Consider the following 45,882-nt stretch of genomic DNA (forward strand, 5'->3'; position numbering starts at 1 on the left):
ACCGATCGTGCCCACGTTCACGTGCGGCTTGGTGCGGGTGAATTTACCTTTTGCCATTTTTCGACTCCGAAAAAAACGATTTCAACGTATGCAGATGGATTGCAAACCTGCCGTTGCAACCCCCAGAAACTGGTGCCCTTTGCGGGAATCGGACCCGCGACCTCTCCCTTACCAAGGGAGTGCTCTACCACTGAGCCAAAAGGGCTTTTGTCTAACCAATCGCTTCCGGCGTCGAACCGGGTCTCTGGAGCGGGAGACGGGAATCGAACCCGCGTCATCAGCTTGGAAGGCTGGGGTTCTACCATTGAACTACTCCCGCATCGGGGGCACTTCAAGGCACCCAAAGCGCTAGATCCAATCGCTCTTAGAAACCAAATTCATCGCTGGTGGAGAGGGCTGGATTCGAACCAGCGTACTCGTAAGAGGGCAGATTTACAGTCTGCTGCCATTAACCACTCGGCCACCTCTCCGGCGAACCTCGAAATATAGCACGGTTTTGTGACTACACAGAACCCCCAGCACCAAGAAGAAGCGGGAAGAACTGCACGAGGCGTTGACCGCGGCGATTATCCGCGAATTCAGCCGCCTTCCTGATTCGCCTCCCGCCAGGCGCGTGCTTCGCGGAAATGTCCGCATCCGATGAACGGCACTGGCGGTCGCAGCGCGGAAAGCGGCGACGGATGATTCGACATCAGCACCTTGTGGCGCTTAACGTCGATCAACGCACGCTTACTCTGCGCATGCGATCCCCAGAGCATAAAAACAACAGGTTTTGCACCGTCTGATACATGCCGGATGACGGCATCGGTCAGTACTTCCCAGCCACGCCCCGAATGGCTCGCCGGCTGCGCTTCCTCGACGGTCAGACAGGTGTTGAGCAACAGCACGCCATGGGTTGCCCACTTCACCAGACTGCCGCCCGGATCGGGAAACTGCGGCGGCGGCATGCCGAGATCGCGCTGCAGTTCCTTGAAGATGTTGCGCAGCGACGGCGGCAGCGCCACGCCGGGTGCCACCGAGAAGGCAAGCCCCTCGGCCTGGCCGCGCCCGTGGTACGGGTCCTGCCCGAGGATGACCACACGCACGTCCTCGGGCGGTGTCAGCTCCAGCGCGCGCAACGGCTGGGGCGGAAAGATCACAGCGCCCGCATCGAGGCGCTCTCGCAGAAAACCCTGTAGCTTCGTCCCCACGACGCCTGCGAAGAATTCATCGACCAGTGGTTGCCAGCCCGGCGCCACCGACCAGTCGGCAGGATCGCTGCTCGACAGCTGATCCTCTGCGCTCATTGGAACAACGCAGCGAGGGCCTCGCCGGGTTCCTTGGCGCGCATGAACGCCTCGCCGACCAGGAAAGCGTTGACGCCCGCCGCGCGGAGCGTGGCAACGTCTTCGCGCGTGGTGATGCCCGATTCGGTCACCGGCAGCCGATCGGCAGGAAGCTTTGGCAACAGGTCGATCGTGGCCTGGATCGACACCTCGAAGTTGCGCAGGTTGCGGTTGTTGACGCCGATAAGCGGCGTATTGAGCTTCAGCGCGCGATCGAGTTCGGCGGCATCGTGCACCTCCACCAGCACCGCCATGCCGAGCCCGCGCGCAATGGCTTCGTAGTCCTTCATCTGCGCATCGTCCAGGCACGCGGCGATCAGCAGAATTGCATCGGCGCCCATCGCGCGCGACTCGTACACCTGGTACGCATCGACGATGAAATCCTTGCGCAGCACGGGCAGGTCGCACGAGGCGCGGGCCTGCTTGAGGTAGTCCACGCCGCCCTGGAAGAACTGCTTGTCCGTCAGCACCGAGAGGCACGCCGCGCTGACCGTGCCGTCGCCTTCGGCATAGCTCTGCGCGATATCGGCGGGAATGAAGTCTTCGCGCAGCACGCCCTTGCTCGGGCTGGCCTTCTTGACTTCGGCGATGACGGCAGCCTGGCCGGCTGCAATCTTGGCGCGCAAGGCGGCTTCGAAATCGCGCGTGAGCACGCGGCTTTCGGCGTCGAAGCGAACGGCTTCGAGCGGCGCGCGCTTCAGCGCCGCCGCCACCTCCTGGCGCTTGACGGCAACGATCTTGTCGAGGATGTCGGACATGGCTTGTGATGCTTTCTTTTTCTCTGATGCTCAGACGGTCGCCGAGGCCTTGACCAGTTCGGCGAGCTTGGCCTTCGCCGCGCCCGAGGCGATGGCTTCGCGCGAGCGTTCGACGCCCGCGGCCACCGAGTCGACGACATTGGCCGCGTACAGCGCCGCGCCGGCGTTCAGCAGCACGATGTCCAGCGCCGGGCCGGCCTGATTGTCGAGCACCCCCAGCAGCATCGCCTTCGATTGCTCGGGCGTTTCCACACGCAGCGCGCGGTTGCTCGACATCGCAAAGCCGAAGTCTTCGGGATGCAGTTCGTACTCGCGGATCTCGCCGTTCTTGAGCTCGCCCACCATCGTGGCGGCGCCCAGCGAGATTTCGTCCATGCCGTCGCGCCCGTAGACCACCAAGGCGTGCTCGGTGCCCAGCCGCTGCAGCGCGCGCACCTGGATGCCCACGAGGTCGGCATGGAACACGCCCATCAGGATGTTCGGCGCGCCCGCGGGGTTGGTGAGCGGCCCGAGGATGTTGAAGATGGTCTTGATGCCCAGTTCCTTGCGCACCGGCGCGACGTTCTTCATCGCCGGATGGTGGTTGGGCGCGAACATGAAGCCGATGCCGCATTCCTCGATGGAACGCGCGATCTGCTCAGGCTTCAGGTTGATGTTGACGCCCAGCGACTCCAGCACGTCGGCGCTGCCCGACTTGCTCGACACGCTGCGCCCGCCATGCTTGCTGACCTTCGCACCGCCCGCAGCCGCGACGAACATCGAGCAGGTCGAGATGTTGAAGGTGTGCGAGCCGTCGCCGCCGGTGCCCACGATGTCCACGAGGTTCGTGGTGTCCGTCACAGGCACCTTGGTCGAGACCTCGCGCATCACCTGCGCGGCGGCGGTGATTTCGCCGATGGTTTCCTTCTTCACGCGGAGGCCCGTGATCAGCGCGGCCATCATCACGGGCGAGCATTCGCCGCTCATGATGAGCCGCACGATGTGCAGCATCTCGTCGTGGAAGACCTCGCGGTGCTCGATGGTGCGCTGCAGCGCTTCCTGGGGAGTGATCATGGGAAGTCTCCTGGGTGTTTGTCTGTGGTCAATGGCCGGCACGAACGGCCGGTGCGTCGGTGAACGCGAGCTTGAAGCCGAAGCCGATGAAGAGAACGCCTGCCGCGCGGTCGAGCCAGTGCATGCCCTTCTGAACGGCGCCGCGGCGCGCCATCCATCCGGCGGCCACGGCCCAGCCCACGTTGACGGGAATGGCGTTGAGGTTGAACAGCACGCCCAGTAGCACGAAGTACAGCGCCTTGTCGTCGGCGCCGGGCGCGATGAATTGCGGCACGAAGGCCAGGAAGAACAGCGCCACCTTGGGGTTGAGCACGTTCGTCCAGAAGCCACCGAGGAAGATCGCCTTGAGGCTGCGTTCCCCGCTCACCGCGGCGGCGGCCTTGTCGAGATCGGTGGGCGGCGCCGCACGCGACAGCAGCATGCGCACACCGAGGTACAGCAGGTAGGCCGCGCCGATGTACTTGAGCACCGTGAAGGCCGCGGCGGACGTCGCCATCAGCGTACCGACGCCGACTGCCGCCGCGAAGATGTGGACGAAGCAGCCGGCGGTGATGCCGAGCCCCGCCACGATTCCTGCGCGCACGCCCGAGCGCAGCGAATTCGTCACGACGTAGAGCACGTCGGGCCCCGGCGTGAGGTTCAGCAGCCAGCCGGCGACGATGAAAGCGAGCAGATGGGGAAGATCAGGCATCGCGTCCTCGCCAGATTCAGGACTTGAAGAACGCGCGTATCGCGGCAACGGCGCGATCCACGCCCGCAACATCGACGTTCAGGTGCGTCACGAAGCGCAGGCGGTAGAGGCCCGTCGCGAGGATGCCCTGGCTGTTGAGGTTCGCGATCAGCTCCGAAGAACGCGCCTGCGCCGCGCCCGTGAGGTCGACGAACACGATGTTCGTGTCCGGCGTCTCGACCTTCAGGCCCTCGATGCCTTCGAGCCCCTGCGCGAGGCGCTGAGCCAGCGCGTGGTCGTCGGCAAGGCGATCGACGTGGTGATCGAGCGCATGCGACGCAGCCGCCGCGAGCAGGCCAGCCTGGCGCATGCCACCGCCCGCCATCTTGCGGATGCGGTGTGCCCGCGCAATGAACTCGCGCGAACCGACCAGCGCCGAGCCGATCGGGGCGCCCAGGCCCTTGCTGAAGCAGACCGACACGCTGTCGAAGCACTGCGCGATGCGGCGGGCTTCGGCGCGGATGTCGCTGCGCTTGTTCAGCGCGGCCTGCGCGGTCGCGGCATTGAAGAGGCGCGCGCCGTCGAGGTGCCGCTGCAGGCCCTTGCTCCTGGCCAGGTCCGTCGCAGCCTGCACGTACTCGAACGGCAGCAGCTTGCCGCCCAGCGTGTTCTCCAGCGCCAGCAGTTTCGTGCGCGCGAAGTGCGCGTCGTCGGGCTTGATCGACGCCTCGATCTGCGCAAGCGGCAACGTGCCATCGGGCGCGTGATCGAGCGGCTGGGGCTGCACGCTGCCGAACACCGCCGCGCCGCCGCCTTCCCAGCGGTAGCAGTGCGCCTGCTGGCCGACGATGTATTCGTCGCCGCGCCCGCAATGCGACAGGATCGCGCAGAGGTTGCTCTGCGTGCCGGTCGGCACGAACAGCGCCGCCTCGAAGCCCAGCAGCGCAGCGATCTTTTCCTGCAGCGCATTGACGCTCGGATCGGTGCCGAAGACGTCGTCGCCGAGCGGCGCAGCCATCATGGCCTCGCGCATCGCGGGCGTGGGTTGGGTGACGGTGTCGCTGCGCAGATCGACGATGAGAGTGCGTTCGGTCATGGGGTCAGTCCAGGAAGTTCTTGAGCATGGCGTGGCCATGTTCTGTGAGGATCGATTCGGGATGGAACTGCACGCCTTCGATGCGCACGTCATGCGCGTATCCGGTGTGCCGCACGCCCATGATCTCGCCATCGTCGGTCCAGGCGGTGACAGCGAGCTCCTTAGGACAGCTTTCGCGCTCGATCGAGAGCGAGTGGTAGCGGTTGACGATGAACTTCTCGGGCAGCCCCGCGAACACGCCTTCTTGCGTCGTCGTGATCTCGCTGGTCTTGCCGTGCATGAGCTGCTGCGCGCGAACGATCTTGCCGCCGAACGCAGCGCCGATGGCCTGGTGGCCGAGGCACACGCCAAGAATCGGCAGCTTGCCCGCGAACGCCTCGATGGCCGCCACCGACACGCCCGCTTCGGCAGGAGAACACGGCCCCGGCGACACCACGATCCGCGTCACGCCGGAGACGATCAGCTCGCCGATCTGCGCGACGGTGATCTCGTCGTTGCGGTGCACCTGCACATCAGCACCCAGCTCGCCGAAGTACTGGACGATGTTGTAGGTGAAGCTGTCGTAGTTGTCGATCATCAGCAGTTTCATGGCTTGCTCACAATCCGGTGCACGCCCTTCACCACGGGAAAGACGTTGAAGTTGATCAGGAGGCCCAGCTTCAGGCCCGAGAGGCGCAGCGCGGCGAGCACCTGCGCACGGTGCAGGTCGGTCAGCACGTCGACCGCCTTGAGCTCCACGATGACCGATTGCTCGATCACGAAGCCCGCGCGATACACCTCGCCGAGCGAGCGGCCCTTGTAGGTGGCGGACAGTGCCACATCGCGCGTGAAGCCGATCTCGCGCTCGGCCAGTTCGATGGCCAGCGCGGCGGCGTAGGCGCCCTCGTCGAGCCCCGTGCCGAGCACGCGCTGCACCTCGACGGCGGCGCCGATGATCTCGTGCGAGAAGTCGTTCTGAATATCGGGTGCAGAGTTCATCGTATTACCTTCGTGCTTCGCACTGCGGTGCGAGCTTGCTTGGGGCGGCCCGGCGCTGCGCTCATTCCAGGCCTTCCTCGACCAGTTCGGCCGCGCGCAGAAGTGCGCGCGCCTTGGCCTCTGTTTCTTTCCATTCCAGCTCGGGCACCGAGTCGGCGACAACGCCGGCCGCGGCCTGCACGTGCAGCATCTGGTCTTTCACGATGCCGGTGCGAATCGCAATGGCCACGTCCATGTCGCCGGCATAGCTGATGTAGCCGCAGGCGCCGCCGTAGAGGCCGCGCTTGGTGGGCTCCAGTTGGTCGATGAGCTCCATCGCATGCACCTTCGGCGCGCCGGTCAGCGTGCCGGCCGGAAAGGTGGCCTTGAGCACGTCGATGGCGGTCATGCCGTCTTTCAGCGTGCCTTCGACGTTGCTCACGATGTGCATCACGTGGCTGTAGCGCTCCACCGCGAAAGCTTCGGTCACCTTCACGGTGCCGGTCTTGGCGATGCGGCCGATGTCGTTGCGCGCGAGGTCGATCAGCATCACGTGCTCGGCGCGCTCCTTCGGGTCGTTGATGAGTTCTTCCTCGGCCGCCTTGTCCAACTCGAGCGAGGCGCCGCGCGGGCGCGTGCCGGCCAGCGGGCGGATGGTGATCTTCTGCTCGCCCTCGCCCGTGTTTTCCTGGCGCACCAGGATCTCGGGCGACGCGCCGACCACATGGAAATCGCCCAGGTCGTAGTAATACATGTAGGGCGAAGGGTTGAGCGACCGCAGTGCGCGGTACAGCGAGAGCGGCGACTCGGTGTAGCGCTTGCTGATGCGCTGGCCCACCTGCACCTGCATGAAGTCGCCGGCGGCGATCATGTCCTTGGCGCGCTCCACGGCCGCGATGTAGTCGGCCTTGGCAAAGCTGCGCTGCGGCGGATGCGCCTGCGTGGGCTTCACGATGGGTGCGCTCACCGAGTACTTGAGCTTTTCCTTCAGCTCGCGCAGGCGGCGCTTGCCGGTGGCATAGGCCTCGGGCTGCTTCGGATCGGCATAGACGATGAGATACAGCTTGCCCGAGAGGTTGTCGATGACGGCGAGCTCCTCGCACTGCAGCAGCAGGATGTCGGGGCAGCCCAGCGTGTCGGGCGGGCAGCTTTTTTCGAGCTTGCGCTCGATGTGGCGCACCGTGTCGTAGCCGAAGTAGCCGGCGAGGCCGCCGCAGAAACGCGGAAGCCCCGGCCGCAGCGCCACCTTGAAGCGCTTCTGGTAGTCGGCGATGAAGTCCAGCGGATTGCCGGCGGCGGTCTCGACGACCTGCCCGTCGGTCACCACCTCGGTCACCGCCTCGGCCCCGAAGCCGCTGGCGCGCAGCAATGTGCGTGCGGGCAGGCCGATGAAGCTGTAGCGCCCGAAGCGCTCGCCGCCCACGACCGATTCGAGCAGGAAGCTGTACTTGCCGCCGCCCTGCGAATGGGCGAGCTTGAGATAGAGGGAAAGGGGCGTCTCGAGGTCGGCAAAGGCCTCGGCCATCAGCGGAATGCGGTTGTAGCCCTGGGCGCTGAGGCTCTTGAATTCAAGTTCGGTGATCACGGATCGTTCTCCAATTGCCGGCCGACGCTCCTTCGGTCGGTGGCAAGGTCATTCACTGGTGGCCCGGAGTCGAGGAATCGATCCGGCGTCGCGGGCGCACGGCGTGCGCCGTGCAATCAAACAGTCAGCGAAGTATGGCTACGCCAGGGCCAGGCTCCCCGGCTGCCTTCACCTGTTTGAATGATGTGATGAACGAACATGGAAGCGCGAGTTTAGCCCACGAAAAACGCACTACTGCACGACAGGATGGGTTTCAGGGTTCCCCCGAAGGTCGAAACGTAAAACAAAAAGATACATTCGCACGACCGTTCGCAAATCCAAGGAGGCCCCCTTGCCCGCACTTTCCATCCCGACCGCGCTCTCGCGTCTCGCCCTGCTGGCCTGCCTGACGACGACGCTCGGCGCCTCCGCCGCGCAGGTCGATGTTGCGGGCGTCAAGCTCGAAGACCACCTGGACCTGCGCGGCACGCCTTTGCAGCTCAACGGCGCAGGCGTTCGCTTCAAGGCGATCTTCAAGGTCTACACGGCGGGCCTGTACGTCGGCAAGAAGGTCTCCACCCCCGAAGAGGCGCTGGCAGCCCCGGGCCCCAAGCGCGTGGCCATCACGATGCTGCGCGACATCGACGCCAACGAACTGGGCAAGCTCTTCACCAAGGGCGTGGAAGAGAACTCGCCCAAGAGCGAAATGGTCAACCTGATCCCCGGCCTGCTTCGCATGGGCCAGATGTTCGCGGACCAGAAGCAGCTCAAGACCGGCGACACCTTCACCATCGACTGGCTCCCGGGTACCGGCACGGTGATCACCGTTCGCGGGGTGCCGCAGCCCGATCCGGTGAAGGAGCCAGCCTTCTTCAACGCGCTCCTGCGCATCTGGCTCGGCCCGAGCCCGGCCGACTGGAAGCTGAAAGACGCGCTGCTCGGCAAGTCCTAGCCAGCGGCTAGAGCTCGGCCAGCGAATCCACGAACCCGTCCGCATCCACGCCGCGCACCGGCTCGCCGTGGTTGTAGCCGTAGGTCACCAGCACGACCGGGCAGCCGGCGGCGCGGGCAGCGCGGGCGTCGTTGCTCGAGTCGCCCACCATCAGCGTGCGCGCCGGCACGGTGCCGAGCGCCTCGCAGGTTTTCAAGAGCGGCAGCGGATCGGGCTTCTTGCGCTCGAAGGCATCGCCGCCGAACACCAGTTCGAAAAACCCATCCAGTCCCTTCGAGGCCAGCAACGGCCTGGCGAACGAGGTCGGCTTGTTGGTGAGGCATGCCAGCCGCAACCCGCGCGCGCGCAGCGCCTCCAGCCCCTCGAGGACGCCCGGGTACAGCGCCGAATACTGGCCGTTGATGGCGAGGTAGTGGTGCTGGTAGCGATCCCAGGCGCTGTCGAACAGCGCATGGGCCCTGGCCTGGATGCCCGCTTCATCGGCAGTGCCGGCAGGCTTCATCACATGCACCAGCGCCGAATGGATCAGGTGCTCGGAGCCCTTGCCCACCATCAGTTCGATGGCAGCAGGCGCAACGGGTGGCAGATCGAGATCGCGCAGCATCCGGTTCAGCGCCTCGCCGAAATCGCCGAGCGTGTCGACCATGGTGCCGTCGAGGTCGACGATGGCGGCGTCGAAGCGGGTGTGGTTGAAGTGGGTGGAAGAGTTCAAGACAAGCCAATGGAGAGAGTTGCGAATGGACGATGCCGTCCACGTCGATTTTCATACGCCACGCCCGCACACTGGAAAAGTGTTTCCCGCGCCCAAGCTTGGCGCCGTCCCGGATAGGCGATGCAATCGTTCGCATCGAACTACAACGGAGACACGCATGCACCGAACCCTCTTCACTCGACTGCAATCGGCCACGATGGCGGCCTTGCTCGGCCTGGTCGCCGTCACGTCTGCGCACGCGCAGGACCGATACCCCGCCAAGCCCATCCGGCTCGTGGTGCCCTTCCCCGCCGGCACCGCGCCCGACGTGATGGCGCGCTACTGGGGCGACCGGGTGAGCAAGCAGCTGCAGCAGCCGGTGATCGTGGAAAACCGGGCCGGCGCGTCCACCATCGTCGGCACGCAGGCGGCGGTCGCCTCGCCCGCGGATGGCTACACGCTGCTCTACACCGCCAGCGGCACGGTCACGATCAACCCCTTCGCCTACAAGAAGCTGCCCTACCAGCCGCAGGACCTGGTGCCGGTCACGCGCATGCTGTCGATCCCGCTGGTGGTTTCGGTGCCGACGCAGTCGCCCTACAAGACGCTGGCCGACCTCATCAAGGCGGCCAAGTCCACGCCCGGCCAGGTGAGCTATGCGTCGTACGGCATGGGCACCGTGCCCCACATGTCGATGGCCTACTTCGCCAACAGCGCGGGGCTGACGCTCAACCACATTCCCTATCGCGACGGCGGCCTGACCGACCTGATCGGCGGCCGGGTGGACGTCGCGTTCTCGCCCATCGCGGACGTGCTGCCCTACATCAAGGCCGGCAAGGTCCGGCCCCTGGCCGTTTCCAGCGCCCGCAGGCTCGACTCGCTGGCCCAGGTGCCGACCGTGGCGGAGAGCTTTCCCGGTTTCGAAGGCGACTCGTGGCACGGCGTCTTTGCGCTCAAGGGAACGCCGCAATCCGTGGTCGACCAGCTCGCCGCGGTGTCGCGCCGCATCGCGGAGTCGAACGAGTACCGGCAGTACTTGGGCGAGTTCGGCCTGGTTTCGGTAGGCGGCTCGCCGGCAGATTTTTCGCAGGTCATCGAAGCCGAATCCAGGCGCTGGTCCAAGGTGGTCAAGGACAACAACATCTCGCTGGAATAGAGCGCGGCGGTCCCGTGCGCGGCGGCTCCGCACATTCACACATTCACAATAGCGCCGCATGACCGCCTCGACGCCCGCCCCTGCTCCCGTTCCCACCTCCCGACCGATCCGCACCGCCGCCACGCTGGTGGTGCTGCGCGACGGCAGCGAAGGCCTCGAAGCCCTGATGCTGCGCCGGGCCGAGAAGGCCAATGACCAGAACAGCGGCGCCAGCGTCTTCCCGGGGGGCGTGCTCGATGCGCACGACCGCCACCTGCATCCGCTGTGCACGGGGCTGGACGATGCCGCGGCGAGCGTGCGCCTGGCGGTGCCCGAGGGCGGGCTCGACTTCTACGCGGCCGCGATCCGCGAATGCTTCGAGGAGGCGGGCCTGCTCTTCGCAAACGATGCGCGGAACCGCCCGGTCCAATTGATCGACCTGCCCCTGGGCGAACTCGCCACGATGCGCGATGCCGCCGAGCAGGGCACCGATGCGCTGCTCGCCATGTGCAGCCGGCACGGTTGGCGCCTGGCGGGCGACCGCGTCGTCTACTTCGGCCACTGGCTCACGCCGCCCGGCATGCCGCGCCGCTTCGACACCCGCTTCTTCGTTGCGCTGATGCCCGCGGGCCAGGAGGTGCGCCCCGACGGCCGCGAAACCGTCGAGCACATGTGGCTGCGCCCGGCCGACGCGCTGGACCCGGCGCGCGGCTTGAAGCTGATGAACGTGACGCGGCGCGTGCTGCAGCAGCTCGACGCGTTCAACCGCGCCGACGAATTCATGGCGCATGCGCGGCAGCTGCGCGAGATCCCGCTGAACATGCCGAGGCTCGCCGACGGCCCCGAGGGCCGTCGCGCGGTGAACATCGAGGAGCCCGCGTACGACGAGATCGGGCACCTCGATCCCGAGGGCCGTGGCGATGCGCGCTACGCGCTGGAGCCGGGCCTCGTCACGCGGCTGTCCGGCCGCGTGGTTCGCGTGGTGGGAAGCGCCAGCGACAACAGCTACCTCGTGGGCGGATCGGAAGGCTGGGCATCTATCGGCCCCGCGCCCCTGGACGACGCCCTTCGCGCTGCCGCGCCCGGCCCCGTGCGCTGGACCGTCCCGGCGCAATCCGACTGGCCCGGCGACATGCTCGACCTCGGCGGCGCCACGCTCCGGATGCTGAAGAGCGGCGAGGGCGCGCCGAGCCTCCTGCTGGTCGAAGAGCGCATGCTTTTCACGGGCCCCGACGTGGCGACCACCGGCACCAACGACGCCATCGAGTGGATCGCCCCCTCACGCGGCTTCATCCACCGCCCGCGCGCAGCGTCGCATGCGGATGCAGCGGATGTGCCAGCGTATCGGCGATGAGCCTGAGCGCCTGGTCGCACTGCTCCCGCGACATCGGCCCGCCCAGGCAGATGCGCACCGCATCCGGCGGATCGCCGTCGGTGGAGAACGCAGCGCTCGCCACCACGCCCACGTTCTGCGTGCGCAGGTACGAGGCGAACTCCACCGGACTCCATCCCGGCGTGAGCGGCAGCCAGGCATGGAAACCTTCCGGGTGCGCCTGCAGCCCGCTGTCGCCCAGGTGGCGCGTCGCGAGCAGCTGCCGCGCCACCGATTCGGCGCGCACAGCCTGCAGCATCGCCTCGGTGGTGCCGTCTTCCACCCACAGCGTCGTGAGCGCATTGGTGATCGGCGAGGCCATCACGGTGGTGGCGCGCATCGCGCCCGCGAGGCGCTGCGACTGCACCACCGTCGGTGAGCACACATACGCGCTGCGCAGCCCCGCGCCGAAGCATTTCGAGAACCCGCTCACGTAATAGGTGAGCGCCGGCGCGAAGGTGGCGATGGCGCTGGGCGTCTGGCGCGGCAGCATGCCGTAGGCGTCGTCCTCGATGATCGGAATGGCATAGCGCAGCGCCACGTCGGCGAGCGCCTCGCGCCGCGCGCGCGACACCGTGCCGGCGGTCGGGTTCAGCAGCGTCGGGTTGCAATAGAGCGCCTTGGGCTTGAGCGTCTTGCAGGCGTGCTCGAAGGCATCGGCGATCGGGCCGTCGTCGTCCAGCTGCAGCGCGTGCAACTGCACGCCCAGCTGGGCGGCAATGGCCTTGACGCCCGGGTAGGTGAGCGACTCCACGCAGATCAGCTCGCCGGGCCGCGCGAGCTGCGAGAACAGCGCGGTGAGCACGCCGTGGATGCCGGGGCACACGAGGATGCGGTCCACGCTTGCATGCGGCACGAAGGGGCGCAGCCACTGCATCGCCACCTCGCGGTCGTGCGCGGTGCCGCCGAAATCCTGGTAGCGCAGCAGGTCGTGGAAATCGATCTCGGCGAAGGCGCGGCTCGCGCTCTCGTGCAGCCGCGCCATCAGGTGTTCGTCGTCGGGCTCGGGCGGCATGTTCATCGTCATCTCGGCGCCGCTGCCGCCGCGCAGGCGCAGGCTCGGGCTCCCGGAGCGGATGAAGGTGCCGGTTCCCGCGCGCGAGTCGATGAGCCCGCGCTTGCGCGCCTCGGCGTAACCGCGCGCCACCGTCGTGTAGTTCAGGTCCAGGTCTGCCGCGAGCTCTCGCAGCGTGGGCAGGCGGTCGCGCACGCCCAGGCGCCCGGTCTTGATGTCGTCGGCGATGAGCTCGGCCAGCAGCAGGTAGGCGGGCCGGTCGCTGTTGCGCAGTTGCTTGCGCCAGTGGGCGGTGATGGTGGTCATCGTGCGGAGTTGATTGCATCCATTGATTGCATCGGGCCACCGATCAACATGCATGAATCGCGCCCGCCCCAGAGGAGCCGGATGCTTCGATCAGGTGCGATCAACCCCCTTGATCGGGTGCATTGATCGCATGCCGGATGCGTCGTCGCGGTGCAAAAACCGGTTGCCGGATCGCCGGCAACCCCGCCTTCGCGGGCACCCGAATTTTTTTATGCGCACGCGGGCCGCATCGCTGCGCATTGATCGCGCGTTGATCGCACCGGCCCGCCCGCACGCTGGCACATCGCCTGCAAAGGAAAAGGCACGCAAGACCTGCGTGTCCAACCACCCAACCGGAGTCCCCCATGCCCAAAGTCACCCGCCCCCGCAACGAGAAAGGCGAGTTCCTCGTCGATTACGAAGAGAAGGTGTTCGAAGACGTCAAGGCCGACCCTGGCGAGAAGGCGCTCGTCACCTTCCATACCGTGGCCTTCGAAGGCTCCATCGGCTTCGTGAACCTGCTGCAGGCCACGCGCCTGAAGCGCAAGGGCTACGACACCTCGGTGCTGCTCTACGGCCCCGGCGTGACGCTGGGCGTGCAGCGCGGCTTTCCCACGCTGGGCGACGAAGCCTTTCCGGGCCACCAGAACTTCAACAAGCAGATCAGCAAGTTCATGGAAGAAGGCGGCAAGGTGTATGCCTGCCGCTTCGCGCTGCAGGCGCTGTACGGCCATGGCGAAGGCGCGCTGATCGAGGGCATCACGCCGATCAACCCGCTCGACGTGCTCGACCTCATGCTGCTGCACAAGAAGGCCGGCGCAGTGATCCTCGACACCTGGACCCTGTAGACATGTCCACCCCCAGTCTTCGCGCACTTCGTGTCGCTTCGCCAACCCCCTCGCCGGGGGCAACACCGGCAGCCTGGCAAAGCCGGTTCTGCGGTGTTCCCCGGATTGGCTTCGCTTCGATTGCCGCTGCGGACGGGGGACGGCCATGAGCGCTTCACCCCGCATCGTGCGAGCCGCGGCGATCCAGATCGCGCCCGACTTCGAGCGCCCCGACGGCACGCTCGACCGGGTGTGCAGCGCCATCGACGAGGCCGCGGCCCGGGGCGCGCAGCTGGCGGTCTTTCCCGAGACCTTCGTGCCCTACTACCCCTACTTCAGCTTCGTGCTGCCGCCGGTGCTGCAGGGCGCGCCGCACCTGCAGCTGGTGGAGCGCGCGGTGGTCGTGCCGGGCCCGGTCACGCAGGCGGTGGCCGAGCGGGCGCGCGCCCGCAACATGGTGGTGGTGCTCGGCGTGAACGAGCGCGACCACGGCAGCCTCTACAACACGCAGCTGGTGTTCGACGCCGACGGCACGCTCGCGCTCAAGCGCCGCAAGATCACGCCCACTTATCACGAGCGCATGGTCTGGGGCATGGGCGACGGCGCGGGCCTGAAGGTGGTGGACACCGCCATCGGGCGCGTCGGCGCGCTCGCCTGCTGGGAGCACTACAACCCGCTCGCGCGCTATGCGCTGATGGCGCAGCACGAAGAAGTCCACTGCGCGCAGTTCCCCGGCTCGCTGGTCGGGCCGATCTTCGCGGAGCAGATGGAAGTGACCATCCGCCACCACGCGCTCGAATCGGGCTGCTTCGTGGTCAACGCCACCGGCTGGCTCACCGACGAGCAGATCCGCGCGGTCACGCCCGACGCCAACCTGCAGAAGGCGCTTCGCGGCGGCTGCCACACGGCCATCGTCTCGCCAGAGGGCAAGCACCTCGCGCCGCCCCTCACCGAGGGCGAAGGCATGGTCGTTGCCGACCTGGACATGGCGCTCATCGCCAAGCGCAAGCGAATGATGGATTCGGTCGGCCACTACGCGCGGCCCGAGCTGCTGTCGCTCGCCATCAACGACCGCCCGGCGCAGACCACCGTGCCGATGCACCTCACGCAACCTCTCGATCAACGGAGCCCCGACCATGACCACCACGATGACGCAGCAAGACAGCCGGCAGCTGATGACCGAGCTCCAGTCCTTCGGGTTGCGGCTGGTTGACCCATCGGCCGGAGTTTCGAGCCGCCGCGGCGGCGCCGGTCCGTCGGACCACAAGGCCGTCACGGTGGACGGCCACACGATCATGGTGCCGGTCCACACCTCCACCGCATGGCACTCGCCCTTCACTGCCGAGGCGCCCGACGCGCAGGGCATGAGCCGCGTGATGCGCGGCGCCATCCCCATCGCCAGCATCAGCTTTCCGAAGCAGCCGCGCTTCTATGCGATGCAGACCTTCGACGGCGTGCCTTACTCGCACATCGCCACGCTGCACGGCAGCGACGTACTCGCCACCACCGTGCTGCAGACCTGCATCCGCTACGAGAGCCGCAGGAAGACCTGCAAGTTCTGCGCGATCGGCCAGTCGCTCGCGGCCGGCCGCACCGTCGCGCGCAAGACGCCCGAGCAATTGGCCGAAGTCGCGCGCGCGGCGGTGCTGCTCGACGGCGTCAAGCACATGGTGATGACCACCGGCACGCCCAACGCCACCGACCGCGGCGCAGCCATCCTCTGCGAGAGCGCCTTCGCGATCAAGGCCGCGGTCGACATCCCGATCCAGGGCCAGTGCGAGCCGCCCGACGATGACCAGTGGTTCCACCGCATGAAAGCCGCGGGCATCGACACCCTCGGCATGCACCTCGAAGTGGTCACGCCCGAGGTGCGCGAGCGCCTCATGCCGGGCAAAGCGAGCGTGCCGGTCTCGCGCTACATGAGCGCGTTCGAGGCGGCGGTCGGTGTGTTCGGGCGCGGCCAGGTCAGCACTTACATCCTGGCGGGCCTGGGCGACACGCGCGAAGCGATCCTGGAGACCTGCGACCAGCTGCTCCTGCGCGGCGTGTACCCCTTCGTCGTGCCGTTCGTGCCGATCAGCGGCACGCCGCTCGAAGACCACCCCGCGCCCACGCCCGAGTTCATGAAGTCGCTGCTCGCGCCGCTGGGCGAACGCGTGGTGGCCGCGGGCCTGCGCTCGGCGGACATCAAGGCCGGCTGCGGCAAGTGCGGCGCGTGCTCGTCGCTTTCCATCTACGAAAAAGAAAGCGAAGGCTGAGCATGCTGTGCATCGACGACCTGAGCGAACTCGACCTGCACTACGCGCCCGTCGAATACCTCGTGCGCGAGGCCGCGCAGCAGTGGGAGCGCGACGAGGCGATGGCGCTGCGCCGCGCGGTGTTCTGCATCGAGCAGGGCATCTTCGCGCGCGACGACCGCGATGCGACCGACGACCGCTCGCAGCTGCTGGTGGCCATGTCGTGCAACGGCGGCATGCCCGAGCAGGTGGTGGGCACGGTGCGCATCCATCGCGGTGAAGCGCAGGGCGAATGGTGGGGTTCGCGCCTCGCGGTGCACCCGGCCTTCCGCAGCCAGGGGCATCTGGGCGTGACGCTGATCCGCCTGGCCGTCTCGCGCGCCAACGCACTGGGCTGCAAGGCCTTCTTCGCGCAGGTGCAGATGCAGAACGTGCCGCTCTTTCGCAAGATCGGCTGGCAACTGCTCCAAGAGATCACCTTGCATGGCCGTCCGCATGCGCGCATGCGGGCCGACCTCGACTGGTACCCGCCCTGCCACGACCCGGTGAGCGGCTTCGTCACCCGCGCGAAGGTGATGGCATGACCGGCGGCGTGCACGAGATCGCCGAAGCCCTGCGCGCCACGCGCGGCTTCGCCCACAAGCGCGACATCAGCGATGTGGTTTCCGCACTCGGCCGGTCGCTGCCCGGCGGCCACGCCGCGCTCGCGCAGGCGGTGCCCATCGGCGACGACTGCGCCGCCATTCCCGATGGCCACGGCGGCTACCTCTTGTTCGCCATCGAGGGGCTGGTCGAAGACTTCATCGTGCGCATGCCGTGGTTCGCGGGCTACTGCGGCGTGATGGTCAACGTGAGCGACATCTACGCCATGGGCGGGCGTCCGACGGCCGTCGTCGATGCGCTCTGGAGCACCGGCATGAACCCGGCCGACGACGTGCTGCGCGGGCTTGCCGAAGCGGCCGTGCGCTATGGCGTGCCCATCGTCGGCGGGCACAGCAACAACCGCAGCGAGCGGCCGCAGCTGGCGGTCGCGATCCTCGGCCACGCGCGCAAGCTGCTCACCAGCTTCGACGCGAAGCCGGGCGACCTGCTGGTGATGGCGGCCGACCTGCGCGGTGCCTACGAGGAGCCCTTTCCGTACTGGAACGCATCGACCACTGCGCCGGCCGCGCGGCTGCGCGCCGACCTCGACGTGCTGCCCGCGCTCGCCGAAGAAGGCCTGTGCTGCGCGGCCAAGGACATCAGCATGGCGGGCGCGGTGGGCACGGCGATGATGCTGCTGGAGTGCTCGGGCGTCGGCGCCCGCATCGATCTCGATGCGCTGCCCCGGCCCGACGGCGTGCCGCTGCCGCGCTGGCTCACGTCCTTTCCGAGCTACGGCTTCGTGCTCAGCGTGTCGCCTTCGCAGGTCGCGCCGGTGCTCGGCCGCTTCGCCGCGCGCGACATCGCCTGCGCGGTGGTGGGTGAAGTCGACGCGACGCGGCAGGTCCGGCTGCGGGCGGGCGGCGACGAGGCCCTGCTGTGGGACTTCGGCAGCGACGCGTTCATCCAGCCGCACACCTTGGCAGAGCGCGCGGAGGCCGCGTATGTCTGAGTTCGATCGGCCCTTGCGCATCGGCCTGCTCACGCATTCGGTCAACCCGCGCGGCGGCGTGGTGCACACGCTCGAACTCGCCACCGCGCTGCACGCGGCGGGCCACGCAGTGACGGTGATGGCGCCCGCCGCAGCGGGACAGGCGATGTTCCGCACGCCGCCTTGCAGAGTCGAGCTGGCGCTCGTGAACGACAAGCCGCGCGACACCGTCGGCATGGTGCGTTCGCGCATCGGCGCCTTCGTCGGCCATCTGCATGCCCTGCTGCAACGCGAGACCTTCGACGTGCTGCACACGCAGGACTCCATCGGCGGCAATGCGCTCGCACAGTTGCAGGACGAAGGGCGCATCGGCGGCTTCGTGCGCACCGTGCACCACCTCGATACGTTCGACGATCCGCAACTCACGCGCTGGCAGCAGAACGCCTTCGAGCGCGCGAGCCTCGTGTTGAGCGCGAGCCGGCTGTGGTGCGATCACCTGCGAAGCGACTACGGCATCGAAGCGCACGAGATCGACAACGGTGTCGATACGCAACGCTTCTCTCCGGTTGCGCAGGCGGGCGATGCGGCAGTCGGGCAGCGCCTGGGCATCGCCACCGGCGCACCCGTGGTGCTGGCCATCGGCGGCGTCGAGGAGCGCAAGAACACCGCGCGCCTCCTGGCCGGCTTTGCACTGCTGCGCGCCAGGCATCCGCGCGCGCAACTCGTGATCGCGGGTGGCGCGAGCCTGCTCGACCATGCCGCCTACACCGAAGCCTTTCGTGCGCAAATGCAGGCGCTCGGCTTCGACGAGGGCCCGTGGCAGCCGCTGCGCGTGACCGGCCCGCTGCCCGATGCCGACATCGCCGCGCTCTACCGCCTGGCCGACGTGGTCGCGATGCCCTCGCTGCGTGAAGGCTTCGGCCTCGTGGTGCTCGAAGGGCTTGCCAGCGGCGTGCCGGTGGTCGCCTCGCGCATCGCGCCGTTCACCGAGCATCTGGCCGAGACGGACGTGAGCTGGGCCGATCCGCAAGACCCGGCATCCATTGCCGGCGCGCTGGATCACGCAATTGCAACGCGCGATGCGCAGCGCATCGCCGCCTCGTCGGCACGCCTTTCGCAGCGCTTCAGTTGGGCCGCGAGCGCCGCGCGCCACGTCGCCCTCTACCGCGCGCACCTGAAAGAGAAACACCCATGCCCGTGATGCACTTCCATGTGCGCTGGCCCGACGCCAGCGAAACGCGCTGCTACTCGCCCTCGCTCGTGGTGCAAGACTTCCTCGCGCCCGGCGAACGCTACGCGCTCGACGACTTTCTTCAGCGGACCCGCGACGCGCTGGGCATCGCCTCCGAACGCGTGCGCGCGAGGTACGGCTTCGCCTGCTCGCAGGCCATGGACCAGCTCGCCGAGATCGAGCGCATCGCCACCCGGTTCACCGGCACCGCCGATGCGCAAGTCACCGTCGTCGCCTTCGACTGACGCCCCCTACATCCAGAGAGAAAGAAGACCCCCATGTCCTATCCCTACGGCGGACGCAGCCACTACAGCGTCGTCATCGTCGGCGGCGGCCAGGCCGGCCTGTCGCTGAGCCATTGCCTGCAGCAGCGCGGCATCGACCACCTGGTGATCGAGAAACGCAGCCTCGTGCACAGCTGGCGCACCCAGCGCTGGGATTCGTTCTGCCTGGTCACGCCCAACTGGCAATGCCAGCTGCCGGGCTGGAGCTACCTCGGCGCCGATCCGCACGGCTTCATGGTCAAGGACCAGATCAACGACTGGCTCGCCGGCTTCGTCGCGCACGTGAAGGCGCCGGCCATCGAGGGCGTCACCGTGGAGCGCGTGTCGCGCGTCCCCGGCACCGGCGAGCGCGATCGCTTCATCGTGCAGACCGACGCCGGCCTCTACACCGCCGACCAGGTGGTGGTGGCCTCGGGCGGCTACCACCGGCCGATCGTGCCGCGCCTGGCCGAGAAGCTGCCGGCCACCGTCGCGCAGTACCACTCGGCGCAGTACCGCAACCCGGCGCAACTGCCCGAGGGCGCGGTGCTGGTGGTGGGCTGCGGCCAGTCGGGCGCGCAGATCGCCGAAGACCTGCACCTGGCGGGCCGCAAGGTCCACCTGGCCACCGGCAACGCGCCGCGCTGCGCTCGCTTCTACCGCGGCCGCGAGGTGGTCGACTGGCTCGCCGACATGAAGTACTACGACATGCCCGTCACCGAGCACCCGCTGCGCGAAGGCGTGCGCGACAACACCAACCACTACGTGACCGGCCGCGATGGCGGACGCGACATCGACCTGCGCCGTTTCGCGCGCGAAGGCATGGAGCTCTACGGCCTCCTGAGCGGCTTTGACGGCGGCAGCTTCGAGCTGCAGCCCAACCTGCGCGAGAACCTGGACAGCGCCGACGACACCTACAACCGCATCAATGCATCGATCGACAGGTTCATCGCATCCCAGGGCATCGAGGCGCCGCCGCCCTCGGTCTACACGCCCGTGTGGGAGCCGGCCGAGGAACGCACCCGGCTCGACCTCGCGGCGGCGGGCATCACGAGCGTGGTCTGGTGCATCGGCTTCTCGCCCGACTTCGCCTGGGTGGACGCACCGGTCTTCAACGGCCGCGGCGCGCCTGTGCACCGGCGCGGGGTGACGAACGAACCGGGCCTGTACTTCCTCGGCCTGCCCTGGCTGCACACCTGGGGATCGGGCCGCTTCTCGGGCGTGGCGCGCGATGCGGAGTTTCTGGCCGAAGCGATCGAAGAGAGAAAGGCGGGGCTGCGCGCAAGCGAGCCGGAGGCACCATCGGCGCCCGCACTGCGGGCAGCCTAGACGCCTCGCTCAGGGCAGCCGTTGACGGCGGTGCACCCAGTGCGTGCCCGAGTGCGCAAGGCATCGGGTGCTCCCCGCAGCGAAATCAAGGAGGGGGCCGCAGGCCGGGGGACATTCGCGGAGGGGAGTACCCGGTGCCCTGTGCACCCGCCCACCGACAAATCTCTTCAGGCCTGCTGCGCCTCGGTCAGCGCCTGCGCAGCCACAACAGCCTCGGTCCGGTTGCGCACATTCAGCGCCCGGAAGATGGCGGCCAGGTGGATCTTGACCGTGCCCTCGCTGATCCCCAGGCTGCGCCCGATCAGCTTGTTGGGCTTGCCCTGCGAGAGCAACTGCAGCACCTCGACCTGCCGCTCGGTCAGCACGCTGCGCAGGTGCTCCAGCGTCTGGCCGGTGCCGCCACCGCGGGTGAGCGCCTCGGTACCTCCCGCCTGCGGAGCCACGCCGGCCACGATGCCTGGCGGCAGCGCCGTCAGCATCATCGGCGGCACGTACACCCCGCCCGCCAGCACCAGGCGCACGGCCGAGAGCATGACATCGGGTGAGTAAGCTTTTGGAATGAACCCAAGAACGCCGCGCTCCAGGGCGCTGCGCATGATGGCCGGGTCTTCGTAGCCCGACAGCACGATCACCGGCACGGCCGGATGCCGGCGCCGGATTTCGTCGATGTGCGCCTGGCCGTCCGCGCCGGGCATGTTGAGGTCGATCAGGGCCAGGTCGAGGTCGTCGTTCGCCCCTGCAAGCAATTCGTCGACGCTCATCGCCAGGACGAATTCGATGCCGGGCTCGAGCTCCGACAACTTGGCTTTGACCGCCTCGATGACGAGCCGGTGGTCGTCGGCGATCAGGATTTTCATGGCTTGGTTTCCGTAGTCGCAGCTGCGCTGAAGGCAGCGATTGCTGAAGATAACGGCGATTGCCCCGCACAGCAAGGCCGCCCGGCCCCACCAACGGCATAGACCCCAAGCGATATGGCGCCCGCCGGGACCCCTTTGGAAGAATGAACTTCCACTCGAAGGAACCGGGGACATGGGCATGGGCCATCGCTGCAGACGCCGGTGCAAGGCATCCTTCGCAATGCACGATTGAGCGGGCACCTCCATGGCCCGGCTGCTCGACTGCTTCTCGTCCTTCCTCTCGTTCGGCCTCGCGCTGGACGCCTCCCTCGCGGCCGGCCGGCCGGCCATTGCGCATGATGCGGCGCAGCAACAGGCGCGCCGGCTGCTCGACGCGGCGCGCGCCCGGGCCGAGGCGTCGGGCACGCCCGCTGTGCAGGTCGAATCGGCGGTGTTCGCGATGGTGGCCTGGATCGACGAGATCCTGGCGCGCCACCCCGGCGCAGACGCCGGCGCCGCGCCGCTGCAGGTGCAGCTGTTCAACTCCAACAACGCGCACAGCGAGTTCTTCCACCACCTGTCGGCGCTGGGCGCGCAGGACGACGAGGTGCGCGAGGTCTACTGGCACGCGCTGGCGCACGGCTTCAAGGGCCAGTACTACTTCGAGGACGGCGACCAGGGCGAGCTGGGCAAGCTCAAGGAGCTGCACGGCCGCCAGCTTCGCCTGCGGCCGCTCGCGCTGGGCAGCCTCGTGCAGGACCACATCACGCCCCAGCCCTACGGCGTTGCCGACCCGCGCGGACCCAACGACACGCAGCGGCGCGACCGGGCACTGCTGCGCGCGAGCGCGGCGCTGGCCCTGCTCTTGCCCCTGCTCTACCTCTTGTGGTTCATGACCTCCGGGCCGGCGACCACCCAGACCGCGCTGGCCCAGCGCATCGACCAGCACCTGCAGACCTATGCCTGCGCCGACCTCTCGACTTCCGTCGGCAAGGACGGCCACACGCAGGTGAGCGGCTTCGTCTCGCTGCCCGAGGACGTGCCGCGCGTGGCGCGCGAAGTGAGCACCATGCCGGGCGTGATCGCGCCGCGCTTCGACGTGGGCCTGCGCGTGTGGCCGCACTGCGAGGTGTTCGCCATCCTCAAGCCCTACCAGGCGCGCAACCAGGAGAAGCACTACGGGCTGGACATCTACGCCCCCACGGCCCGCAACCGCCAGCTGCGCGAAGGCGACAACGTGCGCGTGCAGGTCGTGGCGCCCCGGCACGACAGCTACATCTGGGTCGACTACTACACCGCCGACGGCTCGGTCATGCACCTGAACGCCGGGCAGGCGCCCACGCCGCTGCAGGCCGGCGCCACGCTGGAGGTGGGCCGCGACATTCCGTCGAGCTGGCTCGTGAGCCCCCCCTTCGGCAGCGTGCTGATCACCGTGCTCTCGGCGCCGACGCCCTTCACCGAGACCTCGGACCGCCCGCCGTTCGAGCTCGCCTCGGCCTACCTGCTGCGGCTGCGCGAGGCGCTCGCGGCCAGCAAGAACAGCGACCGGCTGATCGCCGATTTCGTGTTCCTCGAAACGGTGTCGCGATGACCGCGTTGCTCTCGCCCACCCACTTCTTCTGGGCGCTGCTCGCGCTGTGCCTCCTGGGCTTCGTGCTGCTGTACGCGATGGTGCACGACGCGGGCCGCAGCGCCCGGCGGCGCGGATTGCTCCGGCGCATCGAGACGCTCGATGCGCCGGTGGACGACGCCGCCGTCGGTGCGCTGCGCGAATCGATGGCGCAGGCGCGCCAGGCGCTGCGGCAGGCGCCGCGGCCCTTGCGGTCGTCGCACGGGCGTGCAGCGCCTGTGCCATGGTTCCTGTTCCTCGGCGACGCGGCGGCCGACCTGCCCGGGCTCCTGTCCACCGCGCAGGGCGAGCGCCTCGCCCAACCCCGCACGCAGACCGACGCCATCGACGCGAACTGCTGGCGCTGGTGGCTGACCGGCGCGCTGGCGGCCATCGAGATCCACCCCGTCGCGGTCGGCGACGCGTCCCACGCGCCGCGCACGCGCGCCCTGTGGCTGCAGGCGTTGCTTGCGCTGGCCGAGCGGCGCGACCGGCTGCCGCTCAACGGCGTGGTGATGTGCGTCTCCGCGAGCGAGTTGCTGCAGGCGGATGCCGAAGAGCTGCGGCCCCTTGCCGCGCGCATGCGCCGGCTGCTCGACGAAGCCGGCGACACCCTGCGGCTGCAGCTGCCCGTGTACCTCGTCATCACCGGCCTGGAGCACCTGACGGGCTATGCCACGCTGCGCGGCGCACTGCCGCCCGAGGTGCTGGCGCAGGCGCTGGGCCATCGCGTGCCGGACCCGTTCGCCGCGCCCGGCGCACCGGCCGGCGAGCGGCTCGACGCACTGTTCGATCCGATCGCCACGCAGTTGCAGGGCCTGCGCATGGCGCTGCTGCGCGAACAGCCCGGCGCCGCGGCGCGCCTCGCGATCCATGGATTCGTGGAAGCGGTGCTGGAGTTGCAGCCCGCATTGCGCGAGGTGGCCGAGGTGCTGTTCGAGGGCCACGGCAAGGGCTCGCGTGCGCCGCGCTGGCGCGGTCTCTACTTCACGGCCGCCGCATCGGATGCGAGCGGCGGGGCCTTCGTGACCGATCTCTTCGAGCGCTTCCTGCCGGCCGACCAGCCCCTGGTGCGGCCGGGACGTCCGTCGCCGAACACCGCGACGGGCGCACCATGAAGCGCGGTGCGCCGGCCCTACTTGCCTTCGATGCGGATCTGCCGCGCGCCGAAATTGACTGTGAGCACCTGCGCCTGCCCCGGCGTGACCGGACGCACTTCGCGCCAGCGCGCGCGGTCGAGGTCGCGGAATGCGGCCATCACGGCGATGGCCTTGGCATCGGCCGGCAGCGTGAGGTCGAGCTTCTTGCTTTCGCCGGGACGCAGCAGCATTTCTTCGCGCTGCACGAGCTCGGCGCCGAGCGTGGCCTGGTCTTTCTCGAACAGCGAGAAGAAGTCGGCGCCCTCGAAGGGTCCGGGCGACTTGAGCGCATACACGCGCACGGTGAGGGGCGATGCACGGCCGCGCGCGTCGGGGTTGGCATCGGCGCCGGCCACGAGCGTGAGGCTCACCGGCGTGACCACCGGCTTGCTCGCGCAACCCGCGAGGGCGAGGCCCGCAACAGCGAGCCCGAGGCCCATCGCACGGCGCCGCGATGCCGCAGCGAAGAAGCCTTCATAGGACGAATGGTGTGTACCCAGCGTGCGCATGCTATTCCCTTCGTTGCATTGACCGGTCCTGACGCATCTTTGATTATCACCAGCGAACTCGAACAGGCAACATGCTGACTCACGAACTTGTAGAAGCACTGCTCACGCCGATAGGCGAGGCATCGCCGTGCGGGGACGATCTGGAGTACGACGCGGACTTCACCGCGCTCACCACGTCCGCGCAGGGCAAGCCCGAGCAACAGTTCGGCGACACCGTCATCCCGGCGGTGGAGCCGGAGTGGCGCGAGGTGGCCGAGCAGTCCGATGCGCTCCTGCGCCGCAGCAAGGACGTGCGTCCCGCGGTGCTGCTGCTGCGCGCATCGACGCGCCTGCAGGGCATCACCGGCTTCGTCGCCGGCCTGGAACTGCTCACCGGCCTGCTCGACCGGTTCTGGGAAGGCATACATCCAAAGCTCGATGCCGACGACGACAACGACCCGACCATGCGCCTGAACGCGCTGGCACCGCTGGGCGACGAGACGATGGTGCTGCGCGATCTCTACGACGCGCAGGTGGGCGTGGCGCCCGGCGTGGGCGCGATCCGCGTGCGCGACATCGCGGTGGCCAACAACGCATTGAACGCGGTGGGCGGCGAAGCCACCTATTCGCCGGCGCAGATCCAGGGCGGCCTGGAGGCCCTGCATGCCGAGCGGCCCGAGCTGATACAGGCCGCGATCGGCGTGCTCGGCCTGGTCGAGAAGCTGCAGGCCTTGCTGGTCGAGCGCACCGGCCGCTCCGACGTGATCGACCTGGCCCCGCTGCGCGGCATCGGCCGCGTGCTGCAGAAAGCCTGCAGCGCCGCCATCGGCGCGCCCGAGGAAGCCGCCGAGGCCGAGAGCGCGGAAGGCAACAGCGCACAGGCCGGCGGCGCACCGCGCGCGGCCGCCGCGCGCGGCGAGATCCAGAGCCGCCAGGACGCACTGCAGATGCTGGACCGCGTGATCCGTTTCCTCGAACAGACCGAGCCCGGCAACCCGGCGCCGCTCCTGATCGACCGCGCCAAGAAGCTCATCGGCGTGAGCTTCCTCGAGATCATGGCCAACCTCGCGCCCGGCGCGCTGGACACCATCGAGACCGTGACGGGCAAGCGCTCGTCCGAATAGCCGCGCCCCTTTTTTCCTGTTGATCCAACCGCCCCATTCACCCCCGCAAGGAGCTTCGCCATGGCCAAGAGCAGTCAGAAATTCATCGCCCGCAACCGGGCGCCCCGCGTGCAGATCGAATACGACGTCGAACTCTACGGCGCCGAGAAGAAGATCCAGCTGCCCTTCGTGATGGGCGTGCTGGCCGACCTCTCGGGCAAGCCGGTCGATCCGCTCGCGCCCGTGGCCGACCGCAAGTTCCTGGAGATCGACGTGGACAACTTCGACTCGCGCATGAAGGCCATGAAGCCGCGCGCCGCGTTCGCCGTGGAGAACTCGCTCACTGGCGAGGGCGAACTGAAGGTGGAACTCACCTTCGAGAACATGGAAGACTTTTCGCCCGCCGCCGTCGCCAAGAAGGTCGGCGCGCTCAACAAGCTGCTGGAAGCGCGCACGCAGCTGTCCAACCTGGTGACCTACATGGACGGCAAGAACGGCGCCGAGGAACTGCTGGCCAAGGTGCTGGAAGACCCGGCCCTCCTGCAGTCTCTGGCCTCCACCGCCAAGCCCGACGACGGCAGCAAGCCGGCCGCCTGAACATCCACAGCCCCAACGCCTGACACACCGGTACACGAGGAGAAACCACCATGGCCGAAGCACTCGAGCAGAGCGCACTCAAGGACGTTGCCTATGCGGGCAGCGACTTTTCGTCGCTCCTTCAGAAGGAATTCAAGCCGCGCAGCGACGAAGCCAAGAGCGCCGTCGAAGCCGCCGTGCTCACGCTCGCGCAGCAGGCGCTGAGCAACAGCACGGTCATCGGCAAGGACGTGACCAAGTCGATCCAGGCCATGATCGCCGCGATCGACGCCAAGCTGACCGACCAAGTCAACAAGATCATCCACCACCCCGACTACCAGAAGTTGGAGAGTGCATGGCGCGGCCTGCACTACATGGTGAACAACACCGAGACCGACGAGCACCTGAAGATCCGGGTGATGGACATCTCCAAGGTGGACCTGGCCAAGAGCCTGAAGAAATTCAAGGGCGCGGCCTGGGACCAGAGCCCGATGTTCAAGAAGATCTACGAACAGGAATACGGCCAGTTCGGCGGCGAGCCCTTCGGCGCGCTGGTGGGCGACTACCACTTCGACCAGAGCCCGCCCGACATCGAGCTGCTCGGTGAAATGTCCAAGATCGCGGCCTCGGCGCATGCCCCCTTCATCACCGGCGCGAGCCCCAACCTGATGCAGATGGAGTCGTGGCAGGAGCTCGCGAACCCGCGCGACCTCACCAAGATCTTCCTCACGCCCGAGTACGCCGGCTGGCGGTCGCTCCGCGACTCGGACGACGCCAAGTACCTGGGCCTGTGCATGCCGCGCTTTCTTGCGCGCACCCCCTACGGCGCCAACACCAACCCGGTGGAGGAGTTCGACTTCGAGGAAGACACCGCCGGCGCCGACCACAGCAAGTACGCCTGGGCCAACGCCGCCTATGCGATGGCGACCAACATCAATCGCTCGTACAAGCTCTACGGCTGGGGCTCGCGCATCCGCGGCATCGAGTCGGGCGGCGCGGTGGAGAACCTGCCGCTGCACACCTTCCCGAGCGACGACGGCGGCGTGGACCAGAAGTGCCCCACCGAAATCGCCATCAGCGACCGGCGCGAAGCCGAGCTCTCCAAGGCGGGCCTGCTCTCGCTCATCCACCGCAAGAACTCCGACTTCGCAGCCTTCATCGGCGCGCAGTCGCTGCACAAGCCCGCCGAATACGACGATCCGGACGCCACGGCCAACGCCAACCTGGCCGCGCGCCTGCCCTACCTCTTTGCCTGCAACCGCTTTGCGCACTACCTCAAGTGCATCGTGCGCGACAAGGTGGGCAGCTTCAAGGAGCGCGACGACATGCAGCGCTGGCTCAACAAATGGATCATGAACTACGTGGACGGGGACCCCGTCAACTCGTCGGAAGAGACCAAGGCGCGCAAGCCCCTGGCCGCCGCCGAGGTGGTGGTGGAAGAGGTCGAGGGCAACCCCGGCTACTACACCTCCAAGTTCTTCCTGCGCCCGCACTACCAGCTCGAAGGCCTCACGGTGTCGCTGCGGCTGGTGTCCAAGCTGCCCTCGGCCAAGGGCGGGAAGTAACGAAGGCATATGCCTTCGGAGGGCCTTTGAAAAAAGAGGCCCTTGCTCGTTCTCTCTACAGCTCCCGGGCACCAACGCTTAGGCACCGCACGGAAGCCCTTTTTCCCTGACTCACACACAACTGAAAGGTAAGCATCATGGCTGCAGACATGTTTTTGAAGCTCGAAGGCGTCGACGGCGAATCCAAGGACGATTCGCACAAGAAGGAAATCGACGTTCTCGCCTGGAGCTGGGGTGCCAGCCAGTCCGGCACCGGCCACGTGGGCGGCGGCTCGGGCGCCGGCAAGGTGAGCGTGCAGGACGTCTCGATCACCAAGTACGTCGACTCCGCCTCGCACCTGCTGCTTCTGGATTGCTGCAATGGCCAGCACATCAAGAAGGGCACGCTGGTGGTGCGCAAGGCCGGCGCGACGCCGCTCGAATACATCAAGCTCACGATGGAAGACATCCTGGTGAGCAACATCCACACCGGTGGCAGCGGCGGCGAAGACCGCCTGACCGAGACCGTGACGCTGAACTTCTCCAAGTTCAAGTACGAATACACGCCGCAGAAGGCCGACGGTTCCGGCGACGGCACCAAGGAAACCGGCTGGGACATCGCTGCCAACAAGAAGGTCTGACGCGCTTCTCCGGCTGGCCTGAAAGCGGCCGGAGGCCGCTTCACCCCTTCGCCGGAGACACGCGATGGCAACACTCAACGCCAAGGCCCTCCAATGGGCCAGCGCCCAGGTCGGCAAGCAGATCGGCGCAGGCGAATGCTGGGACCTGGCCAACAAGGCTTTGCTGCAAGCCGGCGCCGGCACCTCCTCGGACTTCGGACCGATGGGCGCCGACGACGACTACATCTGGGGCGACGAAGTCGCGCTCAAGGATGCGCTGCCGGGCGACATCCTGCAGTACCGCGACTACGAGATGACCACGACCACCACGACCGACGTCACCTTCGCGGACGACTCGGGCTGGGTCGACGACCCCTCGGTGTCGGTGGGCCACCCGCACCACACCTCCATCCTGTCGAAGAACCCGGGTACCGGCGCCATCACGGTGCTGGAGCAGAACTACCGGGGCAACAAGGAGGCGGTGCGCTCCAGCACGATCCGCTGGAAGGGCAGCTCGACATCGACCACCACCCGCAAGCAGATGAAGCGGCAGGACAACGGAAAGATGGAGTCGGCCCTCGTGGTGGTCACGGTGGACATCACCGTGACCGGCACGCTCAAGGCCTACCGGCCGAAGAAGCCCTGACAGGCGGGGCACCAGAGCGATCCGAGAGCGATCCGGGACCGATCCGAAAGCAACCCGAGAGGAATGCGAGATGGGCAAGTGGAACAACGACGACTATCACCCGTATGCGGATGAGTGCTACCCGTTGAGCAAGCACTACGGCGGCCCCGGCGCCGCCGGCCTCATGAAGAAGACGGCCATCAAGGGGCTGATCGTCCACATCACCGACGGCAACAGCCTCCTGAGCTCGCTCAAGACCACCTGGGAGAACCGCGCGGCCTCGGCCCACTTCGCGGTGGACAAGGGCGGCACCATCGCGCAGTACATCCCGCTGTCGCAGCGCTCCTGGGCGGTGGACGGCTGGAAGGTGGACAACCTCTGGTACAGCGTGGAGAACGTCGCGGTGCACGGCGAGACCCTCACCGACATGCAAATCCGCATGAACGGCTACCTGCTCGCCTGGCTCAACGGCGAATACGGCGTGCCGCTGAAACTGGCGACCACGCCGGACGACAGCGGCCTGTCGTACCACGCGATGTTCACCAAATCGAAGCCCTGCCCGGGCAAGCCGGTGATCGCCCAGCTGCAGGACATCGTCGACTCGGCGGCGGGACTGATGGGCTAGGGGCCTGCAAGGCCCCGGCCGTTCTTCTCCTCGCCCCTTATTCCGCAGGCTTTTCGGGCGTTGCCGGCGGCTCCTCGATCGGCGCCGGCATCGTGACCTCTTCCACCGCGGGCATCAGCCGCGTGGCGTCGTCCGCGTCGTCGGGCATCACCCACAGCGTGAGCGCGGTGTAGTTGTCGTGGCCCGGCTTGGCGCGCGACTTGATCTGCGTGTCCAGCTGCTCCGTCCATTGGCTGGGCGTGCGCGAGGCATGCAGCGTGTCGACCAGGCACTCGTCGCCCAAGGGCTCCCACACGCCATCGCTGCACAGCAGCAGCACGTCGCCCGCGACCAGGCGCATGCGGTCCGACACCGCGATGTCGGGCGCCTCCTCGATCGAGCCGAGCGCCGACAGGAGCATGTTGCGCTGCGGATGCAGGCGCGCGCCCTCCTCGTCGAGCATGCCGCCCGCGACCATCTGCTGCACCAGGCTGTGGTCGGTGGTGCGCGCCACGATGGCGCCGCCGCGAAAGAGGTAGGCGCGGCTGTCGCCGCTGTGCACCCAGGCGAGCGCCTGGTTCTCCAGGTCGATGGCCGCGAAGACCACCGTGGAGCGCATGCCCGCGAGCTTGCCGCCCTCGGCCTGGCGCGCGACCACGTCGCGGTTGGCCTGCTCGACCAGCGTGCGCAGTGTGAACTCGTCCAGCCCCGGCGCCGCCGAGAAGCCGCCCAGCATGCTGCTGCGCGCCGTGGCCGCGGCCACATCGCCGCCGCCATGGCCGCCCGCGCCGTCGGCCACCAGGCAGGCGACGTAGCGCTCGTCGTGCCAGTGGCCGTGGACGTCCTCGTTGTAGGTGCGGCCGCCCTGTCGGGACAACGTGACGATTTCGATTTCCAAGCGGGGTGCCTCGCGATTGCTGGTGTTGTTGTGGTGGCTTCGACCGAGGTCGTCGTTGTGCTGCGCCTGCTTTTCTTCTTCACTGCCCGTCGGACTTCAGGCGCGCCATCTGCTCTTCGTAGGCCTCCAGGAAAGCCTTGCCGAAGAGGTTGTGGAAATCGTCTTCCGCCTCGCTCGCGATGCCGCCGTAGAGCGCCACGAACTGGTCCCAGAGCTTGGCCTTGCGGTTGGCCGCGAAGATGGCGTCGAGCGCGGACTTCGCGCTGATCTTCTTCTCGAGCTCTTCGGGCTCGAAGCGCGCGATGACATGCGCGAGCGCTGCGCGCATGCCCACCATCACGCCGAACTGGTGGGCGCGCAGGTCGTTGAAGGCATCGCGCATGGCGGCTTCCGGCGGCATGAAGCCGCGTACGCCGGGCCCGAGCAGGTGCGCGAGCGCCACCTCCACCGTGGGCGAGAACTTCAACGGGTTGTTCGCCTGCGCCGCGATCATCGTGACCTCGGCGCGCACCTCGCGCTTGAACTCCTGGCGCGTGAGCAGCAGTTGCAGCGTGCCCTCGGTGGCGCTGCGCAGCATCGAGCCGATGCGCTCCATGAGGCCGGGCGTGAGCATCTCGGGCGGCTGGTGCGTGCTGGCCAGGCCGCGCAGGAACGCGGCGAGCAGCTCGTCGTCGGAGGCCGTGCGCTCGGCGCGGGGCGCGGCCGGTGCCGACGCGCGCTGGACCGGTGGCGCAGGCGGCGGCGGCAGGGGCGGCAGCGACTCCAGCGGCCGGCTCCCAGGCTCGGGGCCGCTGATGCGGATCGGCTGGCCCGTGATGTCGTCGAACTGCGGCAGCACCTCCGCGGACGCGGCAGATACCGGGGGGGGCGAAGGTTGCGGAGGCGGTGGAGGCGGTGGCGTCACCGCCTTCGGCGGCGTGAAGCCGAACTGGTCGATCGGCAGGTGGTCTGAGCGCGGCGTCGGCGTGGTCGGCGCCGCGCTCTGCAATGCGGCGAGCGGGTCCGCGGACGACGCCGTGTTCGGTTGCAGCAGCGGATCGGCCAGCGGCGACAGCGCAAGCGGATCGCCGCCGATGCCGCCACCGCCGCCCATGCCGCCGAACAACTCGTCGATGCCCGATGCCTTGCCGTGCGCGGGCGGCGCGCCCAGGTCGGAGAAATCGTCGAGCGCGCCCAGGCCCGCGGCCGGCGCCGAGCTCGGCGAGGGCCCGAGCAGGTTGGCGAACGGATCGACCTGCGCGGCCTGCGCGTTGCGCGAGCCCGTCTCCATCGGGTCGGGAAACAGCAGCGAATCGGCGCTGGCGGGCGCGGGCGCCCTGGCGGCGCCGGACGAAGCGGGCGCGGGTGCCGGCGGCGAGCCGAGGCCCGCGAGCAGATCGGCAAACGGATCGTCGCTCGTGCTCGCGGCTGGCGCAGCGGCGCCCACCGGCGCCGACATGATGGTGTTGGGAATCGCCAGCGACGGCGGTGCCGCAGCGGCCGTCATGCGCACGCTGAGCTCGAAGCTGCCGACGACCAGTCGCGCACCATCGGTGAGCGGCGCTTCCTTGCCCGAGCCCAGCGACACGCCGTTGCACTGCATCGGATTGCTGCCCCGGTCGATCACGAAGTACTGCCCGTCGCGGCACAGCACCTGCGCATGCACGCGCGAGACGGTGCGGTCGGGGTCGTCGAGCACCAGCGTGTTGGTGTCGGCCCGGCCGATGGTGCCCCCGTTGGGCCCAAAATCGGCCGCGATGGACTGCCCCGCCGGAGCGCCTTGCCGGGTGATGACAGCGATATGGATCATGAAACGGCCCCCGAGGCTCTAGGCCCTTCTATGCCCGAACACACCCGCACGCACGCGGGCGCGTACGGGCGAAAAAACTCAGAAGGAGTATTCATTCCGTGGGGCACGTTGGCAATCTCGCCTTAAGAGGTATGCCATTGCAGCCAGGCGGCGACGGCGGTGAAGATGAGGGCGATGAGGAGCCAGGTGCGCACGGCGGCATCGCGCACCGAGCCACCCCTCGCGCAGCGCAGTCCCGCCGCGAGCAGGAAGGCCACGGCCAATGCGGCGAGGATGTATTTCGCGGGCATTCGTGATGTTCATTCGTCCGGCCATTGCTCGAGCCAGCGCTGCTGGCGCCAGGCTGGCGCGCTCGTCGGAAAGAGCTTGCTGCCGGGGCGCAGCAGGCAGAGGTATTCCGCCGCTGCCATGCGCTGGCGCTGGCAGCCATGCCTAAGCACGCCCACGCAATGCGCCCACGACGGCACAGCGCCCATGAAGTAGCGCTCGCCCGGCGCAAAGCCGTGCCCGTTGGCGGCCCACCAACCGCCGATCCGCGCGGGGTCGGGCCAGGGCAGTCCGTCATCCTCGTCCATGGCGACGTCCTCGCCTTCCGGCGCATCGCCGGGGCCGGACTCGATGTTTTCGGGCGGCTTGCGTTCCAGGTCTAGCCAGGCCAGGTCCAGGCCGGTGATGGTGCTGAACGCCTCACCCGCAAGGCGCGAGAGCGCCGGGTCTTCCATCTGCGCGATGAGCCAGGGCACCAGCCGCGTGTCGCCCACCGTGCCCGCGCTGCGCACGGCGTCCCGCACGTGGGCGGGCTTGTCGAGCATCTCCGCCAGCAGCGGCGCTGCTTGCGCCGGCGTCGCGAGCTTGAAAAGCAGCGACAGCGCGAGCCGGCCGTGCGAAGTGCCGGGCAGCAGCGTTGCGTCGTGCAGCGCGTGGATGGGCTTGTGGCGTTCGCCCAGCAGCACGGCCGAGCGCGCGGCCCAGAAGCGGCAGCCGGCGTCTTCGTCTTCCAGCGCACCGATGCACGCGGCCGCGAGATCGCGCCTTGCGCACTCGCCCGCGGCGCGCAGCGCCTGCGCGCGCAGCACCACGTCGGCATGGGCGACCGCGGCGTTCAGCGCCTCGCCGGGGTCGACCATGTGGAAGTCGCAGGCGGCGATGGCGACGGCGCGGCGAAACGCGTGGGGCGAATCGAGCATGTCCTTGGCGATGCCGCGCAGCGACTCGCCCGACGCCCAGCCGCCGGCCAGCGCGACCGCATCGCGCACTTCAGGCAGCAGCTCGGCAATGGCCAGCAGGCGTTCGAGCCGAGGCAGGTCGTGGTTTTCCAGTGCCAGCACGATGGCCGCGAACACCTCGCCACGTCCGGCGCTGGCGAGCGCCTCGTCGCACGCCCTGCTGCCCGCATCGCGCGCCACAGCCAGGCCGTCGAGGTGCGCGGCCAGCCGGTCGTCCAGGCGCCGCAAGTGATGCAGCTTCGTGTGCCCGGACGCGGCAAGAAAGAAGCGCTGGTTGCACAGCAGCGCTGCCTCCTCCGCGTGGCGCTGCACGACGAGCGCCACCGGCGCGGCCGCGCTGCGTGCGATGGTGGCGGCGGTCATGCGGAACGCCCGCTCAGTCGTACTTGCGCCACACGGTGCCGTCGAACGACGCCACGTCGGATTTCCCGACGGACCAGAGCACGCCCTGTGCCGTGCTGAGGCTGTAGCCGGTGACCGGCCCCATCGCACCGTAGTCCACCGGCACGAGGCGGTTCGCGTCCAGTGTGTAGAGGCCCGACGTGGTCGCCACGTACAGCCTGTCCTGGAACCAGCACAAGTCCCACAGGTCGGCGGTGACTTCGTCTTCCCAGTCCACCGGCGTCCATGCATCGCCGCGTCCGCTCAGGAGCACGCCGCCCTGCCCCGCGGCATACACGAGGCCATTGCCCGCGCAGCAGACGGCCGTGAGGATGACGTTGGTGGGGCTGCCGCACTGCGTCCACGCCGCGCCATCGTGGCGCCAGATCTCCCCGGCCCAGCCGACGGCGTAGATCTCGTTGTCGGCATAGCCGTCGATCGCCTCGAAGCCGAACACCTCGGTCTGCGCGGCGCGCGGCGCGCTCATGTCGATCCACTGGCGCTCGCCGATGCGCTTGAAGACCTGCCGCTTGCTGCCGCACGCGTGGACGTGCCCCCCGATCTCGCGGGCGTTGCGGATCATCACGGGCTGCGGCGCGATCGTCTCGTCTTCGCGCCGGCCGCCCACGTAGGTGGCGACGTCGCCGTCCTCGCCGATGAGCACCACCTTCTCCGTCGGCAGCTTCGCCACGGCAACGGCTGTCGCATTCCAGGTGGTGTTGAAGGCGTCGCCCCAGTTGCCCTTGTAGAGCCCCACCAGGCTCACATGCGCGATGTCCTGCTCCAGCAGCGTCTTCATCTGGCTGATGACGTACACCAGGTCTGCAAGGCGTGCGGCGCCCCGCACGAACTCACGCTTGATCGATACCCTCTCGGCCATGGCGGCTCCTTGTGTTCACGGCAGCGGCGCGCCCAGCGAGCCGGCCGTCTTGTTGATGGTGTCCTGCAGCGACGAATAGTGTTCGATGTCAGTCTTGCCGGTCGATGAATGCTTCACGTCCTTGCTCGTATCGCCCAGCCCCTTGTGCCCTTCCTTCAACTGGGCCTCGATGCATTTCTGGTCGCAGTGCGGCGCCACGGCCTTCGCGCCCGCGGCGCAGTGCGTCACCTCCTCGTCGAAAGGCCGGTGGGTGCCGTGCGGCACGCTCGAGGTCGTCTTGTGGTGCGTGTGCCGCAGTCCGTGCGTTCCCGAGCAACTGCCGCCTTCCGTGCACATGCAGGGCGCGTCCTCCATGCGGTATTTCTTCCAGCCAGTCATGGGGCTGCCGCCATAGCTGTCCTTGAAGAACGAACTCTTCGGAACGATGTGGTCGCCGGTCTGCGCGGGACAGCAGCCCTTGATGCCGTCTTCCACCTTGGGCGAGGCCTGGTAAGGCACGAGGCGGCAGCGCCGCGCGGCGGCGCACTCGTTCTCGCTCGCACGCTTCGCAGCGCCGGGCAAATCGCCCTTGATCGAGCCGAAATCGCCGCCAAGGCCGGTCTCGGCGCAGACATCCTTGCCGTCCTTCTTGGCCGGCTTGTATTCGGCGCAGGCGCGCTCCTCGCGCGCCTTGTCGCCGTCGCACGCAGTCTTGTCGATGTTGCCGTCGGCCATCGAATCGACGAACGGCCAGGGAATGGATTCGTTGGCCGTCGGACTGCCGTGGTTGTTGGTGGTCTTGTCCAGGTGGCGCACCGCGTTCTCGCCTTCGAACTTCACGTCCATCGACCAGTCGATGAAGTACACCTTGCCCTTGTTCTTGCTGGAGATCACGCCCTTCTTGGCCGCGCTGCCCGCCTCGTCGCCCGAAGAAGTCTTGAAGTACGACTTGTTCTTCAACATGATTTCCTGGCCCGAGATCTGCACGCTGCGGCTGCCGTCGGTGGTGTCCGATGCGAGCCCCGTGTTCGGGTAGGGCACGGGCACGCCCGGCGGCGTCGCGGGGTTCTCGGGCGGCGTCATGCAAACGTCGGGCGTGGCGCAGATGGTCTTGCCCGCGCCGGCCTTGCATGCCACTTCCCTGCCGTTCGCGAAGACCTGGTTGGCCATGCTCAGTCCCCCGTGAAATGCCAGGAGAAGATCATCGACGCGCGCTTTCCGTCGTCATTGCCCAAATGCAGCAGCACGTTGTTTCCCCGCGCATAGGCTTTCTCGAAGGCCGCCTTGAGCACGGCGATCATCGCGAGCCCCACGGGCGCGCCCACCTCGCCGATGCAATCGGCCGGATGCCACACGTCGAACTCGGTGCGCTTGGTGCGGTCGATGCGGCCGAACGCGAGCGTGGCCTCCTTGAACACGTACTGCCCGCCGGACGCATCGATGATCTTGAAGTCCAGGATGCTCTCGCCGCAGCCGGCCTCCTGCAGCGACTGCTTGATGGCCGAGGTCAGCCCGTCGGCGCGCAACGGCTCTTCCGAATCGATGTGGGCCTTCTCGACCGCAAAGCCGATGCCGCGACACACCAACTGCCCCCAAGCCTGCGCGCGCAGCGGCTCCACGAGCAGCGCGGCCGCGCCCTCGCCGGGAATGAAGCCGTCGGAGTTCGCGCTTGTCAGCAGCCGGTCGCGCGCTTCGCAGTCGGCCAGCGCCGCGCCGTCGAGCAGGCTGTCGCTCGCCGCCACCACGACCTGCGAGGCGAGCGACGCATCCACGAGCTGGCGCGCGCGGTACAGCGCCACCGCGCCCGACACGTGGCCCTGCGCGATGACAGCGGACTGCGGGTGAAAGTCGAAGCCCAACTCACGTTGCAAGGCTTCGAGAAGCCGTGCATCGTTCCGCACGATGCGCCCCGGCCGGTCGGCTTCGGCAAGGCACAGCAACAGCGGCGTCGCCTCGCAGGCTGCCTGGTCGAAGCCTTCCAGGCACTCGCCGATCGCGCGCGCGGCCATCGCCAGCAGCTTCTTCTCGCCGCGCCACGGTGCATGGAGCGCGACCTCGCAGCCCATGATCCATTCGCCATTGCGGTCCCGGAACGCGGTCTGCTGAAAATTGTCGATGGCGCCCCGGATCGCGGCACAGCTCGTCGCTGCGTCGAGCCCGACGCCCGTCACCATGCCGGTGCGGCTCACTACCAGGGGCGTCGCGCTCATGCGGCCTCCTGCGACGTTGCGCGTTGGCCGCGCACCAGATCGCCCAGCGACGGGTGGTAGGTCTTGCCGAGGGCGCGGGCCCGCCACCAGCCGCGCGACTTGGTGCCCGCCAGGATGCTGGAGATCTCGAACATGTTCTTTCGCAGCGGCACGGTGCTGCGCCAGGCGAGCGTCATGAACCCCTGGTCCGCGTGGATGGCGATCGTGTCGAGCACCGCGCGCGTTTCCTCGTGCCCGCCCTTGCGGTGGAAGAAGGTGACCGGCACCTCGCGCGACGGCAGGTGGAAGCGCGTGTGCCCCTCGGGCGTCAGGTTGGCCAGGGCCATTTCCTCGCCGCCGGATGGATAGGCGATCTGCTGGTCGGCGGGTGCCGCCTGGTAGTAGTCGTCGCGGAAGTCGGCCGGCAGGAACGGGAAGGTGTTGTCAATCCAGTCCTGGTCGTAGGTGCCCGCATGGGGCAGACGGCCCGACCAGCCCCTGCCGAGCGGCCCGAGTGCCATCGGCGCGAAGGCGCCATCGGGCGCATCGACGGGGTGGTCGAGCGCCTCGGTGTTCGGCAAGGGCGCGCCGTCCACCAAGCGCGCCTGCAGATTGCGGTGCCAGCCGAGCCCGACAGGATTGGCCATGTAGGCGGCGTGCCGGGCCGGGTCTTCGTGGCGCTCGTCCACGCCGCCGAACGCCACGTCATAGGTGATGGCCTTCGTGACGAAAGGCAGCGGCAGCGAGGCCCGGCAACCCGAGAGCCCCGCCTCCCAGTGCCGGTCGCCGACGACGGAGAACACCTTCTTCCAGTGCCCGAGCCGCACGCCCACCGCCACGTGCTGCGCGGGTTCGCCGTGCGGCGCGTGCGCGCTGCCCGACACCAGCACGTCGCAGCGCAGCTTCCGCGGTGCGAAATCGACCTCTTCCGCCGGCGCCGAATACCCCGGCGCACCGGTGAAGGTGTCGGCCGTGATCAGCGGGCGCTGCTCTGCAAGAAGCTCTGCCGCGCCGCCATCCTGGGGAATCGCGAACGTGCCCTTCACCACCACGACCAGCAGCTCGCGCCCCGAGGGCTCGACACCCATGGTGTAGCCGACGGTCATGCCGGTGGCGTTCACGATCTCCATGGCCGGGCTCCGTCCGTTCAGTCGTTCAGTTGATCTGCACCGCCCCGCCCTTGACCCGGTTCACGCCCGTGGACCGGCTCAGCACGTAGCTGCCCTGGATAAGTACTTTGCCGGCGCGCGTGAGCGTGATGCTTGCCTTGCCGCAACGCAGCACCAGTTGCTCGCGCGCGCTCACGAGCATGCGCTGGCCGTCGGCGTCGACCTCGACCTGCGCCGGCTTCTCGGCTAGCGGCCAACACTCGTTGCCGCGAAGCACGCCCATCACGATCGGGCGCGCCGCATCGGCCTCCTCGAACATCAGCACCACCGCCGCGCCGATGTGCGCGCCGTGCAGGTCGACCACGCTGCGCGCACGCACGGCCGCGATGCCCGGCTGGCCCGGGAACATCACGAGCGGCGTTCGCCCCTCGTCGGCGATGGCAACCAGCTCGCCGGTGACCACGCCGCCATATGGCGAGGTGGGCAGGGTGGCCAGGGCTTGCTGCATCCCGCTCTCGATCAGGTCTCTGCCGCTCATGGTGTGTGCTCCGTGGATGGTGTTCAGTTCTGCAGGATCTTCGAGCCCTTCATCACGATGTCGCTGCTCGCCTTCGCATTGATCTTTCCCGAGGCGTCGATCGTGATGTCCTTGCCCTTGATGACGATGGTCCCGTCCTTCTTCATCGTGATGCTCGCGCTGCCGGTGGTAATCGAGATCGAGTCGCCCGCGCTGATGACCAGGTTCTTGCCGACGGTGAGCGAGTCGTCCTTGCCCACGCTGGTGGTGCGCCCCTGGCCCACGGTGCGCGATTCGTTCTTGCCCACGGTGGTGGAGAGGTCCGCCCCCACATCCACCGACCGATTCGCCCCGATGCTGCTCGACTGGTTCGCCCCCACGCTGATCGTCTGGCTCGCCCCCACCGTCACCGCCTGCATCGCGCCCACCGTGATTTCCTGCGCGGCGCCCACGGTGATGGTCTCGTTGATGCCCACCGTGTGCGTGCGCTGCAGCGCCACCGTCGCCGTCTCGCTCGCGCCCACGGTGATCGAGCGGTTCTGTCCGATGGAGATCGTCTCGTTCAGGTCCACCGTTTCCGTGCGGTTCATGTGGACCGTGATGGTCTCGTTCTTGTCCACGGTTTCCGTGCGCTGGCCGTGCACGGTGATCGTCTCGTTGTTGTCCACCGTCTCGGTGCGGTCGTGCTTGACGTGCGTGGTCTCGTCGTGGTCGATGGTCTTGGTGCGGTCGTGGCCGACCCAGTGAGTCTCGTCGTTCTCGACCTCGATGTCCTGGTTCTTCTCGGCGTGCAGGTACACCTGCTCGGAGCCTTTCTTGTCCTCGAAGCGGAACTCGTTGCAGTTCGACGCGCTGCCCTTGGGCGTGGAGCGCGTGCGAAAGCCGCTCTGCGTGTGCGAGCCGAACGGAATGGGCTGGTCGTCGTTGTAGACGCGGCCCACGATGATCGGCCGGTCGGGGTCGCCGTTCAAAAAGTCGACGATCACCTCCTGCCCGATGCGCGGAATGAAATACCCGCCCCACCCCTTGCCTGCCCATGGCTGCGACACGCGCACCCAGCAGGTCGATTTCTCGTCGCTCTTGTCGTAGCGGTCCCAGTGAAAGTGCACCTTCACGCGGCCGAAGTCGTCGGCATGGATTTCCTCGCCGGCCGGCCCCACCACGATGGCCGACTGCGGCCCCGGCATCACCACGCGCGGCGTGAGCCGCGGCGGGCGGAACGGCACGTCGATCGGCAGCGCGGTGATGAGGAAGGCGCTGGTGCCCTGCGGGTCGGTACGCAGCGCGGGCGCGCTGGCGATCAGCGCCTCGAGCGCCGGCCGCGCCTCGGCATTGACCGCATCGTCGGCGAGCGCTTCGCGCAGCGCCCGCTCGATCGGCATGCGCGGCGCGCCGTGGGGAATGCTCTCGTAGCCGGGGTGGCTCGCCACGAAGGTGCAGGCCGCGATGATGTAGTCGCCGTCGCGCGCGCCGTCGGGGTCGCCCTCGAAGCTGAAGCTGCGCCCGGCCGTCACGTCGGGCCAGGTGGTGAGCGCCCAATGGCGCTGGCGTCGCGCGACGATCTCTTCGCCGCGCAGCTTGCCCTTGTCGTCCGCGTCGCCGCCCGAGAAGTAGCCGCCCGCGAACTCGAAGGCCTCGAACTCGGCCAGCTCGTGCTTGTCGGGCGCGCCGCCCGCGGCCTCCAGCTTCTTCTTGATCGACTTGAAGTTGCTGTCCTGCGACGCGTAGGTGCCGGTGTCGAACTGGCGCGCGCTCACCCAGCGCGAGATCTCGTTGTGGCGCGCCTCGGTGGTGTCGCCCGCCACGTGGCGCAAGGTGCCTTCCACCGGAAGCTTGTCGTGCGCCATGTCGCTCGCGTCCGACAGGTGCATGGTGCCGGGCGCGTCGTGCGCGTCGAACCAGTAATAGATACCTTCGTCTTCCAGGAGGCGCGATAGGAACTGGTAGTCGCTCTCCTGGTGCTGCACGCAATAGCGCCGCGGGTTGTGGGTGCCGATGACGTTGCCGGTCTTGGTCTTCTTGAAGCGCTTGATGGGGCTGTCCTCGAACACCGCGTCGAGCACTTCGAGCACCTTCTTGTCCTGCAGGATGCGCGAGTTGATGCGCTTGCTGAGCAGCCAGAACCACGAGCGCAGCCCGATGCGGTATTCGAAGTGGCGCCCCACATGCCCCGTGCGCTCGAAGCGCACCGCATGGCCCTGGCAGTGGCGCTCATGCACGCCGCCGTCCTTGTCCTGGAACTCGATGACCACGTCGAACGCACGGCCCAGGATGTCCTTGGCGTCGAGCGCGCGGTTCTTCGAGAGCACGGTGAGCTCGTAGGTGGACGCGCGCGCGAGCGCCTCGTGGCCGACGATGCGCCAGAACATCAGTTCGCCGTTGGCGGGCGAATCGCTTTCGATCCGGAATTCGTGATCAGCCATTCGTGGCCCTCTCCCCTTCCGCGGCGCCGCGGCGCCATCACTTGCCGATGTTTCTCTATGGCGCCAGCAGCAGAACGAGCGGTTGGCTCGGCACCGTGCGCACGCCCGGGCAGTTGGTGCTGTTCTGCAGCGAGACGCTGGTGAGCCGCGTGGCGGGCATGCCGTTCCACAGGACCGTGAAGGCGCCGGTGAGATGACGGCTCGGCCCCATCACGGTGCCCGACGCCACACCCATCAGGACGCCGGAGTTGTCGCCGTTGGTCATCGGGATCGTGGTGCCCAGGTTATGCGCCGGCGCGCCCATGACCAGGATCGTGGGGCAGTTCGGAATCGCCATCGGTCCCATCGCAATGTTCGGGTAAGGCACCGGAATGGGCGACGGCGCGGCGGGCGTGATGCAGACATCGGGAAACCCCATGTCCGTGCCCATCAGCTGGCAGTTGGCAAACATGCAGTGCTCCGCTTTCCTGTACTTTTCTTCAGCCGAAATGGATCTGCGCGCCGCGCGCCTTGATGAGCTCGCGGCCGTTCACCAGCGTGTGCTCGCCTTCTAGTCGCAGCAACTGCTGGGCCTCGCACTCGACGTGCGTGGCCGCCACGCGGTCGATGCCGTCGGTGGTGCGCAGGTAGCTCTTGCTGAAGTGCTGCACCCGGTCCATCACCGACGACAGCATCGATCCCACCAGCTTCATGCGAGTGGCGATCACGCCGAGCTCGCGCCCGACGATGTCCGCGGTGTCGGTGGCCACACGCGCCGTCTGCGTGGCGATGTCGAGCGCGTCCGACTTGAGGCCCACGCGCGCGGCTTCCAGTTCGAGCGCGCCGTCCTTCACGGCAATGCGCATGTGGCCCGGGCAGCTCACGACGTTGGGCGTGCCTTCCTCGCGTTGCAGCACCGCCATGATCCAGACCTCGTCGGGTGCGATGCGCAGGCACGCCACGCTGTCGCCGGCCGCTGGCTCCAGCAGGCAGCTGGCGGCACGCACGGCATGCAGGCGCAAGCCGCCACTGGTCACGACGGCTTCGCCCGATGCGCCGGCTCCCAGCACGCCCACGCACCATTCGCCGGCGATCGCCTTGGCGGCGGGGTGCTTGCGGGCCTGCGCGAGGCCGGGTTTCTTCATCGTTGCATTCATGGTGTGTTCCCTGGTTCGTTCGTTCATTCGATCGTTCGTCGCGGTCAAGCCACCAGCGGTTGCCAGCGTTCGGCCTCCATCAGATCGGGGTCGGATTCGATGGCGCGCGCACGGTCGCTCATCTGCGCGTTCTCGGTGGCGGCGCCATGCAGCACGGCGCGCAGCATCGTGGCGCGGCGCAGGTCGGCCGCGGTGAGCTCGGCGTGCCGGAAGTCGGCATACGTCAACTCGGCGCCGCTGAAGTCGGCCCCCTGCAGCTTCGCGCCCGCAAAGTGCGTCTGGTAGAGGTCGCAGCCCGCAAAACGGGCCTTGGGCAGCGCAGCGCCCGTGAAGATCGCCTGCCGCAGGCGCGCACCCGAAAAATCGACGCCCTCGCCCGTGGCCTCGCAAAAGATGGTCAAGGGCGCGACGGCCTGGGTGAACTTCGCGCCATCCAGCTTGGCGCCCTGGAAGCTGCATTGCTGCAGCGTGATGCCGCTGAAGTCGGCACCGCTCAAGTCGGCCGACGAGAACTGGCTACCGTCCAGCGTCATGCCGGCGAACGACATCCCCTTGAGCGACGTCTTGAAGAACACGTTGCGCTGCATGCGCGCGCCGGTCCACGTCAGGTGGGACAGGTCGCACTCGTTGACGGTGGTGTACTGCCAGCTGGTGTCGTCGGCGCACACGTCGAGCAGCACCGACTGGCTGATCACTGCGGCATCGAGCTGCGCGCCGCGCAACACGGCATGGTCGAGCTTGCACCGTGCCACCGTGGCCATCGTCATCGCCGACTGCCCCATCTGCGCATGCGTCAGGTCGCATTCCGTGAACACGGCGCCGTGCAGGTTGGCATTGCGCAAGTCCACATGGTCGAGCTTGCAACGGTTGAAGACGGCTTTGCGCAGGTTGGCACCCGATGCGATGGCACCGCGCAGATCGCACTGGTCGAACACGGTTTCGCGCAGATCGGCGCCACGGAAATCGGCCTCGCCGAAATCGATGTGCGAGAAGATGCCACCGCCCAGCGACAGCCCGGCATAGCGCCCCTTGCGCAGCGTGAGCCCCTCCAGCGCCTCGCCGATGCTCACCGCAAGGGTCAACAGATTCGGGCTCATGCCGCCGCCTGCTGTTCTGGCGTGAGCCGCGGCCAAGTGCGCGCCCTTTTGAGCAAGGCGCCGTCGAAACTGGTCGAGCCGTCCAGCCGCACCCGGCCGAGATCGGCGCCGAAGAGGTTGCTGCGCCGCAGGTCCGCACCCCGCAGGTCCGCCGACTGGAAGATCGCATCGCTGAAGTCCGCGCCCGACAGCAAGGCGCTGGTGCACACGGCCTTGCGCATCAGTGCGCCCTTGGCGCTCGCCAGGCGCAGGTCGGCCCCTTCGAGCCGTGCCTCGCAAAGATTGGCGCCGTCGAGCACCGCGCGAACCAGCTTGGCGCCGCGCAGGTCCGAAGCGCCGAAGTTGAACCTGCGCAGGTCGGCCTGGCTCATGTCCGCCCCGGCCAGACTGGAGCCCTTGACGGCCACGGTGCCGGCGCACTGCGCCGCCATCATCCTGGCGCCGTCGAGCTTGCTGGTGACGAAGGTCGCGTTCTCGATCTTCGCGCCATGCATGTCCACGCCCGTGAGGTCCGACTCGATGAAGTTGCAGACCGACAGGTTCGCTTCCGGCCAGCGCATGCCCTTCATGTCCAGCTTGTAGAACACCTGGCCGCTCAGGTCCGCGCCGGCCCAGTCGGCCTCGCCCCAGGTGGTGTTCAGCAGGTTGGCCTTGGCGAAGTTGGCACGCCGCATCTGCGTGCCGGCGAATGCGCAGTGCATCAGCATTGCCCCGGAAAAGTCGGCGTCGTCGAAAACACCCCGGGTCAGCACGGCCTTGCCCAGATTGGCCTTGCCGAAACGGGCGCCGATCGCGATGACGCCTTCGAGCCTGGCATGCGCCAGCACGGCACCCGCGAAGTTGGCGCCCGAGAGGTTGGCGTTGCGCAGGTCGGCGCTTTCGAGCCAGGCGCCCTCGAAGTTCACCTCCCGCAGATCGAGGCCGGAGAAATCGGCGCCGGTGAAATCGATGCCTGCGAAGAACTTGATGCCGGCCGCCACCGCGCGCGCCATTTCGTCACGCAGCTTCGCGGCCTCGTCCGCCGGCATGGCAAAAGCGCGCGGCTGCATGTGGGCGGACTGCAGATAGCCCGCGCGGTGCGCGTCCTCGATCTGGCACAGCTTCGGAAAGAGCGGCGCCAGGTCAAGGGGCCGCGTGCCCATGGCCACCTGCGCGCGCATCTGGGCCATGTGCTTGTCGGGGTCGTACCTGGGCGGGCCGCGATGCGGCAGCCTGGCAATGTCGATCTTCTGCTCCTGCGACATCGCCAGCGCGCGCTCGACCGCGGTGACCGCGTCTTCGACCGCTGCCCACTGCTGCGCCTCGATCTCCTTCATCTTCTTCTCGAGGTAGGGCGGCAACTCGTCGCCGACCGGAACCTTCTCGCGCGGCGGCATGCGAATGCCCAGCGCGTCCGGGTCCTTGCCCATGGCAACGGCCTTCTCGCGTGCGAGCGCAACGTCCGTCTCGGCACGGCGATACTGGGCTTCGCCTTGCAGGCCTTGCGTGCCGAAGGGCGCCTTGGCGGCCTCCACGTCGGGGTCCAGGGTGCTCACGCCCTCGGGCAGCAGGTCGCTGTCGATGATGGCGTAGATCGGCCCCATCTTCGGATCGCTGCGCTTGGCGGCGGCGTCCAGGTAGTGCGCATCGGAGCGAACCTCGCCAACGCGCTCGACGGCACCCATGAGGCTGACCACATCGGAGCCGTCGTCGGTGCCGACCTCGGCCAGCCCCTGAAAGATCGCGATGCACCGCTCGGCATGCGGAAAGAACCACACGGTGGTCAGCCTGAGCGGCACTTCGCGCACTTTGGGCTCACCGGCCACCATCTTGTAGCCGACGAACACGCGCGCCCGCATGCCGGGCAGGCGGCCTTCGATGAGGCGCTTCTCGGGGTGCATGTTCTCGAAGGAGAACGGCTCGTCGCCGACCAGCGGCGCCTCCATCCACTGGTCGGGCGGCGCCAGGTTGAAGTAGCGCCAGTCGGTGTCCGGTGCGAACCCCGGCGCATGCTGCTTGAGGTAGTCGGCATCGTAGGTGCCTCGGTACTGCACGCGCTGCGGATGCATCACGTCCAGCGCGCCCATCCCGGCCGGCGCAATGGCCTGGTCGGGCCGCAGGAGCCGGTCGTTCGGCAGTTCGATATTGGGCAGCCATGCCACGCCGTCCGACTTCTGCCGGCCGCGGCCACTGGTGTTCAGGGCAAAGTCCGGCCCGCCGTAGGCCCTGGACCAGTCCAACGGCATCTCCTGGAAAGGCTGCGCCGCGCTCGGGCGCGTGCCGTCCCAATAGCGTTCGCCCAATACCAGCAGGGTTTTTTCCAGTGCGCCGAAACGTGCCCGCACGGCGCAGCCGTTGGGCCTGTCAGGGGGCGCAAACGCCTTGCCGTGCACCAGGAACTCCGGCGTGAGCTTGGCCACGCCCTCGTCGATGAGCGGCTGGGCCATTTCCTTGCCGAGGAAGGACCACATCGACTGCTCGGCCCACAGCGTTCCGCGCGCGCCCTGCGCGAACGGCAGGTGCAGGCAGGCGCTGATGCTGAGACCGAAGCGCTTGCGGAACTCGATGGGGCGCGTCGAAAGGCCGAGCGCCTGGGGTTTGAGGACTTGCATGGTCGCGTCCGGGGCCTCTCTTCAGGGCACCCCGCCACTCGGCGGCACCCCTCCGTCCATCGGATCGGACGGCGGTGGCGGTGGCGGTGGCGGTGGCGGTGGCGGTGGCGGTGGCGGTGGTGGCGGCGGTGGCGGCGGCGGCGGCGGTGGCGGTGGCGGTGGCGGTGGCGGTGGCGGCGGCGGTGGCGGC

At 68.0% G+C, this 45,882-nt stretch carries 45 protein-coding genes and 3 tRNA genes; 19 read left to right on the forward strand and 29 right to left on the reverse strand.

Annotation, left to right across the window (positions count from 1 at the left end):
• Nucleotides 1-130 precede the first annotated feature (130 nt).
• The 11 genes from RT97_RS16340 to trpE all read right to left on the reverse strand — a co-directional run bounded on the left by RT97_RS16340 (nt 131) and on the right by trpE (nt 7,444).
• Nucleotides 131-205, reverse strand: a tRNA-Thr gene (locus RT97_RS16340).
• A 40-nt stretch (nt 206-245) separates the two neighbouring features.
• Nucleotides 246-319: transfer RNA gene (locus RT97_RS16345), tRNA-Gly, on the reverse strand.
• Nucleotides 320-384: 65 nt separating this feature from the next.
• Nucleotides 385-470: transfer RNA gene (locus RT97_RS16350), tRNA-Tyr, on the reverse strand.
• A 108-nt stretch (nt 471-578) separates the two neighbouring features.
• The gene (locus RT97_RS16355) at nt 579-1,286 is read right to left on the reverse strand and encodes a uracil-DNA glycosylase (RefSeq protein ID WP_042579852.1); all 708 of its coding nucleotides are present in this window, start codon (nt 1,284-1,286) and stop codon (nt 579-581) included.
• Nucleotides 1,283-2,083, reverse strand: coding sequence for an indole-3-glycerol phosphate synthase TrpC (trpC, locus tag RT97_RS16360; protein ID WP_042579853.1), 801 nt, complete (start codon nt 2,081-2,083; stop codon nt 1,283-1,285). The genes RT97_RS16355 and trpC overlap by 4 nt, the downstream gene beginning before the upstream one ends.
• A gap of 30 nt (nt 2,084-2,113) precedes the next feature.
• On the reverse strand, nt 2,114-3,136 hold the full coding sequence (gene trpD / locus RT97_RS16365) for an anthranilate phosphoribosyltransferase (RefSeq protein ID WP_042579854.1): 1,023 nt from the start codon (nt 3,134-3,136) through the stop codon (nt 2,114-2,116).
• A gap of 28 nt (nt 3,137-3,164) precedes the next feature.
• On the reverse strand, nt 3,165-3,827 hold the full coding sequence (locus RT97_RS16370; protein ID WP_042579855.1) for a LysE family translocator: 663 nt from the start codon (nt 3,825-3,827) through the stop codon (nt 3,165-3,167).
• A 16-nt stretch (nt 3,828-3,843) separates the two neighbouring features.
• Nucleotides 3,844-4,902, reverse strand: a complete 1,059-nt coding sequence (gene ltaE / locus RT97_RS16375; protein WP_042579856.1) for a low-specificity L-threonine aldolase — start codon at nt 4,900-4,902, stop codon at nt 3,844-3,846.
• Nucleotides 4,903-4,906: 4 nt separating this feature from the next.
• The gene (locus tag RT97_RS16380; RefSeq protein WP_042579857.1) at nt 4,907-5,491 is read right to left on the reverse strand and encodes an anthranilate synthase component II; all 585 of its coding nucleotides are present in this window, start codon (nt 5,489-5,491) and stop codon (nt 4,907-4,909) included.
• A complete protein-coding gene (locus RT97_RS16385; RefSeq protein WP_042579858.1) occupies nt 5,488-5,880 on the reverse strand; it encodes a GxxExxY protein in 393 nt (130 codons plus the stop codon). Before RT97_RS16385 ends, RT97_RS16380 begins: the two co-directional genes overlap by 4 nt.
• Before the next feature lie 61 nt (nt 5,881-5,941).
• Nucleotides 5,942-7,444 carry an anthranilate synthase component I gene (trpE, locus tag RT97_RS16390; RefSeq protein ID WP_042579859.1) on the reverse strand — a complete coding sequence of 501 codons (1,503 nt, stop codon included), beginning with the start codon at nt 7,442-7,444 and terminating at the stop codon, nt 5,942-5,944.
• Nucleotides 7,445-7,775: 331 nt separating this feature from the next.
• Between trpE and RT97_RS16395 the strand changes: the two genes are divergently transcribed.
• Nucleotides 7,776-8,375 carry a chalcone isomerase family protein gene (locus tag RT97_RS16395; RefSeq protein ID WP_052810678.1) on the forward strand — a complete coding sequence of 200 codons (600 nt, stop codon included), beginning with the start codon at nt 7,776-7,778 and terminating at the stop codon, nt 8,373-8,375.
• A gap of 7 nt (nt 8,376-8,382) precedes the next feature.
• On the opposite strand, the gene gph is transcribed toward RT97_RS16395, so the two are convergent.
• The gene (gene gph / locus RT97_RS16400; RefSeq protein WP_042579860.1) at nt 8,383-9,087 is read right to left on the reverse strand and encodes a phosphoglycolate phosphatase; all 705 of its coding nucleotides are present in this window, start codon (nt 9,085-9,087) and stop codon (nt 8,383-8,385) included.
• A gap of 157 nt (nt 9,088-9,244) precedes the next feature.
• Here gph and RT97_RS16405 point away from each other — a divergent pair, with 157 nt between their 5' ends.
• Together RT97_RS16405 and RT97_RS16410 are read left to right on the forward strand one after the other, a co-directional pair.
• The gene (locus RT97_RS16405) at nt 9,245-10,222 is read left to right on the forward strand and encodes a Bug family tripartite tricarboxylate transporter substrate binding protein (protein WP_042579861.1); all 978 of its coding nucleotides are present in this window, start codon (nt 9,245-9,247) and stop codon (nt 10,220-10,222) included.
• Between the two features lie 58 nt (nt 10,223-10,280).
• Nucleotides 10,281-11,555 (forward strand): NUDIX hydrolase, encoded by a 1,275-nt coding sequence (locus RT97_RS16410; protein ID WP_042579862.1) that lies wholly within the window; start codon nt 10,281-10,283, stop codon nt 11,553-11,555.
• Here the strand turns inward: RT97_RS16410 and RT97_RS16415 are convergent.
• Complete coding sequence (locus tag RT97_RS16415) at nt 11,491-12,894, reverse strand: PLP-dependent aminotransferase family protein (protein WP_042579863.1); 1,404 nt, start codon at nt 12,892-12,894, stop codon at nt 11,491-11,493. The genes RT97_RS16410 and RT97_RS16415 overlap by 65 nt on opposite strands.
• Nucleotides 12,895-13,238: 344 nt before the next feature.
• On the opposite strand from RT97_RS16415, the gene RT97_RS16420 reads away from it, so the two are divergent.
• From RT97_RS16420 to RT97_RS16455, 8 genes are all read left to right on the forward strand, one after another.
• Entirely contained in the window at nt 13,239-13,721 is a 483-nt protein-coding gene (locus RT97_RS16420) for an MSMEG_0572/Sll0783 family nitrogen starvation response protein (protein WP_042579864.1), read from the forward strand.
• Between the two features lie 145 nt (nt 13,722-13,866).
• Nucleotides 13,867-14,913: a Nit6803 family nitrilase gene (locus RT97_RS16425; RefSeq protein ID WP_042579865.1), complete on the forward strand. Its 1,047-nt coding sequence runs from the start codon at nt 13,867-13,869 to the stop codon at nt 14,911-14,913.
• Nucleotides 14,876-15,958, forward strand: a complete 1,083-nt coding sequence (locus tag RT97_RS16430; RefSeq protein WP_042579894.1) for an MSMEG_0568 family radical SAM protein — start codon at nt 14,876-14,878, stop codon at nt 15,956-15,958. Before RT97_RS16425 ends, RT97_RS16430 begins: the two co-directional genes overlap by 38 nt.
• Nucleotides 15,959-15,960: 2 nt before the next feature.
• Nucleotides 15,961-16,521, forward strand: coding sequence for an MSMEG_0567/Sll0786 family nitrogen starvation N-acetyltransferase (locus RT97_RS16435; RefSeq protein WP_042579866.1), 561 nt, complete (start codon nt 15,961-15,963; stop codon nt 16,519-16,521).
• Entirely contained in the window at nt 16,518-17,531 is a 1,014-nt protein-coding gene (locus RT97_RS16440) for a sll0787 family AIR synthase-like protein (protein WP_042579867.1), read from the forward strand. The genes RT97_RS16435 and RT97_RS16440 overlap by 4 nt, the downstream gene beginning before the upstream one ends.
• Nucleotides 17,524-18,711, forward strand: coding sequence for an MSMEG_0565 family glycosyltransferase (locus RT97_RS16445; protein ID WP_042579868.1), 1,188 nt, complete (start codon nt 17,524-17,526; stop codon nt 18,709-18,711). The genes RT97_RS16440 and RT97_RS16445 overlap by 8 nt, the downstream gene beginning before the upstream one ends.
• On the forward strand, nt 18,702-18,986 hold the full coding sequence (locus RT97_RS16450; RefSeq protein ID WP_042579869.1) for an MSMEG_0570 family nitrogen starvation response protein: 285 nt from the start codon (nt 18,702-18,704) through the stop codon (nt 18,984-18,986). Before RT97_RS16445 ends, RT97_RS16450 begins: the two co-directional genes overlap by 10 nt.
• 33 nt (nt 18,987-19,019) lie before the next feature.
• Nucleotides 19,020-20,333, forward strand: coding sequence for an MSMEG_0569 family flavin-dependent oxidoreductase (locus RT97_RS16455; RefSeq protein ID WP_042579870.1), 1,314 nt, complete (start codon nt 19,020-19,022; stop codon nt 20,331-20,333).
• Nucleotides 20,334-20,500: 167 nt separating this feature from the next.
• Here RT97_RS16455 and RT97_RS16460 read toward each other — a convergent pair whose 3' ends face one another.
• Entirely contained in the window at nt 20,501-21,190 is a 690-nt protein-coding gene (locus RT97_RS16460) for a response regulator transcription factor (RefSeq protein WP_042579871.1), read from the reverse strand.
• A 244-nt stretch (nt 21,191-21,434) separates the two neighbouring features.
• Between RT97_RS16460 and RT97_RS16465 the strand changes: the two genes are divergently transcribed.
• Both RT97_RS16465 and RT97_RS16470 read left to right on the forward strand, forming a co-directional pair.
• Complete coding sequence (locus RT97_RS16465; RefSeq protein ID WP_042579872.1) at nt 21,435-22,760, forward strand: DotU family type IV/VI secretion system protein; 1,326 nt, start codon at nt 21,435-21,437, stop codon at nt 22,758-22,760.
• A complete protein-coding gene (locus tag RT97_RS16470; RefSeq protein ID WP_042579873.1) occupies nt 22,757-23,896 on the forward strand; it encodes a type VI secretion system protein in 1,140 nt (379 codons plus the stop codon). The genes RT97_RS16465 and RT97_RS16470 overlap by 4 nt, the downstream gene beginning before the upstream one ends.
• Before the next feature lie 17 nt (nt 23,897-23,913).
• Here RT97_RS16470 and tssJ read toward each other — a convergent pair whose 3' ends face one another.
• Nucleotides 23,914-24,426 (reverse strand): type VI secretion system lipoprotein TssJ, encoded by a 513-nt coding sequence (gene tssJ / locus RT97_RS16475; RefSeq protein ID WP_042579874.1) that lies wholly within the window; start codon nt 24,424-24,426, stop codon nt 23,914-23,916.
• Between the two features lie 71 nt (nt 24,427-24,497).
• On the opposite strand from tssJ, the gene tssA reads away from it, so the two are divergent.
• From tssA to RT97_RS16505, 6 genes are all read left to right on the forward strand, one after another.
• Nucleotides 24,498-25,529, forward strand: coding sequence for a type VI secretion system protein TssA (gene tssA, locus RT97_RS16480; RefSeq protein ID WP_042579875.1), 1,032 nt, complete (start codon nt 24,498-24,500; stop codon nt 25,527-25,529).
• A 60-nt stretch (nt 25,530-25,589) separates the two neighbouring features.
• Nucleotides 25,590-26,105: a type VI secretion system contractile sheath small subunit gene (tssB, locus tag RT97_RS16485; protein ID WP_042579876.1), complete on the forward strand. Its 516-nt coding sequence runs from the start codon at nt 25,590-25,592 to the stop codon at nt 26,103-26,105.
• Nucleotides 26,106-26,155: 50 nt separating this feature from the next.
• Nucleotides 26,156-27,649 carry a type VI secretion system contractile sheath large subunit gene (gene tssC, locus RT97_RS16490; protein ID WP_042579877.1) on the forward strand — a complete coding sequence of 498 codons (1,494 nt, stop codon included), beginning with the start codon at nt 26,156-26,158 and terminating at the stop codon, nt 27,647-27,649.
• A gap of 137 nt (nt 27,650-27,786) precedes the next feature.
• Complete coding sequence (locus tag RT97_RS16495; protein WP_042579878.1) at nt 27,787-28,269, forward strand: Hcp family type VI secretion system effector; 483 nt, start codon at nt 27,787-27,789, stop codon at nt 28,267-28,269.
• A gap of 64 nt (nt 28,270-28,333) precedes the next feature.
• A complete protein-coding gene (locus RT97_RS16500; protein WP_042579879.1) occupies nt 28,334-28,894 on the forward strand; it encodes a hypothetical protein in 561 nt (186 codons plus the stop codon).
• A gap of 70 nt (nt 28,895-28,964) precedes the next feature.
• Nucleotides 28,965-29,498: a peptidoglycan recognition protein family protein gene (locus RT97_RS16505; RefSeq protein ID WP_042579880.1), complete on the forward strand. Its 534-nt coding sequence runs from the start codon at nt 28,965-28,967 to the stop codon at nt 29,496-29,498.
• Between the two features lie 37 nt (nt 29,499-29,535).
• Here RT97_RS16505 and RT97_RS16510 read toward each other — a convergent pair whose 3' ends face one another.
• The 14 genes from RT97_RS16510 to RT97_RS16570 all read right to left on the reverse strand — a co-directional run bounded on the left by RT97_RS16510 (nt 29,536) and on the right by RT97_RS16570 (nt 45,692).
• Nucleotides 29,536-30,375, reverse strand: a complete 840-nt coding sequence (locus RT97_RS16510; protein WP_042579881.1) for a PP2C family protein-serine/threonine phosphatase — start codon at nt 30,373-30,375, stop codon at nt 29,536-29,538.
• Between the two features lie 79 nt (nt 30,376-30,454).
• Nucleotides 30,455-32,164 carry a type VI secretion system-associated FHA domain protein TagH gene (gene tagH / locus RT97_RS16515; RefSeq protein ID WP_042579882.1) on the reverse strand — a complete coding sequence of 570 codons (1,710 nt, stop codon included), beginning with the start codon at nt 32,162-32,164 and terminating at the stop codon, nt 30,455-30,457.
• A gap of 122 nt (nt 32,165-32,286) precedes the next feature.
• Nucleotides 32,287-32,454: a hypothetical protein gene (locus tag RT97_RS33455; RefSeq protein ID WP_172672214.1), complete on the reverse strand. Its 168-nt coding sequence runs from the start codon at nt 32,452-32,454 to the stop codon at nt 32,287-32,289.
• A gap of 9 nt (nt 32,455-32,463) precedes the next feature.
• Entirely contained in the window at nt 32,464-33,753 is a 1,290-nt protein-coding gene (locus RT97_RS16520; protein WP_042579883.1) for a TIGR02270 family protein, read from the reverse strand.
• Nucleotides 33,754-33,766: 13 nt separating this feature from the next.
• Nucleotides 33,767-34,651, reverse strand: coding sequence for a hypothetical protein (locus tag RT97_RS16525; protein WP_253278247.1), 885 nt, complete (start codon nt 34,649-34,651; stop codon nt 33,767-33,769).
• 15 nt (nt 34,652-34,666) lie between these two features.
• On the reverse strand, nt 34,667-35,800 hold the full coding sequence (locus tag RT97_RS16530) for a PAAR-like domain-containing protein (protein ID WP_042579884.1): 1,134 nt from the start codon (nt 35,798-35,800) through the stop codon (nt 34,667-34,669).
• A gap of 2 nt (nt 35,801-35,802) precedes the next feature.
• Nucleotides 35,803-36,840 (reverse strand): 3-oxoacyl-ACP synthase, encoded by a 1,038-nt coding sequence (locus tag RT97_RS16535; RefSeq protein ID WP_042579885.1) that lies wholly within the window; start codon nt 36,838-36,840, stop codon nt 35,803-35,805.
• Nucleotides 36,837-37,949, reverse strand: a complete 1,113-nt coding sequence (locus tag RT97_RS16540; protein WP_042579886.1) for a DUF2169 family type VI secretion system accessory protein — start codon at nt 37,947-37,949, stop codon at nt 36,837-36,839. Before RT97_RS16540 ends, RT97_RS16535 begins: the two co-directional genes overlap by 4 nt.
• Nucleotides 37,950-37,974: 25 nt before the next feature.
• Nucleotides 37,975-38,466: a DUF6484 domain-containing protein gene (locus tag RT97_RS16545; RefSeq protein WP_042579887.1), complete on the reverse strand. Its 492-nt coding sequence runs from the start codon at nt 38,464-38,466 to the stop codon at nt 37,975-37,977.
• A gap of 23 nt (nt 38,467-38,489) precedes the next feature.
• Nucleotides 38,490-40,868 carry a type VI secretion system Vgr family protein gene (locus tag RT97_RS16550; protein ID WP_042579888.1) on the reverse strand — a complete coding sequence of 793 codons (2,379 nt, stop codon included), beginning with the start codon at nt 40,866-40,868 and terminating at the stop codon, nt 38,490-38,492.
• A gap of 55 nt (nt 40,869-40,923) precedes the next feature.
• A complete protein-coding gene (locus tag RT97_RS16555; RefSeq protein ID WP_042579889.1) occupies nt 40,924-41,319 on the reverse strand; it encodes a DUF4150 domain-containing protein in 396 nt (131 codons plus the stop codon).
• Between the two features lie 28 nt (nt 41,320-41,347).
• The gene (locus tag RT97_RS16560; protein ID WP_253278248.1) at nt 41,348-42,004 is read right to left on the reverse strand and encodes a DUF3540 domain-containing protein; all 657 of its coding nucleotides are present in this window, start codon (nt 42,002-42,004) and stop codon (nt 41,348-41,350) included.
• A 44-nt stretch (nt 42,005-42,048) separates the two neighbouring features.
• Nucleotides 42,049-43,101: a pentapeptide repeat-containing protein gene (locus tag RT97_RS16565; RefSeq protein WP_042579891.1), complete on the reverse strand. Its 1,053-nt coding sequence runs from the start codon at nt 43,099-43,101 to the stop codon at nt 42,049-42,051.
• A complete protein-coding gene (locus RT97_RS16570) occupies nt 43,098-45,692 on the reverse strand; it encodes a DUF2169 family type VI secretion system accessory protein (RefSeq protein ID WP_042579892.1) in 2,595 nt (864 codons plus the stop codon). The genes RT97_RS16565 and RT97_RS16570 overlap by 4 nt, the downstream gene beginning before the upstream one ends.
• Nucleotides 45,693-45,882 lie beyond the last annotated feature (190 nt).

The organism is Variovorax paradoxus, assembly GCF_000834655.1.
Taxonomy (GTDB): domain Bacteria; phylum Pseudomonadota; class Gammaproteobacteria; order Burkholderiales; family Burkholderiaceae_C; genus Variovorax; species Variovorax paradoxus_F.

What these genes read in the sequence shown, in the direction of transcription:
- ltaE (WP_042579856.1), bottom strand. Translation starts at nt 4,902, where the DNA reads ATGACCGAACGCACTCTCATCGTCGATCTGCGCAGCGACACCGTCACC.
- trpD (WP_042579854.1), bottom strand. Translation starts at nt 3,136, where the DNA reads ATGATCACTCCCCAGGAAGCGCTGCAGCGCACCATCGAGCACCGCGAG.
- RT97_RS16430 (WP_042579894.1), top strand. Translation starts at nt 14,876, where the DNA reads ATGACCGAGCTCCAGTCCTTCGGGTTGCGGCTGGTTGACCCATCGGCC.
- RT97_RS16415 (WP_042579863.1), bottom strand. Translation starts at nt 12,894, where the DNA reads ATGACCACCATCACCGCCCACTGGCGCAAGCAACTGCGCAACAGCGAC.
- RT97_RS16520 (WP_042579883.1), bottom strand. Translation starts at nt 33,753, where the DNA reads ATGACCGCCGCCACCATCGCACGCAGCGCGGCCGCGCCGGTGGCGCTC.
- tssC (WP_042579877.1), top strand. Translation starts at nt 26,156, where the DNA reads ATGGCCGAAGCACTCGAGCAGAGCGCACTCAAGGACGTTGCCTATGCG.
- RT97_RS16460 (WP_042579871.1), bottom strand. Translation starts at nt 21,190, where the DNA reads ATGAAAATCCTGATCGCCGACGACCACCGGCTCGTCATCGAGGCGGTC.
- RT97_RS16455 (WP_042579870.1), top strand. Translation starts at nt 19,020, where the DNA reads ATGTCCTATCCCTACGGCGGACGCAGCCACTACAGCGTCGTCATCGTC.
- RT97_RS16540 (WP_042579886.1), bottom strand. Translation starts at nt 37,949, where the DNA reads ATGGAGATCGTGAACGCCACCGGCATGACCGTCGGCTACACCATGGGT.
- RT97_RS16445 (WP_042579868.1), top strand. Translation starts at nt 17,524, where the DNA reads ATGTCTGAGTTCGATCGGCCCTTGCGCATCGGCCTGCTCACGCATTCG.
- RT97_RS16495 (WP_042579878.1), top strand. Translation starts at nt 27,787, where the DNA reads ATGGCTGCAGACATGTTTTTGAAGCTCGAAGGCGTCGACGGCGAATCC.
- RT97_RS16405 (WP_042579861.1), top strand. Translation starts at nt 9,245, where the DNA reads ATGCACCGAACCCTCTTCACTCGACTGCAATCGGCCACGATGGCGGCC.
- RT97_RS16505 (WP_042579880.1), top strand. Translation starts at nt 28,965, where the DNA reads ATGGGCAAGTGGAACAACGACGACTATCACCCGTATGCGGATGAGTGC.
- RT97_RS16565 (WP_042579891.1), bottom strand. Translation starts at nt 43,101, where the DNA reads ATGAGCCCGAATCTGTTGACCCTTGCGGTGAGCATCGGCGAGGCGCTG.
- RT97_RS16440 (WP_042579867.1), top strand. Translation starts at nt 16,518, where the DNA reads ATGACCGGCGGCGTGCACGAGATCGCCGAAGCCCTGCGCGCCACGCGC.
- RT97_RS16525 (WP_253278247.1), bottom strand. Translation starts at nt 34,651, where the DNA reads ATGGCCGAGAGGGTATCGATCAAGCGTGAGTTCGTGCGGGGCGCCGCA.
- RT97_RS16355 (WP_042579852.1), bottom strand. Translation starts at nt 1,286, where the DNA reads ATGAGCGCAGAGGATCAGCTGTCGAGCAGCGATCCTGCCGACTGGTCG.
- RT97_RS16410 (WP_042579862.1), top strand. Translation starts at nt 10,281, where the DNA reads ATGACCGCCTCGACGCCCGCCCCTGCTCCCGTTCCCACCTCCCGACCG.
- RT97_RS16420 (WP_042579864.1), top strand. Translation starts at nt 13,239, where the DNA reads ATGCCCAAAGTCACCCGCCCCCGCAACGAGAAAGGCGAGTTCCTCGTC.
- RT97_RS16370 (WP_042579855.1), bottom strand. Translation starts at nt 3,827, where the DNA reads ATGCCTGATCTTCCCCATCTGCTCGCTTTCATCGTCGCCGGCTGGCTG.
- RT97_RS16450 (WP_042579869.1), top strand. Translation starts at nt 18,702, where the DNA reads ATGCCCGTGATGCACTTCCATGTGCGCTGGCCCGACGCCAGCGAAACG.
- trpC (WP_042579853.1), bottom strand. Translation starts at nt 2,083, where the DNA reads ATGTCCGACATCCTCGACAAGATCGTTGCCGTCAAGCGCCAGGAGGTG.
- RT97_RS16560 (WP_253278248.1), bottom strand. Translation starts at nt 42,004, where the DNA reads ATGAATGCAACGATGAAGAAACCCGGCCTCGCGCAGGCCCGCAAGCAC.
- RT97_RS16435 (WP_042579866.1), top strand. Translation starts at nt 15,961, where the DNA reads ATGCTGTGCATCGACGACCTGAGCGAACTCGACCTGCACTACGCGCCC.
- RT97_RS16380 (WP_042579857.1), bottom strand. Translation starts at nt 5,491, where the DNA reads ATGAAACTGCTGATGATCGACAACTACGACAGCTTCACCTACAACATC.
- RT97_RS33455 (WP_172672214.1), bottom strand. Translation starts at nt 32,454, where the DNA reads ATGCCCGCGAAATACATCCTCGCCGCATTGGCCGTGGCCTTCCTGCTC.
- RT97_RS16425 (WP_042579865.1), top strand. Translation starts at nt 13,867, where the DNA reads ATGAGCGCTTCACCCCGCATCGTGCGAGCCGCGGCGATCCAGATCGCG.
- tagH (WP_042579882.1), bottom strand. Translation starts at nt 32,164, where the DNA reads ATGATCCATATCGCTGTCATCACCCGGCAAGGCGCTCCGGCGGGGCAG.
- tssB (WP_042579876.1), top strand. Translation starts at nt 25,590, where the DNA reads ATGGCCAAGAGCAGTCAGAAATTCATCGCCCGCAACCGGGCGCCCCGC.
- RT97_RS16555 (WP_042579889.1), bottom strand. Translation starts at nt 41,319, where the DNA reads ATGTTTGCCAACTGCCAGCTGATGGGCACGGACATGGGGTTTCCCGAT.
- RT97_RS16570 (WP_042579892.1), bottom strand. Translation starts at nt 45,692, where the DNA reads ATGCAAGTCCTCAAACCCCAGGCGCTCGGCCTTTCGACGCGCCCCATC.
- RT97_RS16545 (WP_042579887.1), bottom strand. Translation starts at nt 38,466, where the DNA reads ATGAGCGGCAGAGACCTGATCGAGAGCGGGATGCAGCAAGCCCTGGCC.
- RT97_RS16385 (WP_042579858.1), bottom strand. Translation starts at nt 5,880, where the DNA reads ATGAACTCTGCACCCGATATTCAGAACGACTTCTCGCACGAGATCATC.
- tssJ (WP_042579874.1), bottom strand. Translation starts at nt 24,426, where the DNA reads ATGCGCACGCTGGGTACACACCATTCGTCCTATGAAGGCTTCTTCGCT.
- RT97_RS16530 (WP_042579884.1), bottom strand. Translation starts at nt 35,800, where the DNA reads ATGGCCAACCAGGTCTTCGCGAACGGCAGGGAAGTGGCATGCAAGGCC.
- RT97_RS16550 (WP_042579888.1), bottom strand. Translation starts at nt 40,868, where the DNA reads ATGGCTGATCACGAATTCCGGATCGAAAGCGATTCGCCCGCCAACGGC.
- tssA (WP_042579875.1), top strand. Translation starts at nt 24,498, where the DNA reads ATGCTGACTCACGAACTTGTAGAAGCACTGCTCACGCCGATAGGCGAG.
- RT97_RS16500 (WP_042579879.1), top strand. Translation starts at nt 28,334, where the DNA reads ATGGCAACACTCAACGCCAAGGCCCTCCAATGGGCCAGCGCCCAGGTC.
- RT97_RS16535 (WP_042579885.1), bottom strand. Translation starts at nt 36,840, where the DNA reads ATGAGCGCGACGCCCCTGGTAGTGAGCCGCACCGGCATGGTGACGGGC.
- RT97_RS16470 (WP_042579873.1), top strand. Translation starts at nt 22,757, where the DNA reads ATGACCGCGTTGCTCTCGCCCACCCACTTCTTCTGGGCGCTGCTCGCG.
- RT97_RS16465 (WP_042579872.1), top strand. Translation starts at nt 21,435, where the DNA reads ATGGCCCGGCTGCTCGACTGCTTCTCGTCCTTCCTCTCGTTCGGCCTC.